This window comes from Catenovulum sp. 2E275 (genome assembly GCF_025515275.1).
Lineage (GTDB): Bacteria > Pseudomonadota > Gammaproteobacteria > Enterobacterales > Alteromonadaceae > Catenovulum.
The window spans coordinates 1-57,671 of the sequence record NZ_JAOPFU010000018.1 but is presented as its reverse complement, the minus strand read 5'-3'; the positions used below and the strand labels follow the sequence as shown (position 1 = coordinate 57,671).

The 57,671-nt window shown below is 38.9% G+C and carries 54 protein-coding genes and 1 pseudogene (1 of these 55 running past the window's edge); 30 read left to right on the top strand and 25 right to left on the bottom strand.

The window, feature by feature from the left end:
- On the top strand, positions 1-1,236 hold the 3' portion of the coding sequence (locus tag N7931_RS10450) for a DUF1552 domain-containing protein (RefSeq protein WP_262793902.1). It extends 105 nt beyond the left edge of the window; 1,236 of the gene's 1,341 nt are visible here — the last part of the coding sequence; its start codon lies off the left edge, out of view; it ends in the stop codon at positions 1,234-1,236.
- A 129-nt stretch (positions 1,237-1,365) separates the two neighbouring features.
- Here N7931_RS10450 and N7931_RS10445 read toward each other — a convergent pair whose 3' ends face one another.
- On the bottom strand, positions 1,366-2,661 hold the full coding sequence (locus N7931_RS10445; protein WP_262793900.1) for an NCS2 family permease: 1,296 nt from the start codon (positions 2,659-2,661) through the stop codon (positions 1,366-1,368).
- 130 nt (positions 2,662-2,791) lie between these two features.
- Here N7931_RS10445 and N7931_RS10440 point away from each other — a divergent pair, with 130 nt between their 5' ends.
- Entirely contained in the window at positions 2,792-3,355 is a 564-nt protein-coding gene (locus N7931_RS10440; protein ID WP_262793899.1) for a phosphoribosyltransferase, read from the top strand.
- 115 nt (positions 3,356-3,470) lie between these two features.
- Here the strand turns inward: N7931_RS10440 and rsmE are convergent, their stop codons facing one another.
- The 6 genes from rsmE to N7931_RS10410 all read right to left on the bottom strand — a co-directional run bounded on the left by rsmE (position 3,471) and on the right by N7931_RS10410 (position 9,586).
- Positions 3,471-4,202 carry a 16S rRNA (uracil(1498)-N(3))-methyltransferase gene (gene rsmE / locus N7931_RS10435; RefSeq protein WP_262793897.1) on the bottom strand — a complete coding sequence of 244 codons (732 nt, stop codon included), beginning with the start codon at positions 4,200-4,202 and terminating at the stop codon, positions 3,471-3,473.
- Positions 4,203-4,284: 82 nt separating this feature from the next.
- Positions 4,285-4,941 carry a 2OG-Fe(II) oxygenase gene (locus N7931_RS10430; protein WP_262793896.1) on the bottom strand — a complete coding sequence of 219 codons (657 nt, stop codon included), beginning with the start codon at positions 4,939-4,941 and terminating at the stop codon, positions 4,285-4,287.
- Between the two features lie 146 nt (positions 4,942-5,087).
- Positions 5,088-6,374, bottom strand: a complete 1,287-nt coding sequence (hemL, locus tag N7931_RS10425) for a glutamate-1-semialdehyde 2,1-aminomutase (protein ID WP_262793895.1) — start codon at positions 6,372-6,374, stop codon at positions 5,088-5,090.
- A 1-nt stretch (position 6,375) separates the two neighbouring features.
- Positions 6,376-7,398: an aspartate carbamoyltransferase gene (locus N7931_RS10420; protein ID WP_262793893.1), complete on the bottom strand. Its 1,023-nt coding sequence runs from the start codon at positions 7,396-7,398 to the stop codon at positions 6,376-6,378.
- A 53-nt stretch (positions 7,399-7,451) separates the two neighbouring features.
- Positions 7,452-7,880 (bottom strand): protoporphyrinogen oxidase HemJ, encoded by a 429-nt coding sequence (gene hemJ / locus N7931_RS10415; RefSeq protein WP_262793892.1) that lies wholly within the window; start codon positions 7,878-7,880, stop codon positions 7,452-7,454.
- Positions 7,880-9,586 carry a chloride channel protein gene (locus N7931_RS10410; protein WP_262793890.1) on the bottom strand — a complete coding sequence of 569 codons (1,707 nt, stop codon included), beginning with the start codon at positions 9,584-9,586 and terminating at the stop codon, positions 7,880-7,882. The genes hemJ and N7931_RS10410 overlap by 1 nt, the downstream gene beginning before the upstream one ends.
- Positions 9,587-9,678: 92 nt before the next feature.
- On the opposite strand from N7931_RS10410, the gene N7931_RS10405 reads away from it, so the two are divergent.
- Together N7931_RS10405 and erpA are read left to right on the top strand one after the other, a co-directional pair.
- Positions 9,679-10,407: a DUF6776 family protein gene (locus N7931_RS10405; protein WP_262793889.1), complete on the top strand. Its 729-nt coding sequence runs from the start codon at positions 9,679-9,681 to the stop codon at positions 10,405-10,407.
- An 86-nt stretch (positions 10,408-10,493) separates the two neighbouring features.
- The gene (gene erpA / locus N7931_RS10400) at positions 10,494-10,829 is read left to right on the top strand and encodes an iron-sulfur cluster insertion protein ErpA (RefSeq protein ID WP_262793888.1); all 336 of its coding nucleotides are present in this window, start codon (positions 10,494-10,496) and stop codon (positions 10,827-10,829) included.
- A 347-nt stretch (positions 10,830-11,176) separates the two neighbouring features.
- Here the strand turns inward: erpA and N7931_RS10395 are convergent, their stop codons facing one another.
- Positions 11,177-11,692 (bottom strand): TlpA family protein disulfide reductase, encoded by a 516-nt coding sequence (locus N7931_RS10395; protein ID WP_262793886.1) that lies wholly within the window; start codon positions 11,690-11,692, stop codon positions 11,177-11,179.
- A gap of 86 nt (positions 11,693-11,778) precedes the next feature.
- On the opposite strand from N7931_RS10395, the gene N7931_RS10390 reads away from it, so the two are divergent.
- The 4 genes from N7931_RS10390 (at position 11,779) to N7931_RS10375 (ending at position 14,299) form a co-directional block, all read left to right on the top strand.
- On the top strand, positions 11,779-12,414 hold the full coding sequence (locus tag N7931_RS10390; protein WP_262793885.1) for a methylthioribulose 1-phosphate dehydratase: 636 nt from the start codon (positions 11,779-11,781) through the stop codon (positions 12,412-12,414).
- The gene (gene mtnC / locus N7931_RS10385; RefSeq protein WP_262793884.1) at positions 12,411-13,100 is read left to right on the top strand and encodes an acireductone synthase; all 690 of its coding nucleotides are present in this window, start codon (positions 12,411-12,413) and stop codon (positions 13,098-13,100) included. Before N7931_RS10390 ends, mtnC begins: the two co-directional genes overlap by 4 nt.
- Before the next feature lie 6 nt (positions 13,101-13,106).
- The gene (locus N7931_RS10380) at positions 13,107-13,652 is read left to right on the top strand and encodes a 1,2-dihydroxy-3-keto-5-methylthiopentene dioxygenase (RefSeq protein ID WP_262793882.1); all 546 of its coding nucleotides are present in this window, start codon (positions 13,107-13,109) and stop codon (positions 13,650-13,652) included.
- 116 nt (positions 13,653-13,768) lie between these two features.
- Positions 13,769-14,299: an NUDIX hydrolase gene (locus N7931_RS10375; RefSeq protein WP_262793880.1), complete on the top strand. Its 531-nt coding sequence runs from the start codon at positions 13,769-13,771 to the stop codon at positions 14,297-14,299.
- 50 nt (positions 14,300-14,349) lie between these two features.
- Here the strand turns inward: N7931_RS10375 and N7931_RS10370 are convergent, their stop codons facing one another.
- The 13 genes from N7931_RS10370 to xdhA form a co-directional block, all read right to left on the bottom strand.
- Entirely contained in the window at positions 14,350-15,378 is a 1,029-nt protein-coding gene (locus N7931_RS10370) for an MAE_28990/MAE_18760 family HEPN-like nuclease (protein ID WP_262793878.1), read from the bottom strand.
- A complete protein-coding gene (locus N7931_RS10365) occupies positions 15,375-16,613 on the bottom strand; it encodes a DUF262 domain-containing protein (protein WP_262793877.1) in 1,239 nt (412 codons plus the stop codon). The genes N7931_RS10370 and N7931_RS10365 overlap by 4 nt, the downstream gene beginning before the upstream one ends.
- 146 nt (positions 16,614-16,759) lie before the next feature.
- Complete coding sequence (locus N7931_RS10360) at positions 16,760-16,903, bottom strand: hypothetical protein (protein WP_262793875.1); 144 nt, start codon at positions 16,901-16,903, stop codon at positions 16,760-16,762.
- Positions 16,904-17,018: 115 nt separating this feature from the next.
- The gene (locus tag N7931_RS10355) at positions 17,019-17,240 is read right to left on the bottom strand and encodes a ParD-like family protein (RefSeq protein ID WP_262793873.1); all 222 of its coding nucleotides are present in this window, start codon (positions 17,238-17,240) and stop codon (positions 17,019-17,021) included.
- A 210-nt stretch (positions 17,241-17,450) separates the two neighbouring features.
- The gene (locus N7931_RS10350; RefSeq protein ID WP_262793872.1) at positions 17,451-18,272 is read right to left on the bottom strand and encodes a YggN family protein; all 822 of its coding nucleotides are present in this window, start codon (positions 18,270-18,272) and stop codon (positions 17,451-17,453) included.
- Positions 18,273-18,535: 263 nt separating this feature from the next.
- Positions 18,536-19,741: a urate hydroxylase PuuD gene (locus tag N7931_RS10345; RefSeq protein WP_262793871.1), complete on the bottom strand. Its 1,206-nt coding sequence runs from the start codon at positions 19,739-19,741 to the stop codon at positions 18,536-18,538.
- Positions 19,741-21,108: a guanine deaminase gene (gene guaD / locus N7931_RS10340; protein WP_262793870.1), complete on the bottom strand. Its 1,368-nt coding sequence runs from the start codon at positions 21,106-21,108 to the stop codon at positions 19,741-19,743. The genes N7931_RS10345 and guaD overlap by 1 nt, the downstream gene beginning before the upstream one ends.
- A gap of 2 nt (positions 21,109-21,110) precedes the next feature.
- On the bottom strand, positions 21,111-21,455 hold the full coding sequence (gene uraH / locus N7931_RS10335) for a hydroxyisourate hydrolase (protein WP_262793868.1): 345 nt from the start codon (positions 21,453-21,455) through the stop codon (positions 21,111-21,113).
- Positions 21,452-21,964: a 2-oxo-4-hydroxy-4-carboxy-5-ureidoimidazoline decarboxylase gene (uraD, locus tag N7931_RS10330; protein ID WP_262793866.1), complete on the bottom strand. Its 513-nt coding sequence runs from the start codon at positions 21,962-21,964 to the stop codon at positions 21,452-21,454. Before uraD ends, uraH begins: the two co-directional genes overlap by 4 nt.
- Complete coding sequence (gene allB / locus N7931_RS10325; protein ID WP_262793864.1) at positions 21,961-23,358, bottom strand: allantoinase AllB; 1,398 nt, start codon at positions 23,356-23,358, stop codon at positions 21,961-21,963. The genes uraD and allB overlap by 4 nt, the downstream gene beginning before the upstream one ends.
- On the bottom strand, positions 23,355-24,272 hold the full coding sequence (xdhC, locus tag N7931_RS10320; RefSeq protein ID WP_262793862.1) for a xanthine dehydrogenase accessory protein XdhC: 918 nt from the start codon (positions 24,270-24,272) through the stop codon (positions 23,355-23,357). Before xdhC ends, allB begins: the two co-directional genes overlap by 4 nt.
- Positions 24,265-26,628 carry a xanthine dehydrogenase molybdopterin binding subunit gene (gene xdhB, locus N7931_RS10315; RefSeq protein WP_262793861.1) on the bottom strand — a complete coding sequence of 788 codons (2,364 nt, stop codon included), beginning with the start codon at positions 26,626-26,628 and terminating at the stop codon, positions 24,265-24,267. Before xdhB ends, xdhC begins: the two co-directional genes overlap by 8 nt.
- Positions 26,615-28,105: a xanthine dehydrogenase small subunit gene (gene xdhA, locus N7931_RS10310; protein WP_262793860.1), complete on the bottom strand. Its 1,491-nt coding sequence runs from the start codon at positions 28,103-28,105 to the stop codon at positions 26,615-26,617. Before xdhA ends, xdhB begins: the two co-directional genes overlap by 14 nt.
- Before the next feature lie 169 nt (positions 28,106-28,274).
- Here xdhA and N7931_RS10305 point away from each other — a divergent pair, with 169 nt between their 5' ends.
- From N7931_RS10305 to N7931_RS10265, 9 genes and pseudogenes are all read left to right on the top strand, one after another.
- On the top strand, positions 28,275-29,813 hold the full coding sequence (locus N7931_RS10305; RefSeq protein ID WP_262793859.1) for an ABC transporter ATP-binding protein: 1,539 nt from the start codon (positions 28,275-28,277) through the stop codon (positions 29,811-29,813).
- Positions 29,813-30,922 carry an ABC transporter permease gene (locus tag N7931_RS10300; RefSeq protein ID WP_262793858.1) on the top strand — a complete coding sequence of 370 codons (1,110 nt, stop codon included), beginning with the start codon at positions 29,813-29,815 and terminating at the stop codon, positions 30,920-30,922. Before N7931_RS10305 ends, N7931_RS10300 begins: the two co-directional genes overlap by 1 nt.
- A 1-nt stretch (position 30,923) precedes the next feature.
- Positions 30,924-31,850: an ABC transporter permease gene (locus tag N7931_RS10295; protein WP_262793857.1), complete on the top strand. Its 927-nt coding sequence runs from the start codon at positions 30,924-30,926 to the stop codon at positions 31,848-31,850.
- 173 nt (positions 31,851-32,023) lie between these two features.
- Positions 32,024-33,091 (top strand): BMP family ABC transporter substrate-binding protein, encoded by a 1,068-nt coding sequence (locus N7931_RS10290; protein ID WP_262793856.1) that lies wholly within the window; start codon positions 32,024-32,026, stop codon positions 33,089-33,091.
- A gap of 96 nt (positions 33,092-33,187) precedes the next feature.
- Complete coding sequence (locus tag N7931_RS10285; RefSeq protein ID WP_262793855.1) at positions 33,188-33,943, top strand: outer membrane protein OmpK; 756 nt, start codon at positions 33,188-33,190, stop codon at positions 33,941-33,943.
- 273 nt (positions 33,944-34,216) lie between these two features.
- Positions 34,217-34,456 (top strand): annotated as a pseudogene (locus tag N7931_RS10280) (2-oxoglutarate and iron-dependent oxygenase domain-containing protein); the annotation flags it as partial.
- A gap of 39 nt (positions 34,457-34,495) precedes the next feature.
- Positions 34,496-35,032, top strand: coding sequence for an isopenicillin N synthase family dioxygenase (locus N7931_RS10275; protein WP_262793916.1), 537 nt, complete (start codon positions 34,496-34,498; stop codon positions 35,030-35,032).
- Positions 35,033-35,047: 15 nt separating this feature from the next.
- On the top strand, positions 35,048-35,836 hold the full coding sequence (locus tag N7931_RS10270; protein WP_262793854.1) for an alpha/beta fold hydrolase: 789 nt from the start codon (positions 35,048-35,050) through the stop codon (positions 35,834-35,836).
- Between the two features lie 17 nt (positions 35,837-35,853).
- Entirely contained in the window at positions 35,854-37,485 is a 1,632-nt protein-coding gene (locus N7931_RS10265; protein WP_262793853.1) for a methyl-accepting chemotaxis protein, read from the top strand.
- A 2-nt stretch (positions 37,486-37,487) separates the two neighbouring features.
- Here the strand turns inward: N7931_RS10265 and N7931_RS10260 are convergent, their stop codons facing one another.
- The 3 genes from N7931_RS10260 to N7931_RS10250 form a co-directional block, all read right to left on the bottom strand.
- Positions 37,488-39,596 (bottom strand): methyl-accepting chemotaxis protein, encoded by a 2,109-nt coding sequence (locus tag N7931_RS10260; protein WP_262793852.1) that lies wholly within the window; start codon positions 39,594-39,596, stop codon positions 37,488-37,490.
- A gap of 58 nt (positions 39,597-39,654) precedes the next feature.
- The gene (locus tag N7931_RS10255; protein WP_262793851.1) at positions 39,655-40,713 is read right to left on the bottom strand and encodes a substrate-binding domain-containing protein; all 1,059 of its coding nucleotides are present in this window, start codon (positions 40,711-40,713) and stop codon (positions 39,655-39,657) included.
- Positions 40,714-40,846: 133 nt separating this feature from the next.
- Positions 40,847-42,067, bottom strand: a complete 1,221-nt coding sequence (locus N7931_RS10250; protein ID WP_262793850.1) for an EAL and HDOD domain-containing protein — start codon at positions 42,065-42,067, stop codon at positions 40,847-40,849.
- Positions 42,068-42,283: 216 nt separating this feature from the next.
- Here N7931_RS10250 and rssA point away from each other — a divergent pair, with 216 nt between their 5' ends.
- The 7 genes from rssA to N7931_RS10215 all read left to right on the top strand — a co-directional run bounded on the left by rssA (position 42,284) and on the right by N7931_RS10215 (position 49,704).
- The gene (gene rssA / locus N7931_RS10245) at positions 42,284-43,222 is read left to right on the top strand and encodes a patatin-like phospholipase RssA (RefSeq protein WP_262793849.1); all 939 of its coding nucleotides are present in this window, start codon (positions 42,284-42,286) and stop codon (positions 43,220-43,222) included.
- Complete coding sequence (locus tag N7931_RS10240; RefSeq protein WP_262793848.1) at positions 43,219-43,860, top strand: paraquat-inducible protein A; 642 nt, start codon at positions 43,219-43,221, stop codon at positions 43,858-43,860. Before rssA ends, N7931_RS10240 begins: the two co-directional genes overlap by 4 nt.
- Complete coding sequence (locus tag N7931_RS10235) at positions 43,821-44,441, top strand: paraquat-inducible protein A (protein WP_262793847.1); 621 nt, start codon at positions 43,821-43,823, stop codon at positions 44,439-44,441. The genes N7931_RS10240 and N7931_RS10235 overlap by 40 nt, the downstream gene beginning before the upstream one ends.
- A gap of 20 nt (positions 44,442-44,461) precedes the next feature.
- Entirely contained in the window at positions 44,462-46,111 is a 1,650-nt protein-coding gene (pqiB, locus tag N7931_RS10230; protein WP_262793846.1) for an intermembrane transport protein PqiB, read from the top strand.
- Positions 46,108-46,638 carry a membrane integrity-associated transporter subunit PqiC gene (locus tag N7931_RS10225; protein WP_262793845.1) on the top strand — a complete coding sequence of 177 codons (531 nt, stop codon included), beginning with the start codon at positions 46,108-46,110 and terminating at the stop codon, positions 46,636-46,638. Before pqiB ends, N7931_RS10225 begins: the two co-directional genes overlap by 4 nt.
- Positions 46,639-46,763: 125 nt before the next feature.
- Positions 46,764-47,315, top strand: coding sequence for a YfiR family protein (locus N7931_RS10220; protein WP_262793844.1), 552 nt, complete (start codon positions 46,764-46,766; stop codon positions 47,313-47,315).
- A 91-nt stretch (positions 47,316-47,406) separates the two neighbouring features.
- A complete protein-coding gene (locus N7931_RS10215) occupies positions 47,407-49,704 on the top strand; it encodes an EAL domain-containing protein (protein ID WP_262793843.1) in 2,298 nt (765 codons plus the stop codon).
- On the opposite strand, the gene ald is transcribed toward N7931_RS10215, so the two are convergent.
- Positions 49,693-50,781, bottom strand: coding sequence for an alanine dehydrogenase (gene ald / locus N7931_RS10210; RefSeq protein WP_262793842.1), 1,089 nt, complete (start codon positions 50,779-50,781; stop codon positions 49,693-49,695). The genes N7931_RS10215 and ald overlap by 12 nt on opposite strands.
- Before the next feature lie 181 nt (positions 50,782-50,962).
- On the opposite strand from ald, the gene N7931_RS10205 reads away from it, so the two are divergent.
- The 6 genes from N7931_RS10205 to N7931_RS10180 all read left to right on the top strand — a co-directional run bounded on the left by N7931_RS10205 (position 50,963) and on the right by N7931_RS10180 (position 57,583).
- Entirely contained in the window at positions 50,963-53,677 is a 2,715-nt protein-coding gene (locus tag N7931_RS10205) for a DNA translocase FtsK (RefSeq protein WP_262793841.1), read from the top strand.
- Positions 53,678-53,680: 3 nt separating this feature from the next.
- Positions 53,681-54,298: an outer membrane lipoprotein chaperone LolA gene (gene lolA / locus N7931_RS10200; protein WP_262793840.1), complete on the top strand. Its 618-nt coding sequence runs from the start codon at positions 53,681-53,683 to the stop codon at positions 54,296-54,298.
- Entirely contained in the window at positions 54,282-55,631 is a 1,350-nt protein-coding gene (locus tag N7931_RS10195; RefSeq protein WP_262793839.1) for a replication-associated recombination protein A, read from the top strand. Before lolA ends, N7931_RS10195 begins: the two co-directional genes overlap by 17 nt.
- The gene (crcB, locus tag N7931_RS10190; RefSeq protein WP_262793838.1) at positions 55,624-56,013 is read left to right on the top strand and encodes a fluoride efflux transporter CrcB; all 390 of its coding nucleotides are present in this window, start codon (positions 55,624-55,626) and stop codon (positions 56,011-56,013) included. The genes N7931_RS10195 and crcB overlap by 8 nt, the downstream gene beginning before the upstream one ends.
- 25 nt (positions 56,014-56,038) lie before the next feature.
- Positions 56,039-57,334: a serine--tRNA ligase gene (serS, locus tag N7931_RS10185; RefSeq protein WP_262793837.1), complete on the top strand. Its 1,296-nt coding sequence runs from the start codon at positions 56,039-56,041 to the stop codon at positions 57,332-57,334.
- Positions 57,335-57,442: 108 nt separating this feature from the next.
- Positions 57,443-57,583 (top strand): hypothetical protein, encoded by a 141-nt coding sequence (locus N7931_RS10180; RefSeq protein WP_262793836.1) that lies wholly within the window; start codon positions 57,443-57,445, stop codon positions 57,581-57,583.
- Positions 57,584-57,671 lie beyond the last annotated feature (88 nt).

Here is a 57,671-nt window from a genome sequence, read left to right as displayed (position 1 = left end):
GCCTTTGCAGCAGCGGGTGATGCTAAACGTTTTATTATGGTGTATTACCCAAATGGATGTGTACGTGATACTTGGCACTCGTATGAAATTGGTGGTTTAACCGCGGGCAGTTTTACAACTAGCCCGCTGGAACCACTTGAAACACATATAAATAGAATATTACCAATTAAAAACTTAACGTTTGCAGGGCACGGGGGGAGTTCTGGTCACCCAGAAGCTTGTAAAGGTGTTTTCTCTGGTGGTATGGCAAACGCGACTACCTTTGATGTGAGCATTGGTGAAGCTTTAGGTGGGCAGCTAACTAATAACTTTCATGTTGGCTGTTTTTCAAGCCGGGCAAAAGATGAAAGTCACATGCCATTTACTGATAAGAATGGTAGTAAAATTAAAGTTACCGATGACCCACAGGTATCTTACGATAACTTATTAGCCGATGTTGTAGGGCAATCTTCCGGTTCTGGCTCATCAGAAGAATCGCCGGAAAAATCGCGCAGACTAAGAGTGCTGGAAGCTTTGCATGAAAACTTAGATTTATTGCAAGCGAATGCACTTAGTGTAAAGCAGCAGGGTAAATTAATGAGCCATGAAGAGTCGTTAAATTATTATCAAAATTTATTAAGCTCAAGCCTTGAAGTTAGTGGTGGTGATTTTTCACGCCCAACTATAGGTATGACGGGCAATATGGAAGATGGTGAATTAATGGCCAAAGCGCAAATGAAAAATATTGCGATGGCAATGCAGGCTAATATTACCAATACAGCAACCTTTCAGTTTATGGGCGCTCAGGACGAATCAATGATGATTAACTTCGAAAGTATTCGTCCTTTTATGGGAGACTTTGGCGTACCGCCAAAATTAACCTACAACGAAACTCGTAGCCATGTTAGTTCACATAATGAATCTGACTTATTTAACTCGCAAACCCGCTGGTACAATATGATGGTTGCTTACTTAATGGATGAATTAGCAGCCAGACCAGACACAGCTTATGGTGGGAGTTTGTTGGACAATACATTGATTTTGGTTATGTCTGAAATGGGTGGTGGTAACCATCAGCAAGAAAACCCGGGTATTTATGTGGCTGGTGGTGCTGGCGGAGCTATTCAAACTGGTAATGCGATTGATGCCGGTGGTGCTGGTATGTCTAATTTATATTTAAGTATTGCTCATGCATTTGGCTTAAATTGGAACAGCTACGGAAATAGCTTCGGCACAATAAATGGATTTTCTGTTTAAAGACTGGTTATTCATGGTTTGACTGGTTTGTTTGGTCAGACTTAGCAATATCTTGTCTATTATCTCCCCGCCATAGCCCATATAGTGTTTAGATGTTATATGGGCTATTTTTATACCTAAAAGCCAAAATCAAACCATATGATAAATGCTTAATGCAACGGCTAGCGACCACATAAATAAATTAATTTGTCGCCACTGGCCGGTTAATACTTTAATCGCTACATAAGAAATAATGCCAAGTGTAATTCCATGCGCTATAGAAAAAGTAAAAGGCATTGCAATTACAGTTAAAAATGCTGGAACAGATTCATCTATTTTTAGCCAGTCGATATCACGAGCACCTAACATCATTAACGCGCCGACCACAATTAAAGCTGGAGCCGTTGCCAGAGCCGGAACCGCAATAAAAATCGGGGTTAAAAATAGGGATGCTAAAAATAGCAAACCAACTACCACGGCGGTCATACCGCTACGTCCGCCAGATTCAATCCCAGCTGCTGATTCTACATAAGTGGTCACTGTGCTGGTTCCTAATAATGCACCAGCCGAGGTACCAACTGCATCAGCCATAAATGCTTTTTCTGCTCCGGGTAATTCGCCTTTTTTATCTAATAAACCGGCAGCTCTACCAGTACCAATTAAAGTACCAGCAGTATCAAAAATATCGACAAATAAAAATGCGATTACAATCGTTAAAAATGCACCGGTGAAAACCTGACTAAAATCAACCGCAAGTAAGGTTTCTTTTGGAAAACTTGGTAGGGTAAAAAATTTATCCGGTACATTTGCCAGTCCGGTTGCCCAAGCAATTAAAGTTAATGCAACAATGCTGAGTAATAACGCTGCTTTATATCCTTTATGCATTAACGCAGCCGTTAAGACAATCCCAAATAAAGACAATAAAACAGCTGGATTATGCAAATCACCCATAGTGACTAAAGTGGCAGAATGATCAACCGTTAAACCTGCATTCTTAAAACCAATAATAGATAAAAATAAACCGATACCAACCATAGTGGCTACTTTAAGGGTTGCCGGAATCGCATTGATCATTTTTGACCTAAAGCTGGTGGCAGCCAGCAAAATAAAAATAATCCCTTCAACAAATACAGCCGCTAAAGCGACTTGCCAGCTTACGCCCATACCTTGAACTACACCAAAGGTAAAATAAGCGTTTAAGCCCATACCCGGAGCTAATGCAAACGGAAACTTGGCGTAAACCCCCATAATTAAACAGGCAATACCGCCAGCCATTGCTGTTGCCACTGCAATATCCTGCGCAGGCATACCACTTAAACTTAATAACTGAGGGTTGATGAACAGAATATAGGCCATGGTTAAAAATGTGGTAAAACCGGCGCGAACTTCTGTTGCTAAATTAGTATTAAGTTTTTCAAAATTAAAATAACGAGCAATTAGCTCCATAACTTAGCCTTATTAATCGATGGGTTAGTGGAATATTGTAAGGATATTTAGCCGTAAATCTATCCATGCTTTAGAGATAATTAAATTTAGACTATAATTCAGCTCTTTAATACTGAACAAATGGTCAATTATGTCTGAAAAATATTATATTGGTGCAGAAGAGCTGTTGCACGACTCTTTTAAATTAGGGTTAGAAGTATTTAAAAGTGAGTTTAAACCCGACTATATAGTTGCAGTTTGGCGTGGTGGTACACCAGTTGGTATTGCGCTACAAGAAATTTTGCATGTTTGCGGCGTGCACTCAGACCATATTGCGATCCGGACTTCATCCTACGAGGGTATTGATCAAAGAGGGCGCGAAGTAAGGGTTCATGGTTTAGATTATTTAGTTAAAACTATTAACGCGGAAGACTCATTATTAATTGTTGATGATGTATTTGATACTGGACTTAGCATTCAGGCAATTTTAGATGAACTAAAACGTAAATGCCGTCGTAATACACCACAGGATATCCGCATCGCAACACCTTGGTTTAAACCAGACAATAATAAAACCTCGTTAATACCACATTATTTTTTGCATAAATCAGACAAGTGGCTAGTATTCCCGCATGAGTTTGATGGTTTAACACACGATGAAATTGTTGAAAACAAACCAGCCATTAAAAAATTATTTGATGAATATGGGATTTAGGTTTTGCTAATTGAGCATAACATTTAATAAAACCAGCTTTAAGCTGGTTTTATTATATTTAGGTATTTACTCTAAAACAGAAACTAAATATAAAGACGTCTATAAAAGTGAAGGGTTACCCCAAATCCCCAAAATAACTTTGCAATAAAGCGATGGCTGCTAAGCCGGCGGTTTCGGTGCGTAATACTCTTGGCCCCATTAAAACATCGACAAAATTAAACTCTCTGGCTTGGCTAATTTCTTCATCACTTAATCCGCCCTCTGGGCCAATTAATAACTGAGCCTGATGATTATTTAGCGTTAAACCAGCAATACCATGCTTAGCATAAGGGTGAAGGTTAACTCTTACCCCGTCAAAATCAGCCGCTAACCATTCGCTTAAATCAACAACTGGATTAATAGTCGGTACAAATGACCTGCCGGATTGTTCACAAGCCGCTATTGCTATTTTTTGCCACTGCTCCACTTTTTTACTCATGCGCTCTGCATTGAGTTTAACTCCGCAGCGCTCGCTAATCAGTGGGGTTATTTCAGTCACCCCTAACTCAACCGATTTTTGAATAGTAAAATCCATACGATCACCACGGGAAATCACTTGCCCTAAATGAAGTTTTAGTGATGATTCTGAGATATTTTCGACTTTATCTGAGATATAAGCGCAAACCCGTTTTTTGCTCACCTCGGTCAGCTCTGCCTGATATTCAAAGCCATCCCCATTAAACAAAATAATGCTTTGCCCGCTTTGTGCTCTGAGCACTCTGCCTAAATGATGACTGGCATCGGCAGATAACTCTGTTTCGCTATTTAGCGTTAAATCATGCGGGTGGTAAATTCGGCTTATTCTCATTAGTCTGCCTTTTTTAAACTTTCTTTTATTTAATCTGCGGATAAGAAATGTTGAAGTAAAACCTTCTTATCTGTACATCAGCTTATTTAGGTGGATCAACTTGGTTATTTATCGAGTTATTAACTCGGAACCAACCAGCAATACTATAACGCATTCTGTCGGCTGGCAGAACTTCGTGCGGAAATTCTTCGCTTAAAAAAATCACCATTCGACCAAGTTCCGGCAATATACGCTCGATCTCTTGGGTATGATTTTCAGGATCATACATCACCAACTCACCGCCATATTCAGCTTGCCAGTTCGGGTTTAAATAATAAACGGTCGATAAAACCCGATTAGTTTGGCCGTTAAATGCATCTAAATGTTTTTTATAAAAGTCACCCGCATTGTATTGCGCAAAATGGCTTTCGTAGCTGAATAATCCTAATAATAATTGGCGGTTTAAGATAAGTCTTAATGCCTCCATGTGGCTCAGCCAAGCTTGCTCAACCTGAGTGGTTGGTTCAATCCACTTAATTTGGTCACGTCTAACAAAGCTATTTAAAGTTTGTTGTTGCTCACGGCCAATGCCAGCTACGCGCATTTTTTCACTTGGCGTATCCATTAAATGCTTAAGTAAGGCGGTTTCCAGCTCTATTGGTAAAGCGTGGTCAATAATCGCATAACCTTTACAACGAAGATCTTCGGCAAGGGAAAGATAATTAATTTGAGCAAAAATTTGCTCAGCGGTTTGTTGCATGGGCTGGTTTATCCGGCAGAAAATGTGCGCGCATTTTATGCACAAACTTTAAGATATACCATTAGAATTTTATCTTTTTTAACAGCAAAGCCAGCAAAGGGGTTGCTGGCTTTGTATTGATTTTACATAGGTTTTTGCGGCTTATTTTACAGCGCTTTAAAAGCTTTAGCTGCGGCTGCGATTGTCGCCTCAATATCTGCTTGAGTATGGGCGGTTGAGGTAAAGCCAGCTTCAAATGCCGATGGTGCTAAATAAACCCCTTGCTCAAGCATTAAATGATAAAAGCGCTTAAACTTTTCGCTGTCGCACTGAGTCGCTTGTTTAAAGTTTTCAACTTTATCCGCATCGGTAAAGAAAAACCCAAACATGCCACCAATTTGATTGGTGGTTAATGCAACGCCAGCTTGTTGGGCTGCGGTTTTAAAGCCTTCGCACAATTGCTCAGCCTGCGAGCTGATCGTTTGATAAATTTCATCCGCATTATTTTTTAATAACGTTAATGCGGCAATTCCGGCTGCCATGGCAATGGGGTTGCCTGACAAAGTACCAGCCTGATAAACCGGGCCAGTCGGCGCGATATGTTGCATAATTTCAGCTTTACCGCCAAATGCACCAACAGGCATACCACCGCCAATGACTTTACCTAATGTTGTTAAATCCGGTTTAATATCGTAATAAGCTTGAACCCCACCGAGTGCAACTCTAAAACCTGTCATCACTTCATCAAAAATTAAAACAGCGCCAGACTGATCACAAATATCACGCAAGCCCTGTAAAAATCCATCCGATGGCGGAATGCAGTTCATATTACCGGCAACAGGCTCAACAATAATACAGGCAATATCATCACCGTATTGTGCAAATAACTGTTTAACCGACTCCAAATTATTAAACTCAGCGGTTAAAGTATGTTTCGCAAAATCTTCAGGAATCCCCGGAGAGTTTGGAACCCCTAAAGTGAGCGCGCCAGAGCCAGCTTTTACTAATAAACTGTCGGCATGGCCATGATAACAGCCTTCAAATTTTAATAGTTTATTACGTCCGGTATAACCGCGAGCTAGGCGAATCGCAGTCATGGTGGCTTCTGTTCCAGAGTTCACCATACGCACACTTTCCATGTTTGGCATGATACTTTTAACCAATTCAGCCATTTCAATTTCGGCTTCAGTTGGTGCGCCGTAGCTTAAACCTTTATCAACTGCTGCATGTACGGCTTCTCTGATTTGAGGATGATTATGGCCTAAAATCATCGGTCCCCATGAACCGACATAATCAATATATTGTTTGCCATCTACATCAAATAAATAAGCACCATTAGCGCGCTCAATAAATACAGGATCGCCGCCCACACCGTTAAAGGCTCGTACCGGCGAATTAACACCGCCGGGAATATGTTGCTGGGCTCGTTGAAATAATTCTGATGATTTTGACATTTTAAATTACCGTATCGCTTTTGTTGCTGTACCAGTGTACAGATTGATCATATTTAGTGACTAAATCCTGCACGCCAAGCGTAGTGGCAAATAATGCCATGCGGACTAATACGCCGTTATCGGCCTGACGGAAAATAGCTAAGTTTGGATTTAAGTTTAAGTCGTTATCTAATTCGTTGGCATCGGCACGTGAATCGCGTGGCAGCGGGTGCATAATGACAGTGTTAGATTTACAATGCTGGGTATAAATCGCCTGATTTAAACGGAAGCGGCCCCGATATAAATTAGCTTCTTCGGCTGAGGCAAATCGCTCTTCCTGAATGCGGGTCTGATAGACAATATCCGCCTCTAAATGGCCTTCAAGCTGCTCAGTAATCACAACCTGATGACCTGCATCTTCAACCAAATCAATAATATAATCTGGCATGGCTAATTCTTTTGGTGCAATTAAGGTAAATTTTAAGTTTTTATACAAACTTAATAATTTAGATAATGAATGCACAGTTCGGCCATATTTTAAATCGCCCACCATAGCAATATGCATCCCGTCTATGCCTTCGTGGTGAGCATGGCGCTCTTTTTGAATGGTATATAAATCTAATAAAGCTTGCGTTGGGTGTTCGTTTGCACCGTCACCGCCATTAATCACCGGAACCCGGCTGCCGGTGGCAAATTCAGCTACCGAGCCAGCCTCAGGATGGCGCATTGCAATTACATCACTATAACTACTTAATACTCTTGCGGTATCGTAGAGCGATTCACCTTTTGCCAAAGCTGACGAGCTTAATCCTGTGGTTTCTCTAACATGGCCGCCTAACAAGTTAAAAGCAGTACCAAAACTCACACGGGTACGTGTACTGGGTTCAAAAAATAAATTACCTAAAATTGCGCCGTCTAATACAGTTGTGCGTTTTTCGCGATGCGCATAAGGCTGCATAAGGTCTGCAATGCGGAATAAATATTCGATACTTTCGCGGTCAAATTGATTAACCGACAGAATGTTTGAACCTTCAAATTTGAACATGAATGACACCTATAAAAATGACGACGGGTAAATTGTAGCCTGTAATACTTTGGCTAAAAAGGCTTAACCACAGCTAATATAATTATTGCGAATAATAAAATAACCGGAAACTCATTAAACCAGCGATAAAAGCGCGCACTGCGCTTATTTTTATCCTGCTTAAACTCAGCCAATAATTTAAAACAATAACCATGATATAAATAAAGCAATATAACTAAAGTGAGTTTGGCATGTAACCAACCACTTAATTTAAACCACTCACGACCATACTGATAAATGAGCGCAATACCAAAAACCGCGGTTAAAACTGCAAACGGGGTAACAAAATACAATAATCTGCGCTCCATTATTTTGAGCTGATCATGTACTAACTTTTCTTTGCTTTGAGCGTGATACACCAGTAATCGCGGAAAATAAAAAATACCGGCAAACCAAGCCACCATAAAAATAACATGAAAGGCTTTTAGCCATAAAATCAGCATTATTCAAACTCCTGATAATTGCCTTTGGTTAATCTTAACCTGAGCTGATGCCAACTCAATACCCCAATAATTTTGTCTAGCTCTTGCTCAAAAATATACACAGAGCCGCGTCGTTTTTGCTGTAAAATTTCATAAGGTTCGGCCAGTGTATAGCGCGACTCAACCCCTTGTAGCTCTTCAAATTTATAAGGCGTTTTATTATTTGGGTCGAGCGAAACATCGTAACTAACCAGTTTAAAACTCACGCTGTCATCTTCGGTTTGTTTTAAAATCACTGGGCGTTTTCCGGCGCGGTTAAGGGCACGTTTAATAACCTCTTCATCCTCACTTTTCACCAGCACAAAGTTTCGCTCCATTGCAGCCTGCACCCCGGTTTTTTGTAAAATGTCGTAAGTAGGTGGTACTTGATAATCCAGCTTTTGTAACTCAAGCTGCATAATAAATAGCGAGCGGTTTTTAAATAACTGATTAGAAATCACATACGCAGAAACAATAACCACCATTGCAGGGGCAATAATTTCAGGGTTATAAGTCATTTCAAGGGCGGTGACCAAAGCGGCCAGTGGGGCATTTAAACAAGCCGCCATTAAAGCGGCTAATCCTAAAATGCCATAAATATCTGAATAATTAGCTAAATTACCAATAAAAATAGAGGCCACCAAAGCCAATAAAGTGCCAAGCATAGCGCCTAAGCCTAAAATGGGGCCAATCACCCCACCGGGAACACCTAAACCTATCGCAAAAATAGTCAGCGCTGCTTTAGCAATAAAAATGGTCATTAATAACTGTGCGTTATCAATATTAACCTGTGCAATATAAATAGCGCCTAACCCAGTGCCCAACGCTTGTGGCACCAAAAAGCCGATAATCGCAGTAATTAATGCGGATAAAAATAAACGCGGCAGCATATTTACGCTACGAAACGAGCGAATAATTTCAAGTAACTGGCGGTTAAAGGCAAATGCAAAACAACCAACAATTAACCCCATAAAAACTAAATAAGGGTAATGTTCAATACTTAATAAATGAATCGATAATCCACTTAAATCGTGATCATGCCCAAAAACTAAACGATTCGCCCATGCGCCAGCAACCGATGCCAGCATAACCGGAACGAAAATATGAGTTTTGTATTCTCTTAATACTACTTCCATTACAAAAATAACGGCGGCAAGTGGAGTATTAAACGAGGCTGCAATTGCAGCAGCCATGCCACAGGCTGATAAAGTTCTCACCGAGTTGTAAGGAAGTTTCAGCCAAGATGCAAAATAACTTGCAGCACCTGCGCCTAAATGAACCGCTGGGCCTTCTCTGCCGACCGAAAATCCACTGCTCATTGCAATTATGCCACCAAAAAACTGGTTAATTGTATTGCGCAGTGGCATCATCCCATAAAATATTTTTAGCCGATAAATAACAAACGGAATACCAAGCCGAAAATATTTAAACTGGGTAGAAACACCAACTAAAGCAATTAAACCTGCGCCAATAAAAGGTAAGATAAATCTGAAATGCGGTTCTAAACTGGTAAAATCGTCTGGCGTATCCAGATAAAAAAGTTGAATATTGTCTAAACACCAACGAAACGCAATGATGAAAGCGGATGCACATAAACCTGCAATTAAACCTAAGATACTTAACTGAATCGATATTTTGGGATACGCCAGTTGTGTTCTTAGTCTTTTAAGGTGTTTTTCTATCGGCATTTAGGATATTTAATGGTTAAAATCGGTCTAAGATAAAATCATTAATACAGGTTAGTTAAGTCTATCACAATCAATAAAGAAGAATCATTGCTTTGAAAAAACAAGTTATTAATAATTTTGAATTTATTTTTCGTCCAAATATAAGATTTTATACCACATTAGTGGGTTTAGCGATTTTGTTATTCGCATTTTTAGCCGGTTTTGGCATTGCAAAGTGGTTAGATCAAAAAAAGTTAGATCAATACTCAACTTTACAAAAAAGATTAGAAGCAAGAGACGAGCAAGTATACCAGCTAGAGCAGCAACTTAACTTTGTGAGAGTCGAGGCCGAAGTAGGCAAACTTAGTTTGCAGCAAATCCAGCAAGATCTACAAACCGCCCAACAAAATAATATTAGATACAAAGAACAGCTTAGTTTTTATCAAAATATTATGGCGCCAGAGTTAAATGCCGGTGGCGTGACTATCGACAGATTATATATAGAGCCAACTTTAATTGCGCAGCAATACAGATACAAAGTGGTGCTGATCCAAACCAGTAAAATTAAACAATTTGCCAAAGGCAATGTCACCATTAACCTAAAAGGCATGCAAAATGAGCAGGCCAGTAATTTTGAAATTAGCCAACTCGCTTTATCTGAAAACGATATGAGTTTTAATTTTAAATACTTTCAAATACTTGAAGGTAATTTTGTATTGCCCGAAAACTTTACACCTGAGCGAATTGAGCTAACTGTGACTTTGCCAAAAGCTAGAGGACAGGAACATAGTGAAACCAGCCAAGTTTTCGACTGGCAACCAGAAATTACACATCAGGAATAAGTGAGCTGAATTTTAGATAATTAGTTGAACGTTTTAGTCAGGTATTAGATAATAAAGCATTAGGTTTATAAGATGAGGTATAAGAGATGGATGCAATTCCACTTAACTTTACAGATACTGCGGCAAAGCAGGTTAAGCAGCTGATAGAAGAGGAAGAAAATCCGAATCTTAAATTTCGTGTTTATATCACAGGTGGTGGCTGCTCTGGTTTCCAGTATGGTTTTACTTTTGACGAAAAAGTAAATGACGGTGATATGTTAATCGAAAAAGAAGGTGTTACTTTAGTTGTCGATGCAATGAGTTTGCAATACTTAGTTGGCGGCGAAGTAGATTATACATCTGGCCTTGAAGGTTCTCGTTTTTTTGTGACCAACCCTAACGCTTCTTCAACTTGCGGTTGTGGCGCAAGCTTTTCGGTATAACACGTAATTGCGCGCTAAAACACTCAAGGAAAATGCTAAACAACGCTGAGTAACGCGCTATATACCACTACTAAAAACAGTATCCAAAAAAGCTGCAGATTAAATTTTAAGTTTAATCTGCGGCTTTTTTATTTTAGTACACTTAACTTTGATGAGTTCAGTTTTACTGTAGGTCTAGTTCGCTGGCATGGATACCAGTGGTAGAACATTGCAGGAGCAAATTGTCGAGCGCCGTTAAACTACAATATTCAACGGCGTAAACGCCGATCTACAAGCTGTACTTAAACATATATTGAAACGGTACTAGTCACCATTTTGTCTTAGTTCACAAATAGTGATTTCAGCTTTTAATTGGTATTTAAGTTCACTAATAAGTTCTCAAGGTTTTGTTGCTGTTTAGGGTTAAAACCCATTAAACGGTTTATTTCCTGTCTTTGTTTATCCAGTACAATTAAAGTGGGTAAACCCGCTATCGAAAAGCTGCGTTGTAATAATCCTTCCGCGTCAAAAAATACCCCTGTGTGGTTTAAGTTTAAATCGGCCAGAAATTGTTTTGCATCTGCCGGATCTGTATCTAAATTCACCGCAACATAAGCAAATTTGTGCGGTGGTAAATCAGCAAATAAAGTTTCGTAATAAGGCAATGACTTAACACAAGGCTGACACCAGCTTGCCCAAAAATCTAAAATAATATAATCCTGTTTAAAATCTGCTAATTTAGTTTGCTCAATATTACTGGCAAAAGCCTGTTGCAAAACTGGGTTTTTGGGCGTGTTATTTAAATTTAAAGCGCTATATGCGCCCAGTGCGCAAGCGATTAAAGCAATAATGATAATGGTGGATTTACGGCTTAATATTTTCATTTTATTTATGCTCATGAGTTAGGTTAACTATGTGTTACAATCCCGACCTTAATGACTTTAGGTATATTAATAGTTTGAGCTAGATTATGGAATCTGATTTACATCCTACAAATTTTCCCCAGTTATCGCAGCAATTAGTTGATGCCGTTCGTTTTATTGGCGAGCGCCAATGGTGTCCGGCAACCGGTGGCAATTTTTCTGCAAGAATAGATGAACAGCATTGTTTAATTACACAGTCAGGTAAATTTAAAGACCAACTTACCCTAGACGACTTAATGATTTCAACTATGGATAATAAAGCGGTTGATCCGGCTTTAAAACCATCTGCCGAAACCGGCTTACATACCAAACTATATCAGCTAAATCCGCAAATTGACTGTGTTTTACATACGCATTCGGTGCATTCAACCGTATTATCACGCGCCTGTGGCGATAAAATTGTGATTCAAGGTTACGAAATGCAAAAGTCGCTGCGCGGCAATACCACGCATTTAGACAGCATTGAAGTATTGGTATTTGACAATGATCAGGATATTGATGCCCTTGCCAAACGCGTAGAAGCCAAATGGCATGCAGGTGAAATCACCCAGCCGGGTTTTTTAGTAAAAGGCCACGGTTTATATGCATGGGGCAATAGCGTAAGCGAAGCAAAACGCCATGTCGAAGGCTTTGAATTTTTATTTGCTTGTTTGTGGCAAGAAAAACTATTGGGGAAAGCATGAGCATAAAAGCCATTTTAACCGATATTGAAGGCACAACCAGCTCAATTGAATTTGTGCATCAGGTATTATTTCCGTACGCCAAACAAAACCTGGCCGAATTTGTTAAAAATAATGCCACGCAAGATAACGTATTAGCGCAAATCAACGCGGTTAAACAAGTTTGCCAGCAGCCAGATATGACAACCGAGCAAGTGATTGAGCAATTAATTAGTTGGATAGAAGCCGACAAAAAAGAGCCAGCGCTTAAAAGTTTACAAGGTTTAATTTGGGTTAAAGGTTATCAAAACGGTGATTTTACCGGCCATGTTTACCAAGATGCTTACACCGAGCTAAACAACTGGCATCAGCAAAACATCGCGCTTTATGTTTATTCCAGTGGCTCGGTTAAAGCCCAGCAACTTATTTTTGGGTACAGTGATTTTGGCGACATGACACCTTTATTTAAAGGTTATTTTGATACTCAGGTTGGCCATAAACGCGAAGTTAACTCATATCAAACTATTTTGCAGTCTTTACCTTTTAGCGCCAGCGAAGTATTGTTTTTATCCGATATTAAAGAAGAATTAGACGCAGCCAAACAAGCGGGTTTTAATACCATGCAACTGGTACGCGACAACAAGGTTATTGTTGGCCAGCACCCGCAAGCCAGCAACTTTACTCAAATTAACCTAGCTGATTTTGGATGATAAATAATGAGCCAATTAACGATTTATTCAGATCAAGATAAAAACCAGATTTTTATTGATACACACAACGCGACAGAAATTCAAACCGAGTTAAGCAAAATTGGTGTTCAGTTTGAACGCTGGCAGCTTGAAAAAGACCTCGCCGAAGATGCCGACAACGACACGATAATTCAAGCATATCAAGCCGAAATTAATCGCTTGGTTGAAGAGCGCGGATATCAGTCTTACGATGTGGTCAGCATGAATCCAGATCACCCGCAAAAAGCTGAATTTCGCAAAAAGTTTTTAGACGAACATACGCATAACGAAGATGAAATTCGTTTTTTTGTACGTGGGCAAGGGCAGTTTGTATTGCATATTGGCGATAAAGTGTATGCAATATTATGCGAAAAAGATGATTTAATTTCAGTACCGGCACAAACCAAACACTGGTTTGACATGGGGCCAAACCCTAAATTTACCGCCATTAGAATTTTTGATAACCCCGAAGGCTGGGTTGCAAAATTCACCGGTGAAACCATAGCCGATCAATTCCCCCGTTTAGAAAACTAATTAAACTCAGATCGAGTTTATTAAACCGAGCAATTAACCGCACGGGGTTATTTAACCTTAGCGCAGGTTAATTGCTGAGTTACGCTTAAAAATAAATATTCAATGTGATTTAAACCGTGCGATTATTAAAAACTGCTATTCATCCCGATGTTAACTTAGCGCAAGATAAATTATTTAAGCGCCGCGCCACCCGTGCAATTGTGCTAAAAGGCGAATCTATTTTAATGCTTTATACCCAGCGTTATCACGACTACAGCTTACCCGGCGGCGGTTTAGACGAAGGCGAAGATATGATTGCTGGTTTTTGCCGTGAACTGGCCGAAGAAACCGGTGCGCAAAATATCCGTAATATTCAACCCTTTGGTTTATATGAAGAATATCGCCCGTGGCACAAACCCGAGTTTGATAGCGTAAATATGTTGTCGTACTGTTTTAGCTGCGAAATAGACGATGAACTAGCCGCCACTCAACTGGAAGACTACGAAATAAAAAATGGCATGCGCCCAGTATGGATGAATATTTATCAAGCCATTGAACACAATGAACAAACCATTAAAAACAGCAGTAAAAAAGGGTTATCAATAGAGCGGGAAACGTTTTTATTAAAGCTTATTGTGCAGGAATTAATTGCTGAGAAGGTTGAGTGAGCGGGGGATTGAACCTCTAGATCATAATTTCAAATATTTAAGTACTTGATTTACAAGATATAAATGATCGAACTTCGGTGTACATCAATATCTAATTTTAATCCTATCTTTATTTCTGTATCAGTGTCAATTTTGTGCACTGAATTATTGTTTACCTGCATATCAATTATTTTACTTGTATTGAATTCTGGTTGCGCATTTTTATTTCTTATCACTATAGTTGAATTCATATCACATTTAATATCTGAAACAGCTAAACATGCAATACGTTTGTTAAAAACATCAATTAATTTGTGTTCTTTAACACCATTTGTTTTTTGCATTAAAAAATGACTTTTTACTAGTTGGTTTAGGGATATACCAAAACAGCGAAATTTTTCTAAATACTCTAGTATTATTTGTGTTGAAAGAACTTCAATATTATCAGTTCCATGGGCCACTTCATTCCGTCTTTCAGCTATTTCGTCTATAAAAGAAAAAAGTACATTGGATTTTAGTCTATCTAAGCTTATAAATTCATCAGCTAGTATTGTATGCAGAGGCTGAATTTTCCTGATTCTTTGAAAAATGCCTGTAATTCCTGCACGCTTGAAAAACTCTTCAATAGTATTAACTCTAAAATTGAAAGTGTGTTTAGTAAAGGCTTCTATATTCAGATTTGAAATATTGTTATTTAGATTATCATTTAGCTTCTTGACGATGTTCGAAATTGACAGCGCTGAATTTTTTGGTAAATCAATATTTTTTAAAAGGTCATTGTTTAAGGATATATTATTTTTTTTTATTTCATTAGGTAGATCGTGATACTTAGGGAAAATCTCCTGAGTATTTTCTAAGTATTCTTGCAATAAGTCTTCTAGATATCGTTCTAACATTCCATATAGTGAAATTATATAACCACGATAATCAAAAGATTTTTTAGTTGCTAAATCAGTTTGGTTGAAAAGTTTTAACGGGTCAGATAAATCCCCATTTTTTAATGCTAAGTTTATATAAGTTGAACTATGTCTATGGTAGTTAATATACTTTTCTAAAGATTTTAAGCTTTCCAAAAACTGAGATAGCGATGTCTCTATCATATAAAACGTCCAAAATATTCTCTAAGGATATTTACTCTTCGAATAACGTCATTTTTATTTGTATCTCTGCCGGCAAATATTTCTAAATTATCTTGGTGCAATTTTTGGGTTCCTGCGACAATGGCATCCTTTTTCTCAATCAATTTATCACTGTGGTCCAACAGATTGGAAAGAACTTGCATTAAAGGGTCATATAAAACTTTGGTCGGCTTCTGCAACTGATACCAGTGAGAGTTTTGACCTGCAGAACCTTTCTCTGATCGCTTTCTATGCATCCAGAATGCTTTAATTCCAAATATCTCGTATGCCAGTTTAGTAGTAGACTCGAAAATTGTTTTAATATGATTTAGGGTATCAATATCAAATTTTTCATTACCGGCTTTTAAGAAGGAATCTAAGAAAATTTCCATAGTGTTGCCTTCCATTTTGTCAAGTTGTCGATATGCTACGAATCGCAGGCATAGTTCTACATCTGACATATCTTTATAATAGATGTTATTTATCACCTCTTCTCTAGGCTCCCCAGAACTTATTTCGTGAGCATCAGGTTCAGGAATTTGCCATAATTTACAAAAATATTTATCTCGCGCCATTTTAATACATAGGGAGTTGAGGTCTCCAGGATAAAGCGCATTGCGAATTTCTTGAGATTTCAGTTTTTCACCACCACTGTTAATTCTTTCGAATACAAGTTGTTTTAATCTAGCAGCCTCAACTTTATCTTTTGCGGTCTCTTGCAAGAGGATTATTGACGATATATATCTTCGGTCGATTCCTTTTCTAATTTGCTCTGGTAGTTGCTCATAAGTTAGGCCGTTTAATTCTTTCCATTCAGTCAGATTTGATAGAGCATATTCATTTTTATAGAATTGTGAGATTGCAGTTAACCGTTGCAAGCCATCCATGACTTCGTACGTGGAATATTCTATTTCGTATAAAAAAATTGGAGGGATAGGTACATTCATAATGAAAGATTCAATCAATCTTGATTTTCTCGTTACGTCCCACCTGTGGCGACGCTGAAATTCTGGATTAAGTATGTAATCTTCACTTTTGACCATTGATAAAATTGTATTTAGGGGATAACGAGCTTGCTCGGTAATAATACGGACTTCCCCTGCAATATACTTATCATTTGCCTTTTTTTTGTCGAAATCATTTAGCTTCACTTGCTGAGGCGAGTTTATTTTTAAAGATTCATTAGGATGAAGTTTAGTCTTAAATTCAGTGTTCATTGTAACTATGTCCGTAAAATTAAAGTCACTTATCATTTAGTGTTAATTTATTTAAAAGTGCCCGAAGTTTATTCCACTAGTGTGCTGTTATACGATTAATAACATCTATCTGAGTCTGCCACAAGTGCCCCTTAGAGGAAAGATTTTTATAAATCTTTAATTTCTATAGCAATTGCATTATTTACCTGCTTTACTCTTTGTTTGATTAGCCATTTAAAAGCAAATTGATTACGTAACTTCGAAAGAGCAGGGGATTTATTTTTCTTGATTAGAGTACGTTTTAACGGCATTTATTGTTTTCCCTGTAAAAAGCCTTGAGCGCGGTAATTAACTACATGCCTACGGGATTCTTTGAGTTTCTTTACTGCTTTTTTAAAGGTCGGTGTTTGTAACACTTGGGTTATTTTAGTCAAACCCGTATGCCTCTAATTTGCCAGCTTCTTTTTCAGCTTTTGCAATTAGGGCTTGTTTAACAAACTCATAAGATAAATCTGGATTGTCTTCCATTATTTCACCTATTTTAGCCCAGTGTTCAACTTGCTTTGATGTTGAACGACTTAATGTTTTAGCAATAATGCTGGCTCTTTCCACAAATTCTTTGTCTAAACGAACACTTAAAGTAGCCATAAATCACCTTTTCAAAATAGGAAATATATAAAATTGTAGCACTTTGCTTTTTTGATACAATTTGCATCAGTTTGGTTTGTTAGATGTTCAATCTAACTGATACGTGCCTTTTGGGGTAAAATTAAAGTTAACACTTTTATGCGCATAAAAGTGTGGTAAATGTACTTTTTTATGCGCATAAAAGTGTGATTTTGTATTTGCTGGTAGATGTTAAATTGAATTCTGCTTGGTTAATTTAAAAATTCGGTAATTGCGCATTTCGGGAATTTTAATGCTGAGTTTATCTTCCTGAGCTGATATTTGGCTAAATTGGTTACACAGTTGAGAAAAGTTGTGCTCTATGGTTTGAGCTTGGTTTTCTACTTTGGCTTCTATATTTTTGCCCATTGTTTCCATGCGCTGTTCAAAGGCTTGCATATTATCGTCAGAAAACATGGCTGTGCCTAAGCTGGCTAATAGTGAGCCGATTGACTCTTGTATGCTGGCTTCGATAACTTGCTCAAACTTCTCACCAAATTGTTTATCGAATTCGGCAAATGTATTTTCACCTAATACAAAAAAGCCTTGTTGATAAAACGCGTTTTGTATTTCAGTTGAAAGCCCGGACATAAGCTGTTGTAACTCTGTTAGGTTTTTTAAATTTAACGCTTGTGCAATTTCATCAATGGCTATTCCAGCTAAAGCGACCGCCTCTAAGGTAACATTGGCGACTTGAGGTAAATTAGCTCTGAGTTGTTGAGTATAAGTATTGAGGGCTATTTGCTGATTTGGCGTTAAGTTTATATTTTTCCCGTTTATTGTCAGCGAATTATCCGCGGTGATTTTTAAGGTTTGATGATCAGCATTTTTAATCTTAATTTCGCTGTCTGAAATCCAGATATCGTTTTGAATAGAGACAGAGCAATTATCCGTCGCAACATTAAATCTATTGTGGCTGTTATTTTCTTTGGAAAATAAAGTGTTGGCAAATAAAGTGTCGGCATATAAAGCACCAGATGAGACTAATAACACCATGAGCAATAATTTTTTCATACTTTAATCCTTAACCTTGTTAACTTTTTATGTTTGAGGATGAAAGCAAATCAAAATTAATGCCAAAAAATAAAGCATTTAAAAACAGTAGTTTATTAATAGTTGGATAAAATAGATGATTTTAACTTGAATGGTTAGACCAAATAATAGCGAATTTGACCAAAGTGGTTTGTCGTTTGTGCCTGACTTATTCTGATAGAAGATAAGTCAGGCACAATTTATAGAATAGATGCTGTGCATTATTCAAAGTTAACTAAAAGATTTTAATTATGCTCAACCCACAGGGCAATTAAATCTCTTTCATCGTCTGTCATTTTAGTTAAGTTTGCCAATGGCATATCTTTAGTCACCACAGCTCGGGTATTAATTAACGCAGCAAATTGTTTGGCTTGCGCCATGTTATCTAATACAAAACCGGCTGGAGGGCTTTTAAACATGGCTGATGTTGGCGTTTGGCTGTGGCATTCTGTGCAGCGGCTTTGAATTATTTGCCAGACTTGTTCATCGCTCACATGCACTTGTTCAACGGCCGCTTGGGCTAATTCGGTTTTACTTTTTATGGTGTGCCAAGGCGCGCAAGCTAGCATCACAACAAAAAATGCGACAATGCCACTAATTAATACGCTGGGTTTATAAATGCCGCGATTTTTAAGATTAAAAAAGTGGCGGATCCACATTCCAACAATAAATAAGGCAATTAAAATAAGCCAACCAAATTGATGCGCATAAGTAAACGCAAAATGGTTGCTCAGCATAATAAATAAAATAGGTAAGGTCGCGTAGTTATTGTGAATAGAAACCTGCTTGGCGATTAAACCAAATTGAGGGTCGGGCTGTTTGCCTTCGCTAATGGCTTTTACCATTTGTTTTTGGCTTGGCACTATTACATTAAACACATTACCCGCCATGCAAGTGCCAATTAATGCACCAACGTGAATATATACTGCGCGGTCTGAGAAAAAGTGGTCAATGCCCCATGTCCAAGCGGTTAAAAAACTGAGTGCAACAGCCGCAAAGGCGAGTCCGTTATTAAGCAGCGGGGTTTTACAAATTAAACGGTAAAATAAATATCCAAAACCAATACAGCCAATCGATAACGCAATTGCACTCATTTGCTCAAGCGCGGCTTTACTTGGGTCGATTAAATACACATCTGCGCCAACATAATAAAGTAAGCTAAGCAGCAGTGCGCCAGAAATCCAAGTGGAGTAAGCTTCCCATTTAAACCAATGTAAATGTGGCGGCATTTTTTCTGGACCGGCTTTGTATTTGGCAACCTCGTAAATGCCTCCGGCGTGGATCGCCCATAAATCGCCTTCAATGCCTTTGTCTTTTTTCCATTGTGGTGGCGTGGTTAAGTTATTATCTAACCAAACAAAATAAAATGAGGCACCAATCCATGCGATACCGGCAACAATATGAAAATAACGAAACAGCAGGTGGCCTACTTCAAATAAATAAGTTTCCATCAGGCAAGCTCCTCTTGAGCATTATTGGAAGAATAAAGAGTGGAAGCATAAAAAGCCGCATTTTTTGCAGGTTTTCCAAGAATATAGGTTTGTTTGATCATGCGATCATCACCCAGCATCATGCTGCAAAATAAGCGCTCGTGCAGATCTGTGCATTTAGCTAATCTAAACGCTAAAAATGGCGTTGGCGCGTTGTGAAATACCACAAAATCGGCTTCACGGCCGGGCAAAAAATTACCGATTTTAGCGGTTAAATCGAGCGCTTTTGCACCGCCTAAAGTAGCTAAGTACAAACCTTTAAAAGCCGACATTTTATAGTCTTGCAATTGCTGAACTTTGTAAGCTTCATTAAAGGTTTGCAGCATCGAAAAACTAGAGCCTCCGCCAACATCCGTGCCCAAACCAACCGTTACTTTGTGGTGTTCACATTTAGCTAAGTTAAATAACCCAGAGCCAATAAATAAATTGGAGGTTGGGCAGTGCGAAAGCGCGGCTTGTTTATTCGCCAAGCATTGATATTCGCTGTCATCTAAATAAATACCGTGAGCAAATACCGCTCGTTTTTTGACTAATCCGGCATTGTCATAAACCGATAAATAATTTTTTTCGTGCGGAAATAAATCTTTTATCCACTCGCATTCAGCTTTGTTTTCAGACAAATGTGTGTGCAAATAAACGTCTGGATATTCTGCTAATAATTGCTGGCATTTTTGCAATTGTTCAGGGCTTGAGGTAGGCGCAAACCTTGGTGTTACTGCGTAACTGAGTCGGCCTTGGTTATGCCATTTTTCAATTAATGCTTTTGATTCTGTATAGCCGGTTTCGGCGGTATCGGATAAATCATCCGGACAATTTCTGTCCATCATTACTTTTCCGGCAATCATACGTAAATTGTATTTTTGCGCTACGCTAAAAAACGCATCAACTGATTGTGGATGCACAGTACCAAACACTAATGCGGTTGTCGTACCGTTATTAATGAGCTCATTTAAAAATAACTCGGCGATTTGTTTGGCATAAGCTGGATCACTAAATTGCACTTCGGTCGGAAAAGCATATTTTTCCAGCCAGCTTAAAAGCTGTTCGCCGTAGGCGGCAATCATTTCAGTTTGCGGAAAATGAATATGAGTATCAATAAAGCCGGGGGTAATTAAATGGCCGCTGTGATCAATTACCCGACAATCTTCCAGTGCTAATTTGGGTGCATATTTTTGTTTAATTTCAGCGGCAATTCCGGCTTCTACCACAATGCCGTCTTCAATTAAAATGGCACCAGGCGAATAATACCTGTGCGCTTTATCACCGGCAATGGCTGGATCGTCTACTAAATCAAGTACATCGCCTAATACTAATAAAATTTCGGCCATTTTTAGCTTCCTCTGTAGGTTGAATAACCATAAGGCGAAAGCAACAGCGGAATATGATAATGCGCTTGTTCGCTCAGGTTAAAACAAATTTCAGCACTCGGATAAAACACGGTTTGCTGCTGTTGTTGCCAATACGCTTCGAGCTTAAAAATCAGTTTATAAGTGGCAAATTCAAGTTTAGTTTGCGGATTAAGCCAATTGGTGATTCTGCCGTCCGCGTCGGTTTCACCGCTGGCTAGCAGTTGCCAGCCAGTTTGCGTTTGCTGATATAGCTCAATATTAATACCGGCGGCTGGTTTACCTAAAGCTGTGTCTAATACATGGGTGGTTATCGGGCTTTTATTCATGCGGCTTCCTCCAATAATTTATTGAGCCTGAGCGCGGTAATTTTGGCTTGCTCCTGCGCGGCAATTTCAATTTCTATCGCTCTGTCGTGTCCCATTCTGCTTTGCAGAATCTCCAGCATTTGTGCTGCAGTTTTACCGCTGGCAAACACAATAAAGATAAAACCAAATTTAGTTAGGTAACTTTGGTTAAGCTCGGCCATGGTTTCTATAATTTGCTCATTTGCTTGCCGCATGCCGGATTGCTCATGGCCAGCAATGGCTGAGGTGTTGGCAAATTTAGCTTTTAGCGAGGCAACATTACCAATTTGTGGATGAGCCTCAAATGCAGCCAAATAATCGTCTGCTTTTAGGCTTTGCCAAATTCGGCTTGCCTGCGCCTGTAGCTCAGTTAAATTATTAAAAGGTCGAGCCGCAAGCATGGCATTAATCCAGTTTGGTGCAGCGCAGCAAGTTTCTAGCGCAGCATAAGCCTGCGCTTTAGTCAGTTGATTAAATTCGGTTAATTTCATACTGATGGTGTCCTAGTTCCAAACTGAGCTGAGTTATCTGGGGTTTTTAATAAAACTTGTCCGCTGGCTTGGCCGACAAAACTTTGGTTTTGATAAATAGGCTGGCCAGCCAGCCAAGTTGCTTCAATCACGCCCGTAACTTTATTACCAATATAAGGCGAAATTTTATGTTTATGATGAATACATTCGGCCGTAATCGTGTAGCTTTTATCTGCTGAAAAAATGCAAAAATCGGCTTGTTTGCCAACTGCAATTTCCCCTTTATGTTTTAAATTTAGCAGCTTAGCTGGTTGGGTCGACATTAAATTAGCCAATTCGGTTAAGCTAAACCCGAGTTGTTTAGCTTTGCTCCAAACTAAAGATAAACCAAACTGTAAACCCGAGATTCCGCCCCAAGCATTTTCTAAATCACCAGAATCTAAATTTTTGAGTTGAGGTGTGCATGGGCTGTGATCCGATACAATGCAATCTATTACGCCGTCTTTTAATGCTTGCCAGAGTTGTTGCTGATTTTGCTGCTCTCGAATGGGCGGGCAACATTTGTAAGTCGCCTGACCGTCTGGAATATGCTCTGCGGCTAATACTAAATAATGCGGGCAGGTTTCTACGGTTAATTTTAAGCCTTGTTCGCGCGCAGCTTTAATCATAGGCAGGGCAGAGGCCGAGCTTAAATGCACTATATGTGCATGCGGTTTTAGCCCGTTGGCTTCGAGTTTTTGCATAACTCTAATCACCATGGCAATCGCATTATTCTCCCACGATTCTGGACGAGTTTTTAAAAAGCTCTGATAGCTTGCGCCAATGCTTGCCGGTAAGGTATTTTCCGGTTCGAGTTCGGCATGAATTAAATGCGGCAAACCTTTTTCTGCCAGTTTTTGCATTGCTGCGAATAACTGGTCTTCGTTTACGGCTTTAAATTCATCTATGCCAGAATGAATCGTAAATGATTTAACCCCAAATACACCGGCATCTAACAGCGCGGGTAAATCGGCTAAGTTGTCGGCTGTTGCGCCGCCCCAAAAACCAGTATCTATCCAGAGTTTGTTATCTAACACGGCAAGTTTATCGGCCAGAGCTTGAGCGGTAATGGTGACCGGAATACAATTAAGTGGCATATCGATAACAGTTGTAATTCCGCCTGCCGCAGCCGCGTGAGTAGCGGTGTCAAACCCTTCCCAGTCGGTGCGGCCCGGTTCGTTTACATGCACATGGCTATCAACCAAACCAGGTAAAATTGCTGAATCAGAATAATCAAAAACTTGGCTAATTGAGTCACTAATATAATCATAAGGTTTAAGTGCGATAATGGTTTTATTCTGCACTAAAATACTGGCAGAAATTGCGCCGTTTGCAGTAATCACCTGATGGCTTTTTAATTGGGTAATTTGGCTCATAAATTGACCTCGTTATTGGTGTTTTTTTGCGCATTTGGCTTGTTGGCAATTGCATTAAGGTTTAATAAATCCTGCCACTGAATACCGGATTGTTTGCGTTGAGTAGTTAAAGCCTGAGTTTGATTTTGATAAAGCTCAATCAGTTGTCCGGCAATTGAAACCGCCACTTCCATGGGGTGTTTGCCGGTAACTTGAGTTAGCCCGACCGGACACGTCATTTGGCTAATTTGTTGCTCGCTGAAACCACGGTGGCTTAATCTGTGGCAAAAACGTTTTGCTTTGGTGATTGAGCCAATCACACCGAGCCAAAGCGAATCGCCACGTTTTAAAATCGCCTGAGTTAACTCAAAATCGAGCTGGTGATTATGGGTTAAAATTAAATAAGCCTGATTACTTTTTGCTGGTTTAACTTGTGCAACCGGATCTTCATCCACCACAATTTGCACATTATTTGCCACGGTTTCAGGGAACAATTCTGCTCGGCTGTCAATCCAGCGAATGTGCACAGGTAATTGTGCCAAAATTTGAATTAATGCGTGCGCGACATGGCCTGCACCATAAATATCCAGCGCCAATTTGTTGTGAATAAAACATTCAAATAAAATGACCGCGCTGCCACCACAGCATTGCCCTAAAGTTGCGCCTAGCGGGAAATGTTCTATCTGGTTTGTGGTTTGTTCGTTGGCCAGCAGGCTGCGCGCTTTTTCTATCGCTTTATATTCAAGATGGCCGCCGCCTATGGTGTCAAAAATATCAGTTTTGCTGACCAGCATTTTAGTGCCGCAGGCGCGTGGGGTTGAGCCGTCTGTACCTAACACTGTGACTAATACCGCAGGCTGACCTTGTTGCTGATATTTGGCTAACGCTTCAACCCAGGTTTGTGAATTAAATCCTTGTTTGTTTTGATTAAGCATTTTGCAACTCCTGCGCGGTATTTTGGCTGTGTTGCGCCTGCCAGTTTTGAGCTTTTTCGACTGCCGCTAAAATCACCTCTGGTGTGGCCGGTGTGTCTAAATCGGGGGCATATTGGTAATCGGTAATGCTGGCAATGGCGTTGCGCAGTGCGCTCCAAACACTAATGCCTAACATAAATGGCGGTTCACCAACGGCTTTTGAACGAAAGACACTGGTTTGCGGATTTGCTGAATCATACAGTTCGACATTAAATTCCGCTGGGGTATCGCCTATGGCCGGTATTTTGTAAGTGGCCGGCCCAAAACTGGCGAGTGAACCATCCTGATTCCAGCGTAAATCTTCGGTGGTTAACCAGCCCATGCCTTGAATAAACGCGCCTTCAATTTGGCCAATATCAATTGCAGGGTTAATTGAGTTGCCTACGTCATGCAAAATATCGACTCTGGTTGTGGTGTTTTCGCCAGTTAAGGTATCAATTTGCACTTCGGCTAAGGCAACCCCATGAGCGTAATAAAAAAATGGGTGGCCGGTGCCTTTTTCTTTATCAAAATGAATTTTAGGGGTTGAATAAAACCCTGTCGATGAAAGCGAAATTCGGTTGATATAAGCCAGATTAATTAACTCGGCAAAACTCATGCGGTTATTGCCATAATGCAGTTGGTTGTTACTAAAATGAATTTGTTCAAGCTCAAGATTAAAGTGGCGAGCGACAAATTCAACTAACCTTTGTTTTATGGTATTGGCTGCGTTGAGCGCCGCCATTCCGTTTAAATCTGTGCCGCTGGATGCAGCCGTAGGAGATGTATTTGGCACTTTGTCGGTGCGGGTTGCATTAACTAAAATATGCTCGCTGTTGACAGAAAACGCCTCAGCCACAATTTGGGCTATTTTGGTATTTAACCCTTGTCCCATTTCTGTACCGCCGTGATTTACATGAATTGAACCATCGGTATAAATTAAGACCAGCGCACCGGCCTGATTTAAATGTTGTACCGTAAATGAAATACCAAATTTAACCGGTGTGAGAGCTAATCCTTTTTTGATAAATGCCGAGTTTTGATTAAACGATTTAATCTCAGTCTTACGTTGCCAGTAGTTAGCTGATTGCTCAACCTGAGCTATCATATCTTGCAAAATAAATTGCTCAACCTGCTGGTGGTATGGGGTAATATCGCGCCCCGGCCGGTATAAATTAAGCTTGCGGATTTCAAGTGGATCTTTACCGAGATAATAAGCAATATCATCTACAATTTGCTCGGCCGCCATCATGCCTTGCGGGCCACCAAAACCACGATAAGCAGTATGGCTGACCGTGTTGACATAACAGCGATTACCGCGAATTTTATTATGCGGATAAAAATAAGCATTATCAGCATGAAACTGCGCGCGCTCAACAATGGCGTCAGATAAATCTGGTGAATATCCGCAGTAGCCACTTAATTCAATATTAGCCGCTTCAATTAACCCGTTATCGTCAAACCCAACTTCGTAAGTATTAAAAAACGGGTGGCGTTTGCCGGTAATTTTAAAATCATCGGCGCGTGCTAAACGCAGTTTAACGCTTTTGCCGGTATGCAGTGCGGCTAGTGCTGCAAGGCAAGCCCAAGGTGCGGCCTGCGTTTCTTTACCGCCAAATCCGCCGCCCATTCGGCGCATTTCAACGGTAATAAAATTAAAAGGACGGTTGATTACTTTAGCAACTAAGTGCTGAATTTCAGACGGGTTTTGGGTTGAGCATTGAACAAACATACCGCCATCTTCGGTTGGAGTTGCAACACTGACTTGCCCTTCCAGATAAAAATGCTCCTGACCGCCAATGTGCATTTGGCCGCTTATTTGATGTTTTGATTTTGGTAATTCAGTTTCCACTGAACCCAGTTTCATTTCATGGGGCGGTCTAACCCATTGCTCATTTTTAATCGCAACTTGTATATCTAATTGTGGGGTTTCATTTTTATATTCAATTTTAACCAAACGAGCAGCTTGGCGAGCAATTTCATACGTTTGTGCAACAACTAATAAAACCGGCTGGCTGTGATATTCAATTTTATCGTCGGTTAATAAAATATCGCCTTTAAATACAGGGCCAACATCATTAGAGCCGGGAATATCTGCCGCGGATAATATGGTGACAACACCATTTACCGCCTGAGCTTGGCTGCTGTCGATAGACAAAATATGGCCGCAGCTAATGGTTGCCAGCACAGGGTAGGCATGTAAACCACCATTTGGGTGTGGTTTATCATCAATATAATGGGCCGTACCAGAAACTTGTTTTACTGCGCTTTCATGTTTTTTCGATTGTCCGACCTGACTGGTTTTAAGTTCGGATTGATTGATCTCAAAGTGCCGCATGTTGAACCCTCGTCGCTGGTAACTGGATATTGTCTGAATGATTTTTTTGTATTTCGATTTGCCCAAAAGTTTGATGCCAACTTCTGATTAACAGGTTTTCACTGACTTTTACCCGATACTCGGCAGATGCCCTGACATCGGATAGCGGTGAAAAATCCTGGCTAATTTGCTTAGCGGCAGCTTTAAAAGTTGCAAGCTCTGTGGGTTGCTTGATTAAAGCTGCTTCGGTTTGTTTAGCTCTTGCCGGAATCGCCGTCATGCCGCCAAATGCAATATTAGCTGTGATTATGTGTTGATTGTCTGTGGTGAGCGCCATCACCAAACAAACGGTTGAAATATCGTCTTCTATACGTTTAGATATTTTGTGGCAGGCAAGGGTTAAATTAAGTGGACGCGGCGGTAAATAAAAACCGCTGATCACTTCATCTGGTTTTAATTGAGTGGTTTTGTAAGCAATAAAATAATCTTCTAACGCTATAACTCGCTTGCCACGTTCGCTGGCTAATTCAATTTTTGCATTTAAGGCAATTAATAAAGGGGCTGGATCACCAATTGGAGAAGCATTACCAATACTGCCGCCTAATGTGCCTGAGTTACGAATTTGAGTTGAACCTAAGCGGTTAAATAGCTCGGTGCTTTCAGGATAGATTTGGCAAAACTGTTTAATAAATTCAGCATAAGGCGTTGCCGCACCAATAAACATACCGTCTTGGTTTTGTTGATAGCCAATTAACGGCTGGCATTGGCTCACCGAAATTAACTGCTGTGGTGTTTTTAGCTGCTGGGTAAACGCTAATGATAAATCGGTTGCGCCAGCCACTAATTGTGCAGTTGGCATTTGAGCTTTTAATTTGACTAAATCCGCTAAATTTTGTGGCAGATAAAAGTGACAATTTTGATTAGTTAAGTTTGGTATCGCATTTTCAGCTAGTTTAGTTGTTAACAGTGTTAGTTCTGCCTGCCAATTAAAGTTAGCTCTTGGGTAATCGAAACATTTTTCAACAGCTTTTAATATTGGGTTATACCCTGTGCAGCGGCATAAGTTTCCGCCTAGTGCATGAATTGCGGTTGATTTTCCAGGGTAGCTGGTATGGTTTAAATAAAGTGCCAGCATGCTCATAATGATACCGGGTGTACAAAAACCACATTGCGAGCCGTGGCATTCAACCATAGCTTTTTGCACAGGGTGCAAATCGTCAAACTCTGGAAATGCGTTTTGGCTAACAGCTTCAATGGTTACTAAATGTTTGCCATGTAAATTGCCAACTAACATTAAACAGGCATTAATGCTTTTATATTGCCAGTTGCCTTGTTTATTTTCGCCAATCAAAACAGTACAAGCACCGCAGTCACCAGAGGCACAACCTTCTTTTGTTCCGGTTTTCCCTTTGTTGGTGCGCAACCAGTCCAAAATGCTAAGGCTTGGTGCGACCGCTTCCAGCTCTATCAAGTCTTGGTTTAAAAGAAACTGAATCACATTAACCTCTCTTTTTTATTTAAAGCCTTTAAAAATAAGCAGTTAGATGCTGAATTTGATTGGCTTTTAAAAATATTTGAAAAAAATCTTAATCACTTGGTCAACTTCTTGCATTGATTATGCCATGACTGACCGATTGGTCAATTTAATGGTTTTAAGAGAAAAGATAATGAATAATGTAAAGCGTCTACAAATGCAGGGAATTTCAAAGTCTTATCCGGGTTGTAAAGCAAATGATAATATTTCGCTTGAGATAGGGCATGGCGAAATTCATGCTTTATTAGGTGAAAATGGGGCAGGTAAAAGCACATTAATGAAAGTTTTGTATGGTGTGGTTAAACCTGACCAAGGGGTTATCTTGTTTAATGGTGAAGCCGTTGAAATTAATCAACCCGCAGATGCCAGAGCATTAGGCATTGGCATGGTATTTCAGCATTTTTCCTTATTTGAAACTTTAACCGTTAAAGAAAATATAGAGCTTGCGCTGGGTAAACAAGCTGGAAATAGCAGCACTTTAGCTCAGCGGATTAGAGATATTTCGCATAAATACCAAATGCCGTTAGATCCGAATCGCAGAGTGGCTACTTTATCGACTGGTGAGCGCCAAAGAGTGGAGATTGTGCGTTGTTTATTATTGGATATTCAATTACTAATTTTGGATGAACCGACCTCGGTATTAACGCCACAAGAGGTAGATGCTTTATTTATTACGCTGAAAAAATTAAGTGACGAAGGCTGCTCGATTTTATTTATTAGCCATAAATTACATGAAGTTGCAGAGATTTGTAGCGCTGCAACTATTTTACGCGGCGGTAAAGTGAGTGGACATTGTAATCCTAAACAGCAAACACCGGATGCGATGGCTCGAATGATGGTGGGCGATGGTGTTGAAATAAATCACCAAACTCGCCGAACCTATACCCATTCGGCTTATTTAAAGGTGACTAATTTATCAAAAGCTGCATCAAGTTCATTTGATATTGCACTTAACAATATTTCGTTAACGGTTAATAAAGGTGAAATTTTAGGGATCGCCGGGGTTGCCGGTAACGGACAAGAGGCATTATTAAAAGCTTTGTCTGGTGAAACTACTGATAAAACCGCACAGAGTATTTTTATTGAACAAACTTGTATTAATGCTTTATCGCCAATGCAAAGACGAAGAATGGGTGTTGCATTTGTGCCAGAAGAAAGACTTGGCCGCGGCGCTGTACCGGAAATGGATTTAGCAGAAAATGCTTTATTAACCAGTTTTGATTTTGGCTTGGTCAATAAAGGGTTTTTGCAGTGGCGTAAAGTGGTGGCGTTAACTCAAAACATAATTCAAAAATATAAAGTTAAAACCCCGAATACGCATACTCATGCTGCCAGTTTATCCGGCGGTAATTTGCAAAAATTTATTATTGGCCGCGAAGTTGAGCAACAACCTAAATTGTTATTAATGTCGCATCCAACATGGGGGGTTGATATTGGCGCTCAGGTTGCGATTCATCAAGCTATTTTGGATTTGCGTGATAAAGGCTGTGCCGTGTTAGTGATTTCTGAAGATTTAGATGAGCTTTATAAAATTAGTGACAGGTTATGTGCGATATGTGACGGCCAGCTTTCGCCGATTTTACCAACTGACGACTTAGCTTTGCCCCAATTAGGACGTTGGATGGCTGGAGACTTTATGACTGAGCAACAAAACCGGGAGGAAGCGGCTTAATGTTAAAAATAGAAGCAAGAGCGCAGCCATCAAAACACTGGGCTTATTTTTCACCGATATTAGCTGTGGTATTAACTTTAATTACTGGTGCAATTTTATTTAGTAGCTTAGGACAAAATCCGGTTGAAGCACTTTATATCTTTTTTATTAGCCCGATTGAAGACTGGTACGGAATCAGTGAGCTGTTAGTTAAATGTATTCCCATTTTATTGTGCGCTTATGGTTTGTCATTGTGTTATCGAGCGTCAGTTTGGAATATAGGCGCTGAAGGTCAACTATTAATGGGTGGTTTGATTGGCTCAGCCATGGCGCTTCAATTTGTTCATTCAGATTCAATTTGGGCTATGCCGTTAACTTTGTTGGCCGGTATTTTGGGTGGTGCAGCTTGGGCTGGGATTGCCGCGTTTTTAAAATTAAAAATGAACAGTAATGAAATACTGGTCACCATAATGCTGAATTATATTGCACTTAACTTATTGGTTTGGGCTGTGCATGGGCCGTTAAAAGATCCACAAGGGTTTAATTTTCCGGAAAGCGCGTTATTTGCTCAAAGCACGATTTTACCTGTGTTATTTGAAGGCACTCGCTTGCATTTAGGGTTGGTGTTTGTTCTGCTGGCGCTGGCTATTATTTGGGTGTTTGTTAGTAAAACCTTTATCGGTTTTCAAATTAGAGTATTAGGGATGGATAAAGCCGCTGCCAAAATGGCTGGGTTTAGCCAGAATAAATTATCCGCATTGGTTTTATTGGTGTGTGGTGGGTTAGCTGGATTAGCTGGTGCGAGTGAAGTCAGTGGTCCGATTGGTCAGCTCGTTCCGAGCATTTCTCCCGGTTATGGTTATGCAGCGATTATAGTGGCGTTTTTAGGTCGCCTTCACCCTTTAGGAATTACGTTAGCAGGTTTATTGATGGCGCTCATTTTTATGGGTGGTGAAATGGCGCAAATCTCTTTGGCTTTACCCAGCGCCATTACCGGTATTTTTCAGGGATTAATTTTATTTTATTTACTCTCATCTGATGTGTTAATTCGTTACCGGATCAAAATAAAGTTACCTCCCATTAACTCAGTTAAAAAACGTGTTTACCCAACTCAAACAGAGGCTCAATAAAATGGATATAGACTTAATTACCAATATTTTATATGCCGCGATTAGAACCGGAACACCATTATTATTAGTTGCTTTGGGTGAAATGATTTGTGAAAAAAGTGGGGTATTAAATTTAGGCCAAGAAGGCATGATGCTGTTAGGTGCCGTCGCTGGATTTATTGCGGTTTACCATACAGACAGCTTTATGCTGGGGTTTGTGATTGCGGCATTAAGTGGCGTATTGGCCTCGTTAATCTTTGCTTTTGTGGCGCTTAATTTAAATGCAACTCAAGTTGCAACTGGGTTGGCGCTGACCATTTTTGGTACGGGTTTATCTGCTTTTATTGGCTCGGATTACGAAGGAAAAACCATTGAAGCTTTACCAACGATTGGGTTTGAAATTTTGCAAAATATTCCATTAATTGGCAAAGCCTTATTTGCTCAGGATGCAATGGTTTATTTTAGCTGGTTTATGGTGATTGGCTGTTACATTTTTTTCCGTGCTCACCGAGCCGGGCTGGCGGTTAGAGCCGCCGGTGAAAACCCAGATGTTGGTAGTAATTTAGGTTTACCTGTGATGAAAATTCGCTATTTAGCTGTGATGTTTGGCGGCGCTATGGCTGGGCTTGCTGGTGGCTATTTATCAATTGCTTATACGCCGCTTTGGACTGAAAACATGACCGCTGGTAAAGGCTGGATTGCACTGGCTTTAGTGGTGTTTGCAAGCTGGCGGATAGAGCGGGTGATGTTAGGCGCTTATTTATTTGGTTTTGCCAGCATTATGCATTTATTTGCACAGGGTTTAGGGATTTCAATTTCATCTAACCTATTAGCGATTTTACCTTATGCTGCCACGTTAATTGTTTTGGTGGTACTAAGCCGTAACAGCGAAAAACTTAAATTATTTGAACCTGTTGCACTTGGTAAACCTTGGCATAAAACTCGATAGCCCTTTTTACAATACAAATTTTACATTCGTTTTAAACGCACAAAATTAATCAGGAGGCAGAACTAATCTAAAAATAAAAGTGTGTACTTACTTATCTTTAAATTTCCTTTATGCAACGGCGTATAAAGCTAGCAAACTTTAAATCCACAATTAATGTTATTGGAGATTCAATTATGAAAAAAGCATTAAAAGTAGTTGGCTTAGCGCTTGGTTTAGTAGCGAGTGCTTCAAGCTTTGCGCAAGAAAAACTAAAAGTCGGTTTTGTTTATGTTAGCCCAACGGGTGAGGCCGGATGGACATATAACCATGATCAGGCAAGGCTAAGTTTAGAAGAGGCTTTTCCGGGCGTAGTTAAAACTACCTTTGTTGAAAATGTGGCCGAAGGGGCGGATGCTGAGCGGGTCATTACTCAGTTGGCAAAAAGCGGGCACGAACTGATTTTTACAACCTCGTTCGGTTATATGAACCCGACAATTAAAGTCGCTAAACGTTTTCCGAATGTGAAGTTTGAACATGCTACCGGATATAAACGAGCAGATAATGTTGGTACTTATTTTGACCGAATTTATGAAGCGCGTTATTTGACCGGTGTGGTTGCAGGTTACATGAGCAAAACTGATGTAGTGGGTTATATTGGTGCGTTTCCGATTCCTGAGGTGGTACGCGGGATTAATGCATTTGCTTTGGGTGTACGCTCGGTAAAACCTAATGCCAAAGTTAAAGTGGTTTGGGTGAATACTTGGTTTGATCCTGCTAAAGAACGCGAAGCAGCAAATAGCTTAATTGACCAAAAAGCAGATGTAATTACCTTTCATACCGATTCACCAGCGCCAGTACAAGCAGCTCAAGAAGCTGGCATTTATGCAATTGGTTATCACTCTGACATGAGCGAATACGGTGAAAAAGCACACTTAACTGCAGCTGTACATAACTGGAAAGGGTTTTATAAAAAACGGGTTGAGCAAGTATTGGCTGGCACTTGGAAATCGGAAGATGTATGGCAAGGCTTTGCTGGTGGCATGACAGAACTCGCACCATTTAGCCCAGCAGTACCGGCTGAGGTAGTTAGTAAAGTTGAAGCGTTAAAAACAAAAATTATTGCAGGAGAATTCCACCCGTTTAGTGGGCCGCTGAAAAATCAGGCTGGCGAGTTAATTTTAAAATCAGGTGAAGTTATGTCTGATGAAGCTTTGTTAGGCATGAATTATTACGTGGAGGGTGTCGACGGCAAATTAAAATAACTTAAAGCCCCTTATTTATTTGGTTTATAAAACCAATAAGAATTAATTAAAAAAATTTAAAAATTGATTAGCGCATTTATAAAAGGCAGAAAAATTATGAAAACATTACCTAAATTAGTTTTATCAAGTGTTTTGGCTACTAGCGTTTTACCAGCAGCACAGGCAGAGGTTTTTTGGAGTGACAATAGCTTTTCTTGGCTACATGGTGAAAATCATTCAGATTTTTATAGTGATAGCGCCGAAAATACTGTGATTACTTTAGAGCATGCTTCGGGTCATAACTGGGGTGGTTTATTTATGTTTATGGATCGCACCGAAAAAAATGATACCGCAGATAATACCAATACCATTTATGGTGAAATTTCGCCGGATGTAAGTTTAAGTTATTTAACTGGTAGTGAATTAAAGTTTGGCCCTATTAACGATGTGTATTTATCTGGTACTTATGAATATGGTGGTGGCGCAACCGGACAAGATGATAACTATCAGTATGGATTTGGTTTAGGCTGGAGTGTACCGGGCTTTAAATATGTAAAAACACGGTTTTTATATTCGGCTAATGAATCAACCGAAAATGATTTAATGTTAAGTGTTGTTTGGGGAAGTGTTTTACCAATTGATGCCGTTGAAATTAGTTTTGCTGGTTATATTGATTGGTCTACAGCTGAATCGGATCACGAATCGGATTTCCATTTTAATCCTCAATTGTTACTGAATGTGAGCCCTTATTTAGGGATGACGAAATCTAAACTAGAAGTCGGTTTTGAGTATTCATACTGGAATAACAAGTATGGCAGCGCATTTTTAGCCGATGAAAGTGTATGGAGCATTATGGCTAAATACCATTTATAAAAAACATCACTTATAAAAAATAGCGGCGGTTATATACCCGCGCCACCTCAAGATGCTTGATTTCAGCCGGAGAAAAAATGCGTGAGGCAAGACAAATTGTTGTAGGTATATTAATCCGCCGCACTAGTTAAATTCATGATAGAGAAAAATATGATGTCGACACAAAGTTTACCTGTGATTGATTTTGCACCGTTTTTAACGGGTGATAAACAGGCAATGCAGCAAGTTGCCGCACAAATTTTAGCGGCTTCAAAAGAATAGGGATTCTTTTATTTATCTGGTTTTGGTTTAACCAATGAAGAGGTTAATAAAGCATTTTCATTATCCGCTCGTTTTTTTGCCCTACCGGAAGATGAAAAACTTAAATTGGCTTGGCAAAATGCACAAAGCAACCAAGGTTATATTGCGGTAAAACGCGAAAGTCTTGATCCATCTACCGCGCCTGATTTAAAAGAGGCCTACAATATTGCCTCAATGTATTTAGAGACAGATGAAGATAGAGATTATTTTCCAACAGTTTATCCTGAATTTAAAACAGAAATTAAAGACTTTGTGCAAAAGTGTACTCAGGTTGCAGACTCTGTTTTACAAGCATTTGCACTGGCTTTAAACGAGCCGATTAACTTTTTTGTTGATGCGCATAATAAACATCAGCATACGTTTAGGTTATTGCGTTATCCGGCATTGCCTGAAGGTTATGAACTGGAAGCTTCGCAAAATCGCGCGGGAGCCCATACAGATTATGGCGGTATTACTTTATTGTTTCAGGATGCTGTTGGCGGTTTAGAAGTGAAATCCCGCAATGGTGGTTGGGTTCAGGCAACACCTATTCCCGGCACTATAGTGATTAATACCGGAGATTTAATGCAGCGTTGGACCAACGATGTTTTATTGTCTAATCCGCATAGGGTTAAACAGCCAGAACAAAGTATTCGCCAAGATAGGTATTCAATCGCTTATTTTTGCAGTCCAAATAAAGATAAAGTGATCTCTTGTATTGAATCTTGCCAGAGTGCAGATAATCCGGCGAAATATCCACCGGTAACGACCAGTGAATATATGATTTCTCGTTTAAACCGGACTTACTAGTCCGATAAATAACTTATGAAAATACATTTAATTTTAATTCATGGCGCATGGCAGGGAAGCTGGGTGTGGCAAGCATTATTACCTTATTTAACACAAGCTCAGATTAATACTTATCCTTTGGATTTACCGGGCAATGGCTCGGTTGGCAATACGATAGAGGATGTCGGCGCGGATAATATTAATATGCAAAGTTATGTGATGGCCGCTGCTAAGCAAGTGCTGAAAATAGAGCAAGCTGAAGCATTTAATCCAGCAGAGGACAAAATAGTTGTGCTAGCTCATTCTGGCGGTGGCGTGGTTGCAACTCAATTGGCAGAGCTCTGTTTTGACAAAATCTCTGCGGTTATTTATTTAGCCGGCATGATGTTACCCAGCGGACTCTCTTTTAAAGCTTTATTGGAAGAACTCAAAGACCAAGGTCAGGATTATGCTGGTATCGAAAAGCATTTGGTTTGGGATCAGGACTATGTGGTTAGTCAGGTTCCACCACAAGCTGGCGCCAACGTTTTTTTAAATGATATGCCGTTTGAGCAAGCTTTAAATGCAGCAGAACAGTTAACGCCTCAGGTCATTAGCGGTTTAGCGATTGAAGCTAACTGGAGTCGGAATAAATTTGGTCAAATTCCGCGTTTATATATTGAATGTAGCCAAGATTTATCGGTTAAATTACCGGTACAAAAAATGATGCAACAGTTAGTACCTGGCGCTGAATGCGTTAATTTAGATACCGGTCATGCCCCGCATGTCAGCCAACCAGAGTTAACGGCACAAGTTATTGTTAATTATTTAAGCCGGTTTAAGTAGACCGCTGTGGATGTATCATGCAAATGAATCAAGTTAATATAAAAACCAAAATTTTAATTTTAGTTAGTATCATCTCTGTTATTTTTATTATCTCACTTGCTTTTATCAAGCTGGCAAATGACAAGATAGCGGGCAATTTTAATCAGTTTTATCAGCAAAATTTTTTAGTATCGAATTTGTTTGATGAAATTAAAGCTAAGCAATCTGATCTCATGGTGAATATTCGCGGATTGCAAATCGTTTATTTGTTGGATATTAAGGAGCAGGTAGCGGATTTAGAACTTAAGATCGCACAAGATATTGAAACGACTCCCAAATTACTAGATAGATTTACTACTGAGTTTTCAGGGGATGCGAGTAAATTGCACCAACTCAAATATTACATCAGCAATTTTCAGGGCAATGCTCAAATTTTTTTAGATGCGGTTAAATATATGCCTGATCATAAAGCAGACGATTTAACTTTTATTGATTTTATCAATGCTTATAGTGAACTTAATGCATTTTTAGCAGATTTTAGCCATGATAATCAGGTTTTAGCAGAACAGCAAAACCAGTTAGCAAATCAAGCCATTGAGCAAGCTAATTATGTGTTTTACATTTCTATTGTTATTGCGTTAATTGCTGCTTGGCTATTAAGTGCTTTTATTGCTAATGGCTTAAAATCGGGCATAGAAAAAGTAAAAAATGTGGCACAAGCCATGGCTAAAGGTGAGTTGAATAATCGATGTTTATTGCAAGGAAGTGATGAAGTTGCAGAACTTGGCCGTGCGCTTGATTCGAGTTTAACTCATTTGAGCCAAACTCTATCAGCGATAAATGAATCATCCCATATTGTAAACGGTAATAGCCAAACTTTATTAAATTATAATCAGGATATTACCCAAGCAGCGGTTGATGTTTCTGGGCATACTATTCAGGTGGTTACTGCAATAGAGGAGTTTTCTGCCACCAGTAAAAATATTGCTGATAATACCGCACAGGCTGCGCTGACTTCTGATGAAATGACACAAGTGGCTAATCAGGGAATAGAATCAGCTAATCTAACCAAAGCAGCGGTTGTTCATTTAGTTGAGAATCTAATTAAAACATCTGAGGTTGTTAATTTATTAAGGGATGAATCTACTAAAATCGAAAGTATTTTAGATGTGATCAGAAATATTGCCGAACAAACTAACTTATTAGCATTAAATGCGGCTATTGAAGCTGCTCGTGCTGGGGAAATGGGTCGCGGATTTGCAGTCGTTGCAGACGAAGTTAGGAATTTAGCGCAGCGTTCCCAATCTTCAGTGCGTGAAATTGAAGCTATGCTGGCTCAATTAAGTTTAGCGTGTGATAACGCAGTTAATATGATGAATGACAGCAGTGAAATCGCTTCAAAAACTCAAGTGAGTGTAGTTGAAAGTAATCAGCTTTTGTCTGATATTTTAACTATGATTAATGAATTAAATAGCCAGACTCAACAAATTGCCACAGCCGCCGAGCAACAAAGTGCGGTGGCGGCTGATATTAGCCAAAATATGCATACAGTAAAAACATTGACAGATAAAACAGCAACCATTGCATCACAAACCAAACAATACAGTGATGAGATGAATTTAGTGAGTCACAAAACTAAAGAGCAAGTCGCTTTTTTTCAGATTGCTTGAGTTTACACTTTTAGCCGGTTAAGTTGCTGGTCTAAACTCTCAACTGCATAATGGCTTTGCTGAGCCAGTTGAGCGGATGTTTTAGCCAGTTCAACTAATTGATTTGCGGCATCGCCGACTTCGGTTATTGAACGGCTGATATCTTCGCTCACCATGCTTTGTTCTTCAGCAGCGGTGGCAACTTGAGTGGTGTTTTCATCAATTTGACGAACCTGAGAAACAGCGGTAACTAAACTTTCAAATGCGGCTTGGGTATCTGTGACTGTCGCTTTCATTTGAGTGCGGCTCAAATTAAGTTGATTAACTGCTGTTTCTACTTCTTTTTGTAGGTTCTTAATCAGTACATCAACTTCTTCGGTGGATTCTTGGGTGCGGGCGGCTAAGGTTCTGACTTCGTCTGCAACCACTGCAAACCCTCGTCCCATTTCACCAGCACGAGCAGCTTCAATAGCCGCATTTAACGCTAGCAAATTAGTTTGCTCGGCAATGGCTCTAATGGTTGTTAAGATGCCAAATATATCTTGAGTTCGCGCCGAGACTAAACCAACTTGCTCTGTGGTTAAGGTCATTTCCTGATCTAATTTATTAATGCTTTGGGTATTTTTATCTAGCATTGATTGGCTTTGGCTAATGCTCACATTGGCTTGCTGAGCTAAATCTGCGGTATTTTGTGCAAGCTGTGCGACTTCTGTGGCGGATGCTGCCATTTCTGTCATGGCAGTAACAACACTGTCGAGTTTATGTTGTTGTAAATGTGATTGGTGATCAACCGCTTTGGAGTTGGCGCCAATATCATGAGAGACATCCAATAAAGTATCTTTTTGCGCTTTCATCGCGATAATCATTTCGCGTAATTTAACAACAAATAAGTTAAAGCCCTCGGCCAATGCTTGCAATTCGGCATGTTGCTGGTTGGGTAATCTTTGTGATAAATCACCTTCGTTTGAAGAAAGTTCATCCATTCTAAGTGCAACTTGTTTGATTGGGCGCACTATGCTTTGAATTAACAAACCAATTAATAATACGGCAATAACAATGGCTAAAACCCCGATGCTAATAAGCGCAATGGCCGACTCATTAACTTCTTCTTCCAGCGCCAAATTAAGATCGGTCGCCGGTTTTAATACGGTTTTTTGATCAATACTGATAATAGCTGTCCAGACATCGCCAACCTGATTGACATTTATAGATGAAATAACATACCAAGTACCATTTTGTTCAAAAAAACCGGTTTTTTGGCTTAACTCTGCTAATTCGGCTGAAGATTTTTTAAGTGGATTGGCAACCGCTTTTGGAAATAAAGTAGAGGCAACAGTTAAGCCTTTTTGGCTTACAATGGTGATATTACCAGCACCATCATAGATAGATTTTTTCATTTGTTGTAATTTTTGCTGGATAACGGGTAAATTAATATCTATTCCAACTAACCCTAAAAACTGATTATTATATTTTATTGGCGAAGTAAAAGTTGTCATTAAAACCTGATTACCTTCACTAATTTGATACAGGTAAGGGTCAAGCAGGCAAGGTTGAACAGATTCATAAGAGCACAAATACCACTCAGCTTCTCTGACACCATTATCATCTGCTGTGGTTAAATATTTTTCATTTACATTTTGAGTGGGGTAAAAAACAAATTCATCAGTTTCTCTAACCCAATAAATGTCCAGAGTGCCTGTATTTGATGCAACAGACAGATCATTAACATAATTAATGTCAGCATTATCATAACCATTGGCTTCAAACTGAGCATACATAGCACTAATATCGGGGTTAGACTTTAATGCACTGAGTGTAATATCTTTGACTTGCTGTCGGGTTAGAGGGGAGCCAGAATTTTGTATGGCAGTGTTTTCTAACTGTTTTGCTAATACCAGAGTGGAGGAGATTGCTTTATTAAGGAAGGCACTAATTTGTTGCTGAGTTAAATCGTTAACCGAAGATAAAATATGCTTCGCCTGTTTAGTTAAAGCCGATGTCATACTTTGTTCAGCAAATATTTGGTTATGGTTGAGGCTGCGTCCTGAAAACCAAATTAGAATAGCCATTGAGGTAATAAATATAATCACGACAGCGAGTATTAGTTTTAGTTTTAAGCTGTGTTTTTCCATTTAAATCATTCCAAGTTATTGGTTTTATTTTAATCATAGACAAGGAATATCAAAGACGCTAAAAATGGTTAATTAAAGATTCAACGGTTAAAGGTTTTGGTTGTTCAGCCTTTAAATAAGGCGAATAATCTGCTGTTCTCCACTTTTTATTTTTAATAAAATCTAAATAAGCAGATGCATTATCTTGGATAATTAATTCAAAGGGTATGGTTTCACTTTGAGTAAATTTGTTGATACCGTTCTCGTAATAATAAATATATTGTAAGGCTTTACTACCCATTAAAAATGCGCCACCAACTAGAGCTGTTAATTCACCACTCTCGACTTTTTCTATTGCTTCTGGTAACCAATCAAAGCCACCAATGGAAATATAATGATTAGCATGTAGTGGATGTTTTTTTAACTGGTGTAGGGTTTCTAATGCCATCTGGGCACTGGCACACCAATAAGTATTGGTATTTGGATAACGCTCAACTACTTTGTCAAAACGTTCTGCAACTAATTTTCGTTCAAAATTCATTTGAAAAATTTGATTCACAAAAATATTTAATTGTTTATTCTCGGTTTTTAATAACCCTTTATTTCTATTCTCTGATAATGCATCGTGAACACCACTAAAGCCAGTAATATAAACTGGCTTTTCGGGTAGGATTTGCCTGTAGCTCTTGATCAAAGTATGCGCTAATAATTCGCCAGCTTGAGTTTGAGCGTAATCAATTACTCCAAGCCAATATTTAAATTTTTCACCCGGACCACCAGCCTCTAGTTTTTGATTACCAGTGAGTACTTGCTCTAAAGTAATAAATTTTACTTTTTTATTTTCTAAGAATTTAAAGGTATGTAAACCAGCATTGATAAATGGTCGATACACCAAATAGTCAGGCTTGGCGTCAGAGTTGACTATACGAGTAATGACGTCTAATTGAGTAAATCTATTGTTTGCGATGTGAATAATATCGACTTCGTAAGGCGTTTGCTTAGCTATTCCTCTAATATTATCAGCAACATAAAACCAAAAAGTATGCTCTTCATAAGATGGTAAGACAAAAGTAATTTTAATCGCATTTACATAGGTGGAGTAGAGCAATAAAAATAGGAAAGCAAAGAACCGGAACATAATACTTATCTCCTGACAGAGTAGGCACAAACCCAAACCTGTATTTTTAGAGTTGTATTTGTTCTCTAATTTATAGTTAATAACGGCTTTAAACGCTAGTCAAACCAGACAAGTTTGAACAAGGGTTACTTTATTAATTAGCAATTTTTGCCGCGTGCTCACTAGCCCATTGAATAGCTGTATTATAAAACTCCGGTACTTGGTCCGGTTCTAAATCAAGCTTGTTTATGAGTAAGTTAGCTTCTGTCCATTGAGCTTTTTCATAATGTTCTACTAGGCTCAAATAGTCAGCTATGATCCCTTTTTTATTAATCAAAGCATTTTTAATATCTTCAGATAAAGGTAATTTATTCATTACACTTTCTACTGGCTCATCTAAAATGGCATCAATGACGGATAGCATCCCACTTAAAAAAGCTGTTGAAGGGTCTCGCAATTGAGCATGATGTTTGGCTATCGCCTCACAAAAATTAGCTCTAGACATAGATAATCGGACAAGCTCAATAGGTTTAGTTGTATTTATTTGAGCTGCAAATAATACAGCTAAAAACTTTTTAAGCTCTAATTGCCCAAGAACAACAATTGCCTGTCGTATGGTTTCTATGTCATTTCTGCGTTTGAAAATGGCTGAATTTGCGTATCTGAGCAATTTAAAGGATAACGTGACATCACGCTGAAAAATATCAATAATAGTGTCTAAATCTATTTCAGGCTTAGATGATTCGTATAGGAGTTCAGCTAAGCTTAATTGAGAAGGTGCTAAGGCTTTACTTTGCATCATTTCAGGTTCACTGAAAAAATATCCCTGAAAATACTTAAAACCTAATTCTATAGCGGCATTAAATTCTTCATAGGTTTCTACTTTTTCAGCTAATAGATCTATTGGGTAAGCACTGGCAGCTTGTTTGATTTCTAATATTTGCTCAGCAGATGATGCTCTAAGATCAACCTTAATTATGTCGACATAAGGAAAAAAGTGAAGCCAGACCGGGTTGTGCTCATAATCGTCTAAAGCTACTTTATAACCCGCATTTTTCAGCTCAATAACACTTTGTAATAATTTTTTTGTTGGTCGTGCGTTTTCTAAAATCTCAACAACCAGCTGATCATTAGGTATGAGTTGAGGGTAGCCTTTGATAATAAGTTCATCTGAAAAATTAATAAATGCAGGGTGATGATCTGTGAAATCTTCAAGCCCTAGATTAAACTGACTTCCTTCTATTAGCTTTGAGGTAGCCTGATCACCATCTATATTTGGGAATGCATTTATAATGCTATCTCTGAATAAAAGCTCGTATGCAAATAATTCTTTATTTTTATTAAAGATAGGCTGTCTTGCTGCGTAAAAAAACATCTTTTATTCCATGTAAAGCGGTTTATTTTTATTGTAGTTAATAAAAAATATATTAGGAGACTACGTCATAAATAAATATTTGCAGGCTGGTTCTTATATATCAAGATTTTTAGCTGACAAATTGATAATCTAATTTTATTTTGGCTAAATCAAGTGTTTTGTTAAATAAAAAAATTTGATGAGCTTAGTTTGTTAATTTTTTGTAAGGGGTGAAAAATGCAAACAACTAAAAAAGCTAAGCTAGGGCTTGCGCTTGGTAGTGGCGCCGCTAGAGGATGGTCACTAATAGGTATTTTAAATCAGCTTAGTTTAATGGGATTAAAGCCAGATTTAGTCGTGGGTTGCTCAATCGGTTCTCTTGTTGGAGCTGCTTATTGTACTCAAAGGCTCGAAGAGTTAGAAACTTGGGTGAGAACTTTAGATACTTGGCAAGTTATTCGTTTATTAGACTGGGGAATGGGACAGGGAGGTGTTGTATCTGGTGGACGTTTATTTTCCCAATTAAAGGCAACTATGGGGGCAACTAAAATTGAAGACTGCACTACTGAATTTGCAGCTGTTGCCACTGAACTTTATACCGGGCGAGAACATGTATTTAATGAAGGCTCTTTATTAGATGCAATTCGGGCTTCTTGTGCGATTCCGGGGGTTTTAGCGCCGCAGTTTATTAATCAGCACTGGATGATTGACGGTGCTGTTGTCAACCCTGTTCCGGTTTCTGTATGTCGCGCTATGGGAGCAACCCATGTGATCGCAATAGACTTAAACTCAGGAAAACCACAGCCTTTGACTAATCCTCACGATGTTTTGTATAAAGATGCGACAGAAGAGAAAGTGCAGGAGCAACCTAATAAATTTCAAGATTTATTAGGTAATAGCAAAAATTTTATTGAAAACATCATTAAAAAGAGAAATTCTGGCGGCCCATCAACTCCTGGTTTTATGGCTGTTGCAAATGGGGCAATTGATATAATGCAAAATCGCATTACTCGTAGCCGTTTAGCCGCCGATCCACCAGATATTCTAATTCAACCTAAAGTTGGACATATTGGTATTATGGAGTTCAATCGAGCAGAAGAAGCAATTGAGATAGGACAGTCCTCTGTTATTCAAGTGGCTCATTTATTGGACGAATACGTGGGTATTTTTAAGTGAAGCAATATACCGCCTGTGAACATTGTGATTATTTATTAAATGCCCCCGTTTTGAGTCATAATGAGTGTGCATTTTGTCCACGTTGTGGACACAGAGTAAGTCACAGGCCTAAATATAGCTTACAGTTTACTTTATCATTTTCGATCGCATCTATATTTTTATTTATTTTGAGCAATACGTTTCCATTTTTATCAATTGGTGTTCAAGGGCAACAAAATGAAATGCTGTTATGGCAAGCCAGCTTTGAATTTTGGAACCATGGACAGGAGTTGCTGGCTGTTTTAGTCTTTTTTGTAGTGCTTTTGCTTCCTTTCCTTTTATTAATTGGTCTGGTTTATATATTGTGGCCAATGATATTTATGCGTAGTTTACCTATTGGAACTTGCTGGATCGCACGTTATATTTTTAAGTTGAAAAGCTGGAGTATGGTAGATGTTTATTTAGTTGCTGTTTTAGCCAGTTTAACTAAGCTAGCTTCAATGGCAAATATTGAATTTGGAATTGGTTTATGGGGCTATATTAGTTTTAGTATTTGTTTATCCTCAGCCCTAGCTAATTTAGATAGACGTAGGTTTTGGCAATATTTGGAAAAAGTAAGATGTCACGAGAGATTAAAACAGCAAAATCAGCCAACCTAATGCTGTGTTTATGTTGTCATCATTTAAATCCAACTTCAGCTCTGCGTTGTGAAACTTGTGATGAGCCTGTGTATATTAGAAGAAGACGCTCTTATGAGAGAACATTAGCTTGGTTATTAACGGCTATGATTCTGTATGTTCCGGCCAGTATATATCCTGTTATGACAACAATTGCGTTCACACGTAGTCAACCGAATACTATTGTTGGCGGGGTAATAGAGTTATGGCAGCAAGGTTCTTACTTTATTGCTTTAGTTATCTTTTTTGCCAGTGTAGTGATTCCGATAGCTAAAATTTTGGTTTTGGCTTGGCTATGCTTTTCTCTTAAAATTAAACTGAAAACACATAAAAAAGAACGCACAGTGATTTATAAGTACACTGAACTGATAGGACGCTGGTCGATGATAGATATTTTTGTGGTTGCAATTTTAATGGCTTTATTACAGTTAGGCGGTATTTTAATTGTTGAGCCCGGTATAGCTGCATTGGCTTTTGCCGGTGTTGTTATTGCAACCATGCTAGCAGCAGAGGCGTTTGATCCTAGATTAATCTGGGATACTCAGGATGAAGACCATCATTAGATGTAAACTTTAGGAGCAAAATGAATAATCCTATTATAAAAAAGCAAACACGTTTATCGTCAGTTTGGATTATTCCACTGATAGCGATTGTTGTAAGTCTATGGTTTGTTGTGCAGCATTATATGCAACGTGGTACCGAAATTGAAATACGCTTTGAAAGTGCTGAAGGGATTGAAGCTGGTAGAACTTTAATTAAAACACTCAATGTTGAAGTTGGGGTCGTTACTCAGGTCGAAATTAATCAAGATCTGAAAACTGTCAGGGTATTGGCGAGAATTAAATCGCAAGCTGAGGATTTGTTACGCCAAGACTCTCAGTTTTGGGTGGTTAAACCCAGAGTTGGTTCAAAAGGTATTTCCGGTTTAGGGACTTTGCTATCGGGTGCCTATATAGAGCTGGAGCCGGGCAATGATTATCCTGGGAAAACCAGTTTTATTGGCTTAGAGAACCCTCCATTAACACCAGCTAATAAAAAAGGCTTAAATATTTATTTAATTAGTGATTCTGCAGCGTCATTAAATGCGGGTGATCCAGTTCTATTTAAAGGGTTTGAAGTTGGACAAGTAACACAAATTGAAATTTTAAACGCAAGCCAGCTTAAAACTAGCTTATTTATTGAATCGCCTTATGACAAAATGGTTACAAGCCATACCCGATTTTATAATGCGAGTGGAATTTCATTACACATCAATGCGCAAAGTGTTGCCATGCATACTGATGCGATGGAAACAACGCTAACTGGCGGGATAGCATTTGACTTGCCTAAATTTGCTAAACCCGGGCGGCAAGTTGTTGATGGAACTGAATTCACCTTATATGCAGACAGACAATCTATTGATAAGCATCCGTATCAATATTCAGCTGATTATTTACTATTGTTTGACCGTTCAGTTAGAGGGCTCAATGTGGGTGAAGTGGTTGAATATCGAGGCATTAAAGTTGGTAGCGTAATTGATATTGATTTTAAATATTTGCCAAAAGAGCAGTTTGAGCAAGCACAAAACCCTAAAGTACCGGTTTTAATTAGAATAGATCCGGGCAGAATGATAGATGAAGATGGTCCTAAATCGGCCGATAAATTAACCAAACTACTTAGAACCCACATTAATCGAGGTTTAAAAGCTGCACTAAAAACTGGAAGTTTGGTAACAGGGCAAAGTTTTATTCAGTTAGATTTTTATCCAGATCTGGCCGCCGGCACAATGCAAAAAGTTGGGCGTTATCACAGTATTCCAACCACTGCGGATGATTTAGATAGTTTAATATCAAATATGACAGCTTTTACACATAAGCTGAATCAATTGCCACTTGAACAAAGTGTTGAACAAATTAACCAAACTTTGGCTGGGGTGAATAAAACCGTTAGCTCGTTGGAGCAAACGGTTAACAGTTTAAATAAGCTGGTGCAGTCAACTGATAATTTTGTTGGCTCAGAGGCATTAAACGAGTTGCCGGTTAAATTAAATCAGTTAATTGAAGCGACACAAACCAGTTTAAATAATTTAACCTCTGATTCAGGGTTAACTAATGAATTAAATAATACATTATTGAAATTAAAATCAACGCTTAATAGTGTACAGCGGGCTGCCGATAAAGTTGAGCAAAAACCGAACTCAGTTATTTTTGGGGCTGATAAACACTCAGATTTAATTCCTGGGAGTGATAAATGAAAAGAAAATTAGGCTTACTCGTCGTTATTTTTAGTTGTTTTTTGTTCGGCTGTGCTTCTGAGCCCCCTCAGATTAAGTATTATCTTTTGCCATACCAATCTTTGGAACAGACTACATCCAATATTCAATTAGAGATTAATGTTGCTGAATATTTGAAACAAGATTCACTGGTTATTGAAAATGAGCAAAGCGAGTTAACATTCGCTCATTATCATAGATGGGCAGAGCCTCTTGAGTTATTAATTCATCGCTATATGAGCAAGCAACTTTTAAAACAGCTAACAGTGCCTCAGCGTTTAGATAAAACTAAACTGATTATTGAAATTGAGCGTTTATATGGTTCGGTTAATGGGAAAGTCTATTTATCGGGTTATTGGTGGATTGAAAAACACCAAACAGACGGAATCGAACGGCATTATTTTAATTTTCAGCAACCACAGTTAGAAGCTGGTTATAGAAGTTTTGTCGACTCTACCGCTGATCTATTAACTCGACTAGCAAGCCAAGTAAACCATGAATTAAATTAACTTTTATCTTCAATTTTTTTAAACCAGCTAGTAACAATTAGGGTTGCTTGCTACACTAAGTGGATTAAAGATTAGAAACATTTAGATGGATTTTGTAGTCGTTTCAGCTTATTAATGGATAAAGGATGAAAAGTAGGCGTATTTTTACAAAGATACAATTAATTATTTTATTGCTGCACTTTATATTTGTGCCCTTTGCACAAGCTTTAATTAATCAGCCTGATGAAGAAAGCCTCCGGGCTGCGATGGTAATTGGTATTTTAAGATATACTCAATTGCCCTTAACTGATAATGACAGGGAAATTGAAGTCTGTACTGTTGGTTCTCCCTTTGTTGAAGCTAAGTTGAGTTCGGTGATATCTGGACTAAGGGTGAATCGTAAACAGTTAAGATTAACTAAATACGAAAAAAGCATAGATGACACAGTTAAATGTCATGTCATTATTAGTGGTGAAAATACAAACCAAAAGCTCTTTGAAAACTATTTGAGTGCTAGCTTACAAAAACAATTGATTGTATGTGATGGGTGCGCTAGTGGCTTAAGTTTTTCATCTATAGAAATCTATAAAAGAAACAACGGTATAGGGTTTAAAGTTAACTTAAAGCAAGCCAAAGATAATAACGTTGTATTTAGCTCCTCGTTATTAGAATTGGCTGGCGAGATTAAGGGCAAATAACATGCAACAGCCCCGACAATCCTTGAAGTTGTCTATTATAAAACGTTTAGCTTTGGTTTTATTGCTATGTTTTATAACTGTGGGTAGTGTTTTGTCTTACGTTGAACGTGAGTTAGTAAAAGATAAATTATTAACTGATTTAAATGTAATCGCTGAGATTTTAGCTAATCGAACTACAGTTGCTCTAGTCTTTAATGATCAAAATACAGCAACGGTGAATTTATCTGCGGCTAAATACCATCCAGCTATCGAACAAATTTGTTTATATAATCAGGAAGGAAATTTCTTTGCTGAGTTTTCTACTCACCCTCAACTACAGCAATGTCAGAATCAAACAACTTTAACTGTACGCTCTTTTCATCAATTTACAGAGGATAGCTTAACTTTTTCTTTGCCTGTGGTTGAGCATGATGAACTAATTGGTATGTTAGTTATTCAATCTAACTTGGATTATGTTACAACCACGCAAACCTATGTTTTAGCTATGCTTTCTGCTGTTTTGGTGATTGCTTTATTAACTATTTATGTATTAACTGAACATTTTTTAAAGCGAGTACTTGCACCTTTACAACAACTCCATAGTACCGCACTCAGTATTACTCAAAATGTATTTTCTGAAACTAGAGCAAAAAAAGTTAAAAATGATGAGGTTGGTGCTTTAGTCGATGTATTTAATAATATGTTGAATAGCTTGGCTAAAGAGCATAATAAGTTACAAATATCAGAGCAGAGATTCAGAACTTTAGCCGAAAATGCACCTATAGGAATATTTTTACGTGATCAAAACGATGACTATCTTTTTGTAAATCAAAAATGGCAGCAAATGACCCAATTGCAATTGCCACTTAATATTCAAGATTATTTCCAGCAAATTGAAGCATCAGATTTATCCCGTGTTGTTCACACACTTGATGATAATAGAGAAAATATCCAACCCAAAATTGTAGAATATCAATTTTGTTCTAATAGTGGGCAGGTTAAAACTTTTTTAGAGCAACTTGCACCTGTACAGCTTGAAGCTAATGGGTTTACCGGCACGATTGGCTCTTTATTAGATGTAACAGAATTAAAACAAGCACGGGCTGAACTCGAAAAATTAGCTTTTCAGGACCCTCTAACAGGTTTAGCTAACCGTCGCTTTTTTAATGATCATTTACAGCTAGAAGTGGCTAATGCTGCAAAATTAAAACAAACTATGGCAGTTTTGATGCTGGACCTGGATCACTTTAAACGAGTAAATGATAGTTTAGGGCATGAAGCTGGGGATATGCTTTTACAAACAATAGCGAATAAGTTAACCCGGCTAGTTTCTTCTGAAGATCTAGTTTCACGTATGGGCGGAGATGAGTTCATGATTTTAATCCGTGATGCTTCAGTATTGCCAAAGTTAGATAAGCTTATTCATGAAATGCTGGCGAAATTAATTACTCCAATGGAGCATCACTCTCTGCTGGATGTTACAGCTTCTATCGGTATTGCGGTTTATCCTAAAGATGGGCAAACCGGCATGGAGTTAATCCGTAATGCAGATATTGCGTTATATAAGGCTAAAGATTTTGGCCGTAATCAAGCCGTTTATTTCAGTTATACGCTAGATGCTGAAATAAAAAATAAAATTCGTTTAGAGCAAAAACTGAAAAAAGCTTTGACTAGTGGAGTCATACAAGTTTATTTACAGCCTCAATATAATACTATTTTAGGGCGATTTTATTGGGCTGAGGCTCTGGTGAGATGGATTGATGAAGAAGATGGTTTTATTCCACCGGATGTATTTATTCCATTAGCAGAAGAAACCGGATTAATTCATGAGTTAGGCCTGCTAGTATTAAAACAGGTGTGTATACACTTAACCAACTCTCAAGGTATTTTAACGAGTTTAGGCATTGAAGGGATTTCAGTTAATTTATCCGGCAGTCAGTTTTTTGCTAAAAACTTTTTGTCTCAGGTTAATGATGTGATTGCTGAATATCAAGTTTCACCAAAGCAGCTTGAATTTGAGTTAACTGAGTCCGTGTTAATGGAAAATACCACCCAAGCTATTGATGTAATGCAGCAGTTAAGAGCGCTGGGATGCCGCTTATCGGTGGATGATTTTGGCACGGGTTACTCATCACTGGCTTATTTAAAACAGTTCCCAATTCATTGTATTAAAATTGACCGCACGTTTATTCGGGATATTCCGGCCGATCAGCAGGATGTGGAAATCACCAGTGCAATTATTGCAATGGCACAAAAGCTTGGGCTTGAGATAATAGCCGAGGGAGTTGAAAGTCAGGCGCAAAGTGACTTTTTATTAGCTCAAGGCTGTTATTGTATTCAGGGTTACTTTTACGCTAAACCTATGCCTGTAGAGTCATTAAAAACACTGTTGGCTGAATCAAATCTTTAACCCAAAACTTTCAGCAATATCTGGATGACAAATTTTATTCTGGCGAATATTAATACCAGAATTTAATTCGTTAAAAGTATTGCAAGCTTGGGTTAACCCTAAATCAGCAATCGCTTTAATATATTTAAAGGTGGCATTATTGAGCGACTGAGTCGCTGTTAAAGGCACTGCACCCGGCATGTTAGCAACACAATAATGCACAATATCATCGACTATATAAGCTGGGTTTTGATGTGTAGTTGGTTTAGAGGTTTCAAAACAGCCACCTTGATCAATAGCAACATCGACTAAAACAGCCCCTTTTGGCATTTGTTTGAGCCAGCTTTTAGGTAAAATTTGAGGGGCTTTTTTACCCGGCTGTAAAACCGAACCAATGACTAAATCGGCCGATAAAACTGCGGCTTTTAAATTAACCGGATCAGATAATAAACAAGTTACTTGAGTCGGATATTGGCTTTTAATTAATCTGAGTTTTTCTATATTGGTATCTAAAATTGTTACATTTGCTTGTAAACCTAATGCCATTTGCAATGCATTTTGGCCAACAATACCAGCGCCTATAATAACCACATGCGCGGGAGCAACACCAGCTAAACCGCCCAATAATTTACCCATGCCACCTTGTGCTTTTTCAAGCATGTGAGTACCGGCCTGAATCGATAATCGTCCGGCAATTTCAGACATTGGATAGAGCAAGGGGAGTTGGCCATTAGCCAGTTCAATGGTTTCGTAAGCAATACAAGTTGCACCGCTTTGAGTTAATGCTTGTGTCAGCGATTGGCTGGCGGCAAGGTGTAAAAAAGTAAATAAAATATGTTTGGCGTTAAGTAATGCATATTCACTTGGCTGCGGCTCTTTTACTTTTACGATTAACTCAGCTTGTTGATAAAGCGCTGCCTGATCAACTATTTTAGCTCCGGCAGTTAGATAATCCTGATCTGTTATCTGAATGCCGCTTGCTGCATTATGTTCAACCCAAACCTGATGTCCATTTTGACAAAGTTGCTCAACATACTGAGGCAATAAACCAACTCTGTATTCATTGTTTTTAATTTCTTTAGGAATACCTATTTGCATACCGACTCCACTGAATAATGGTTTATTTAAATTTAAGTTTAGGTGAAATAAGATAAGATTTTAAAAATCATTTAAAGATGGATCACAATAACTGCTTAACAAGGATGTGAATTTAACTCAATCCTGTTTAGAATAGGACAGTCAGATTGGGCAGTAGATTCAACAAAGGTATAAAAATAGTTTGAACGGTATCAAGCAAAAAGAATCATTAACAGGTATCCAGCGGTTGCTCGAAGTCGGGCTTATTACGTTTGCTGGTTGTGCTTTATTTACACTTATTTCATTGGTGTCATTTAATCCGCTCGACCCAAGTTGGAGTCAGTCTGGTTATGATGTGCCAATTAATAATTTAGCGGGTGCTGCAGGTGCATGGCTGTCTGATTTATTATTTTTCTTTTTAGGGTTTATTGCCTACACAGTGCCAATTGCGACAGCTTTTTTAGGCTGGGCTATTTTTCAGAAAAAACCAAACTTTTTTGAAATTGACTTTTTAGCTTTAGGCTTAAAAATAATTGGATTTATTTTATTACTGGTTTCAACTACCTCGCTTGCGAGTATGAATTTAAGTAATTTATTTGATTATTCATCCGGTGGTTTACTTGGTGATTTAATCAGTGAATCTTTATTACCTTACTTTAATTTTGTCGGTACGACTTTATTATTACTCTGCTTTTTTTGTACTGGGGTAACGTTATTATTTGGCGTTTCATGGCTGTATTTAGTCGATAAAACCGGTGAATATTTAATTGAAGCTGGCCGTTTTATCTGGCAAAAATTACAAGCTTTAAGTAAAGGTGAATTGGGTTGGACTAAAGATAAACAGCAGGATGATCATTTAGTGATTGAATTAGATGATGATCCGCAAGAAAAAGCTCAACTAGCCGAGCACAATAAAGCTCACACTGCTCAAATTAGTTATCAGCAAAATAAAGACGCTGAGCTGGCCAATGACTTTTTTAATCAGTTTAGCCAAAGCCAACAACCCGCCGATGCTGAAGAAATGACTTTTTCTGCTGAAGAATCTATCGCCGCGGATAAAGCCCGTCATCCAGAAGAAAAAACTAATACGATTAGCAAATGGTTTAAGCGCGATAAAACCGAATCTCAGCCAGCAACTCAAAATTCAGCTAAAGACGAAACGTATGCAGAGCCAGTGATAGGGGATTTACCTGAACTGGACGATGACGAAATGCAAACCCGCTTACCTTTGGAACAAACACAAAATACACCAAAAGCGGATCTGCAAGCCAAAACCGAATTTAAACCTGAGCCGCAATCTAAACCAGATTCGACACAAGCTCAGGCTGAGTCATCACCGGCTAAAACGGTATCGCCAATGCAGCAGCAATTAAATGACTTAATTAATGCCAGTGCTGAGCAGCCACAAAAGCCAACGACTGTTTTGCCTTCGTTTGAGTTACTAGACAGACCAGACAAAGCTGCAAATCCAATTACCCAAGAAGAAATGGATGCGGTAAGTCGTTTAGTTGAAGCTAAATTATTAGACTTTGGGGTTGAAGCCAGAGTAGTTGGCATGTACCCAGGGCCGGTTATTACCAGACTCGAACTGGATTTAGCGCCTGGGGTAAAAGTGTCTAAAATCACTAATTTATCTAAAGATATTGCGCGTTCATTATCCGCAGTGAGTGTGCGGGTGGTTGAAGTGATTCCGGGTAAATCTTATGTCGGTTTAGAGTTACCTAACAAGCACAGAGAAATTGTGCGTTTATCTGAGGTGATTGAAGGCGAAGAGTTTGAAAAAGCGAAATCTCCGCTCACTATGGTATTAGGGCAGGATATTGCCGGTAAACCTGTGGTGGTTGATTTAGCGAAAATGCCGCATTTATTGGTTGCGGGGACAACAGGTTCGGGTAAATCTGTTGGGGTGAATGTGATGATTTTAAGTTTGTTATATAAATCCACTCCTGAAGATGTTCGCCTGATTATGATTGACCCTAAAATGCTTGAGTTATCGGTTTATGAAGGCATTCCGCATTTATTATGTGAAGTAGTCACCGATATGAAAGAAGCGTCCAACGCGCTGCGCTGGAGTGTTGGTGAAATGGAACGTCGTTATAAACTGATGTCTGCGTTAGGTGTTAGAAACATGAAAGGGTATAACGCCAAAATCTTAGACGCGAAAGAAAATGGCAATCCGATTCGAGACCCACTATGGAAACCGGGCGATAGTATGGATGAAGAAGCGCCATTTTTAGAAAAACTACCAGCAATTGTGGTGGTTATTGATGAATTCGCCGACATGATGATGATTGTTGGTAAAAAAGTTGAAGAATTAATTGCCCGTATCGCGCAAAAAGCACGTGCCGCCGGCATCCATTTAGTATTAGCGACACAAAGACCGTCGGTTGATGTGATTACCGGTTTAATTAAAGCAAATATTCCAACCCGAATGGCGTTTCAGGTGTCTTCTAAAATCGACTCCCGAACCATTTTAGATCAGCAAGGGGCTGAAACTTTATTAGGTATGGGTGATATGTTGTACTTACCTGCCGGAACCAGTGTCCCGACCCGTGTGCATGGCGCATTTGTTGACGATCATGAAGTTCATGCTGTGGTTGCCGACTGGAAAGCGCGTGGAACACCTGTGTATATAGAGGATATATTAAGCGGGGATTCATCTGAAGATGCTTTACTACCGGGAGAGCAGGCCGAAATGATGGCGGATGAAGAATCTGATCCTTTATATGATGAAGCGGTTGTTTTTGTTACTGAAACTCGAAAAGTTTCAGTTTCAAGTGTGCAACGCAAATTCAGAATCGGCTACAATAGAGCCGCTCGCATAGTGGAACAAATGGAAGCCACAGGTGTCGTAACATCAGCAGGTCATAATGGCGCGCGTGAAGTATTAGCTCCGCCGCCCCCGAGATTGGATTAATAAATGATTAAAAAAATAGTTTTTACTTTTGCATTATGTTTCAGTCAGTTTGTCGCGGCAAATCCGGCAACTGAATCGTTAAAACAAAAATTAGCAGATTTATCTGGGTTTAGTGCTCAATTCAGCCAGCAAGTTACCGATGTTAATAACCAAGTGGTGCAAAGTGCAACTGGCTATGTTGAGCTAATTCAACCGGATAAATTTAAATGGGTCACCGCAGAGCCTAATGAAAATACATTACAATCAGATGGTGAAACTGTCTGGTTTTATGACCCATTTGTTGAGCAAGTTACTGCAACTTGGTTAAAAGACACGGTGCAGTCTAACCCTATTTTATTATTGTTAAAGCCAGAGTCAGACGCGTGGCAGCAATATTTAATTAAACAAAATTCTGCAAACGAGTATGTGATTTTAACAACCGATGAGCAAGCGCATGTTGCTCAGGTTAAATTAACTCTCAAGGATAATGCTTTGGCTGAGCTAGCAATATTAGATAAACAAGGCCAAACCAGCCGCTATCATTTCAGCGAATTTGTGACTAAAACCAGTCAGGATTTTGAAAATGGACATTTTACTTTTGAATTACCCGAGGGTGTTGAGCTAGATGACCAACGCCGCTGATTCGGGCTTATTTGACAGTGTAAATGCTCCACTGGCCGCACGTATGCGGCCAGTTAGTTTAGACCAGTATATTGGTCAATCTCATATTCTTGCCAAAGATAAACCTTTATATAAAGCAGTAACGGCCGGACGAGTGCACTCATTAATTTTATGGGGGCCACCGGGTACAGGAAAAACAACGCTGGCTGAGTTGATTGCACGTTATGTTGATGCGCATGTTGAACGCTTATCGGCGGTAACAGCCGGTGTAAAAGATATTCGCGCTGCGATAGATTCTGCCAGATTAACCGCTCAGCAAAGTGGTCGTAAAACGGTATTGTTTGTTGATGAAGTGCATAGATTTAATAAATCACAGCAAGATGCATTTTTGCCCTTTATTGAAGATGGCACAGTTATTTTTATTGGTGCGACCACTGAGAATCCCGGATTTGAGTTAAATCGTGCTTTGCTTTCAAGAGCGCGGGTTTATTTATTACAAAAACACTCAACGGAAGAGTTAATGGCTTTGCTGGCGCAGGTTAAACAAGATCCATCACGAAGTGGCGATGCCGCTAGCTTAACCTTTGCCGACAAAATTGCAGAACAATTAATTGATTATGCTGCTGGCGATGCGCGTCAGTTATTAAATCAACTTGAAATTTTAACCGATTTAATTGAACCAAATGAACAAGGTGAGCGTTTGGTTCTACAGCAGCACATTGAAACTTTATTGCAATATCGGGTTGTGGCCGCTGATAAAGGTGGCGATCTTTATTATGATTTAATCTCAGCTTTTCATAAATCGGTTCGCGGCTCAGATCCAGACGCTGCGCTTTATTGGTATGCCAGAATGTTAAGTGCTGGAATTGATCCTTTATATGTGGCGCGCAGATTATTGGCGATTGCATCTGAAGATATTGGCAATGCAGATCCAAGAGCGATGCAAATTGCATTAAATGCTTGGGATTGTTTTACCCGAGTAGGACCTGCCGAAGGTGAACGGGCAATTGCGCAAGCCGCAGTTTTTATGGCTTGTGCTCCAAAAAGTAATGCTGTGTATACCGCATTTAAAGCCGCGCTTAAAGATGCCCGTGAACTGCCCAGCTATGATGTACCTTATCATTTAAGAAATGCACCAACGGCAATTAATAAATCGTTAGGTCATGGTGCTGAATACCGCTATGCCCATAACGAAGATAACGCTTATGCTGCGGGCGAAGTTTATATGCCGGTAGAGCTTAAACAGACGCAATATTATTTTCCGAGTGAGCGCGGACTTGAGAAAAAAATTGGTGAAAAGCTTGCATATTTAGCTGGATTAGATGCTAACAGCGAGCAAAAACGTTATGAATAGTGCAATGACTTATGTATTTATTGGCTTAGGTGGCGCTTTTGGTGCATGTTTGCGATATTTTCTGTCGCAATTAATGCTTGTATGGTTTGGGAAAAGCTTTCCGTTTGGTACACTACTGGTCAATGTAATAGGTTCACTATTAATTGGTTTGTTATATACCCTGATAACCCATGGTTATTTTCAGTTGGTGCCTTGGAAAACCTTTATCGGCATTGGTTTTTTAGGTGCGTTAACAACCTTTTCTACTTTTTCAATGGATACTTTATTACTGGCTCAACAAGGTGCGTGGTTTAAAGCTGTGCTGAATGTATTGTTGAATGTGGGTATTTGTTTATTTGCTGTTTGGTTAGGTAGTAAACTAGCCGGCATAAAATTTAACTAAAATTTAAGAGATATTTGGATAAATAATGTTAGATCCTAAATTTTTACGTAATGATTTAGCGCAAACTGCACAGCGCTTACAAGATCGTGGATTTGCGCTGGATGTTGCGCAAATTGAGCAATTAGAAGAAAAACGCAAAGCCTTGCAGGTAAAAACAGAGCAACTACAAAACGAGCGTAATGCGCGCTCCAAATCGATTGGTCAGGCAAAAGCCAAAGGCGAAGATATTGCGCCTTTATTAGCCGAAGTTGGTAATTTAGGTGAACAGTTAGATCAAGCCAAAGTTGAGTTAGCGGAAGCATTAGAACAGTGGAATCAACTGGCATTAAGCATTCCTAATCTGCCGGATGAGTCTGTACCTGTTGGTAAAGATGAAAATGATAATGTTGAAGTGAGCCGGTTTGGCGATATTCCAGCATTTGATTTTGCCGTAAAAGATCACGTTGATTTAGCTGAAAGTTTAAATAAAGGTCTGGATTTTGAAAGTGGTGTTAAATTATCAGGCTCTCGCTTTGTGGTTATGCGTGGCAAAGTTGCCCGCTTACACCGAGCTTTAGCTCAATTTATGTTAGACCTGCATACAGAGCAACATGGTTATCAGGAAGCTTATGTACCTTATTTAGTTAACGCTGATAGTTTATATGGCACGGGTCAGTTACCTAAATTTGGTGAAGACTTATTTCATACTCAGGCTGAAACTGAGCATGGTTATGGTTTAATGTTAATTCCAACGGCTGAAGTTCCATTAACTAACTTAGCGCGTGACGAAATCTTTGAAGAAGAGGATTTACCGGTTAAATTAACCGCACATACCCCATGTTTTCGTTCAGAAGCCGGTTCTTCAGGTCGTGATACCCGTGGTTTAATTCGTCAGCACCAATTTGATAAAGTTGAGTTAGTTCAGTTAGTGAAAGCAGAAGATGCATTTGATGCATTAGAAAGCCTAACTCAAGACGCAGAAAAGGTATTACAACTATTAGAGTTACCTTACCGAAAAATGGCTTTATGTACTGGCGATATGGGATTTGGCTCAACTAAAACTTACGATTTAGAAGTTTGGTTACCGGCACAAAACTGTTATCGAGAGATCTCGTCGTGTTCAAATATGGGTGATTTTCAGGCACGCAGAATGCAAGCCAGAGTACGTCGTAAAGGTGCGAAAAAACCGGAATTATTACATACATTAAATGGTTCTGGTTTGGCTGTAGGCCGTACTTTAGTTGCGATCTTAGAAAATTATCAGCAAGCTGACGGTTCAATTAAAGTGCCGACTGTTTTACAAAGTTATATGGGCGGATTAACTGTTATTTCAGCTGAATAATTAAATTTTGGTTAGTTAGAATTTTATTATTTAATTTTTTAATATTTGTGATATAAAACGGAATTAATAACAATTGATTCCGTTTTTTATTTTTAGTGGTATTAAAAAATGAGTAGTAGAAGTTCAGTTAATAATGATCCGGTTAAACTCTTTTTAAAATTAGTCTATTGGGGCTTAATAGGTGCAATTGGTTGTAGTGTGTTGTACTTAGGTTTTCAGGCTTATTTATTGTGGTTCTATAATAATTAACCTCAACTCGGGTTAAGGTGTATTCTAACTAATTGAATTATTTAACCTTATAATTCCACATGGTTTCTAACGAGAATTTTTTTGTGCG

What these genes read in the sequence shown, in the direction of transcription:
- N7931_RS10445 (WP_262793900.1), bottom strand. Translation starts at nt 2,661, where the DNA reads ATGGAGCTAATTGCTCGTTATTTTAATTTTGAAAAACTTAATACTAAT.
- N7931_RS10440 (WP_262793899.1), top strand. Translation starts at nt 2,792, where the DNA reads ATGTCTGAAAAATATTATATTGGTGCAGAAGAGCTGTTGCACGACTCT.
- rsmE (WP_262793897.1), bottom strand. Translation starts at nt 4,202, where the DNA reads ATGAGAATAAGCCGAATTTACCACCCGCATGATTTAACGCTAAATAGC.
- N7931_RS10430 (WP_262793896.1), bottom strand. Translation starts at nt 4,941, where the DNA reads ATGCAACAAACCGCTGAGCAAATTTTTGCTCAAATTAATTATCTTTCC.
- hemL (WP_262793895.1), bottom strand. Translation starts at nt 6,374, where the DNA reads ATGTCAAAATCATCAGAATTATTTCAACGAGCCCAGCAACATATTCCC.
- N7931_RS10420 (WP_262793893.1), bottom strand. Translation starts at nt 7,398, where the DNA reads ATGTTCAAATTTGAAGGTTCAAACATTCTGTCGGTTAATCAATTTGAC.
- hemJ (WP_262793892.1), bottom strand. Translation starts at nt 7,880, where the DNA reads ATGCTGATTTTATGGCTAAAAGCCTTTCATGTTATTTTTATGGTGGCT.
- N7931_RS10410 (WP_262793890.1), bottom strand. Translation starts at nt 9,586, where the DNA reads ATGCCGATAGAAAAACACCTTAAAAGACTAAGAACACAACTGGCGTAT.
- erpA (WP_262793888.1), top strand. Translation starts at nt 10,494, where the DNA reads ATGGATGCAATTCCACTTAACTTTACAGATACTGCGGCAAAGCAGGTT.
- N7931_RS10395 (WP_262793886.1), bottom strand. Translation starts at nt 11,692, where the DNA reads ATGAAAATATTAAGCCGTAAATCCACCATTATCATTATTGCTTTAATC.
- N7931_RS10390 (WP_262793885.1), top strand. Translation starts at nt 11,779, where the DNA reads ATGGAATCTGATTTACATCCTACAAATTTTCCCCAGTTATCGCAGCAA.
- mtnC (WP_262793884.1), top strand. Translation starts at nt 12,411, where the DNA reads ATGAGCATAAAAGCCATTTTAACCGATATTGAAGGCACAACCAGCTCA.
- N7931_RS10380 (WP_262793882.1), top strand. Translation starts at nt 13,107, where the DNA reads ATGAGCCAATTAACGATTTATTCAGATCAAGATAAAAACCAGATTTTT.
- N7931_RS10370 (WP_262793878.1), bottom strand. Translation starts at nt 15,378, where the DNA reads ATGATAGAGACATCGCTATCTCAGTTTTTGGAAAGCTTAAAATCTTTA.
- N7931_RS10365 (WP_262793877.1), bottom strand. Translation starts at nt 16,613, where the DNA reads ATGAACACTGAATTTAAGACTAAACTTCATCCTAATGAATCTTTAAAA.
- N7931_RS10360 (WP_262793875.1), bottom strand. Translation starts at nt 16,903, where the DNA reads ATGCCGTTAAAACGTACTCTAATCAAGAAAAATAAATCCCCTGCTCTT.
- N7931_RS10355 (WP_262793873.1), bottom strand. Translation starts at nt 17,240, where the DNA reads ATGGCTACTTTAAGTGTTCGTTTAGACAAAGAATTTGTGGAAAGAGCC.
- N7931_RS10350 (WP_262793872.1), bottom strand. Translation starts at nt 18,272, where the DNA reads ATGAAAAAATTATTGCTCATGGTGTTATTAGTCTCATCTGGTGCTTTA.
- N7931_RS10345 (WP_262793871.1), bottom strand. Translation starts at nt 19,741, where the DNA reads ATGGAAACTTATTTATTTGAAGTAGGCCACCTGCTGTTTCGTTATTTT.
- guaD (WP_262793870.1), bottom strand. Translation starts at nt 21,108, where the DNA reads ATGGCCGAAATTTTATTAGTATTAGGCGATGTACTTGATTTAGTAGAC.
- uraH (WP_262793868.1), bottom strand. Translation starts at nt 21,455, where the DNA reads ATGAATAAAAGCCCGATAACCACCCATGTATTAGACACAGCTTTAGGT.
- uraD (WP_262793866.1), bottom strand. Translation starts at nt 21,964, where the DNA reads ATGAAATTAACCGAATTTAATCAACTGACTAAAGCGCAGGCTTATGCT.
- allB (WP_262793864.1), bottom strand. Translation starts at nt 23,358, where the DNA reads ATGAGCCAAATTACCCAATTAAAAAGCCATCAGGTGATTACTGCAAAC.
- xdhC (WP_262793862.1), bottom strand. Translation starts at nt 24,272, where the DNA reads ATGCTTAATCAAAACAAACAAGGATTTAATTCACAAACCTGGGTTGAA.
- xdhB (WP_262793861.1), bottom strand. Translation starts at nt 26,628, where the DNA reads ATGCGGCACTTTGAGATCAATCAATCCGAACTTAAAACCAGTCAGGTC.
- N7931_RS10305 (WP_262793859.1), top strand. Translation starts at nt 28,275, where the DNA reads ATGAATAATGTAAAGCGTCTACAAATGCAGGGAATTTCAAAGTCTTAT.
- N7931_RS10300 (WP_262793858.1), top strand. Translation starts at nt 29,813, where the DNA reads ATGTTAAAAATAGAAGCAAGAGCGCAGCCATCAAAACACTGGGCTTAT.
- N7931_RS10295 (WP_262793857.1), top strand. Translation starts at nt 30,924, where the DNA reads ATGGATATAGACTTAATTACCAATATTTTATATGCCGCGATTAGAACC.
- N7931_RS10290 (WP_262793856.1), top strand. Translation starts at nt 32,024, where the DNA reads ATGAAAAAAGCATTAAAAGTAGTTGGCTTAGCGCTTGGTTTAGTAGCG.
- N7931_RS10285 (WP_262793855.1), top strand. Translation starts at nt 33,188, where the DNA reads ATGAAAACATTACCTAAATTAGTTTTATCAAGTGTTTTGGCTACTAGC.
- N7931_RS10270 (WP_262793854.1), top strand. Translation starts at nt 35,048, where the DNA reads ATGAAAATACATTTAATTTTAATTCATGGCGCATGGCAGGGAAGCTGG.
- N7931_RS10265 (WP_262793853.1), top strand. Translation starts at nt 35,854, where the DNA reads ATGCAAATGAATCAAGTTAATATAAAAACCAAAATTTTAATTTTAGTT.
- N7931_RS10260 (WP_262793852.1), bottom strand. Translation starts at nt 39,596, where the DNA reads ATGGAAAAACACAGCTTAAAACTAAAACTAATACTCGCTGTCGTGATT.
- N7931_RS10255 (WP_262793851.1), bottom strand. Translation starts at nt 40,713, where the DNA reads ATGTTCCGGTTCTTTGCTTTCCTATTTTTATTGCTCTACTCCACCTAT.
- N7931_RS10250 (WP_262793850.1), bottom strand. Translation starts at nt 42,067, where the DNA reads ATGTTTTTTTACGCAGCAAGACAGCCTATCTTTAATAAAAATAAAGAA.
- rssA (WP_262793849.1), top strand. Translation starts at nt 42,284, where the DNA reads ATGCAAACAACTAAAAAAGCTAAGCTAGGGCTTGCGCTTGGTAGTGGC.
- N7931_RS10235 (WP_262793847.1), top strand. Translation starts at nt 43,821, where the DNA reads ATGTCACGAGAGATTAAAACAGCAAAATCAGCCAACCTAATGCTGTGT.
- pqiB (WP_262793846.1), top strand. Translation starts at nt 44,462, where the DNA reads ATGAATAATCCTATTATAAAAAAGCAAACACGTTTATCGTCAGTTTGG.
- N7931_RS10225 (WP_262793845.1), top strand. Translation starts at nt 46,108, where the DNA reads ATGAAAAGAAAATTAGGCTTACTCGTCGTTATTTTTAGTTGTTTTTTG.
- N7931_RS10220 (WP_262793844.1), top strand. Translation starts at nt 46,764, where the DNA reads ATGAAAAGTAGGCGTATTTTTACAAAGATACAATTAATTATTTTATTG.
- ald (WP_262793842.1), bottom strand. Translation starts at nt 50,781, where the DNA reads ATGCAAATAGGTATTCCTAAAGAAATTAAAAACAATGAATACAGAGTT.
- lolA (WP_262793840.1), top strand. Translation starts at nt 53,681, where the DNA reads ATGATTAAAAAAATAGTTTTTACTTTTGCATTATGTTTCAGTCAGTTT.
- N7931_RS10195 (WP_262793839.1), top strand. Translation starts at nt 54,282, where the DNA reads ATGACCAACGCCGCTGATTCGGGCTTATTTGACAGTGTAAATGCTCCA.
- crcB (WP_262793838.1), top strand. Translation starts at nt 55,624, where the DNA reads ATGAATAGTGCAATGACTTATGTATTTATTGGCTTAGGTGGCGCTTTT.
- serS (WP_262793837.1), top strand. Translation starts at nt 56,039, where the DNA reads ATGTTAGATCCTAAATTTTTACGTAATGATTTAGCGCAAACTGCACAG.
- N7931_RS10180 (WP_262793836.1), top strand. Translation starts at nt 57,443, where the DNA reads ATGAGTAGTAGAAGTTCAGTTAATAATGATCCGGTTAAACTCTTTTTA.